This is a genomic window from Fischerella major NIES-592 (assembly GCF_001904645.1).
GTDB classification, from domain to species: Bacteria; Cyanobacteriota; Cyanobacteriia; order Cyanobacteriales; family Nostocaceae; genus Fischerella; species Fischerella thermalis.
Window position 1 is genome coordinate 665,539 of sequence record NZ_MRCA01000002.1, and the last position, 57,671, is coordinate 723,209.

Below are 57,671 nucleotides of genomic sequence, written 5' to 3' on the forward strand. Positions count from 1 at the left end.
TCTACTGGTAAATATAGTAAATTAAACCAGCTAACTAGCTTGCGATAATGTTGTTCTGCTAGTACTTCTGTGGGAGCCATGAGTGCTGCTTGATATCCAGATTGAATCGCAGCTAGGATAGCGACTACTCCGACAATCGTTTTCCCCGAACCAACATCACCCTGTACTAGACGATTCATCGGCACTGGTTTTTGCAAATCGTTGAGAATATCGTTGATCACACGTTGCTGGGCGTTAGTCAACTTAAAAGGCAGTATTTCGTAAAATTTATCTAATAATTGACCTCTGGGTGCAAGCACAGCGCTAGTTTGAACTTGCTTGGCTTGGTGCTGACGTTGCAGTAAACCCAGTTGGAGGTAGAAAAATTCATCGAAGACGAGGCGGCGACGGGCATGTTGTAAAGTGTCGTTATCTGAAGGGTAATGGATATTTGCGATCGCGTCTTTCAATTCCATTAACTCATATTTCCCTCTTAAACCACTAGGTAGAGGATCTTTTAAGTGCGCCGCAGCTGGCAAAGCAGCAATCATCGCCTGTCGCACTAAATCCGCACCCACACCCTCAGTTAGGGCATAAACAGGTACTACTCGCCCAATAGTTAAAGATTCAATCGTATCACCAGGGTTCGCCAAAACTTCTAGTTCTGGATCTTCTAGCGTTAAACCATATTTAGTTCCTTTTACCAACCCACACGCCGCCACAATACTACCAACTGGATAACGACGTTTTAAATTTTCTTGCCAAGCACGACTGGTAAAGCGCGTACCTGCAAAAAAGCGATTAATTTTGATTTTCCCAGTATTATCCCGCAGTAAAAGTTCTAAAATTGTCAACTTTTGATTCTTTTGGCTGGTACGACAATTGCAACTTTTCACCGTCGCCACTATTGTTACCGTCTCACCCGCCTCTAATTCACTGATGCTCACCTGACGGGCATAATCAATATGATCACGGGGATAGTAAAAAAGCAAATCGCGCACAGTGTATAAACCGAGGCGCGCTAATTTTTCAGCCTTGCGTAAGCCAATTTCCGGTAAATCCTTTAATTTTTGATCTAGCTTTGGGGCAAGAGTACGACTTACCTCTGCAACAATTTGAGATTTAGGATTGGGTTTTTTAGATTTGGTAGCAGAAGACAAAGAAGTAATATTTCTTCCCTGTCCCCCGTGTCCCCCTTGTTCCCGCGTCCCCGCCTCTCCTTCCTGCTGTTCCAGTTGATAAAGATATTGACTAGTCTGCAATACTAAATTTTTTCTATCTTCAAGTCCCAGATTTGGATAATTGGAAAATTGAGCCGCCAGTTGTTGCCAGCGGCGGCGCTCATAACTTGGTAAGTCATTGGGAAATTTACCGAAAGTTAAGGTAAAGAACTCACTGAAGCGGTATTGTCTACCCACCAAGTCAGTAAAACCCTGTTCTTCTTCTATTGCCAGGGCTTTTTGCAATCGTATCCAGTCTGGTTTTTCGATAGTCATTGGTAATTGGAGAAGAGGTGAAGAGTTATTGGTCAAAGGACAAATGACAAAAAACTAATCTTCATACCAACTAGCACGCCATGCTGCTTCAGCTTGGGCAACTGACCGTTCCCGCAGTTTTTTTTGATACTCTAACCCTAGTTTATTAAGCTGGACTAGAATATTGCGAATCTGCTTGCGCTCAGATGAAAGTTTGGTGTCAGCAAACTCAATTTCCACAAGACGCAGGTTAATAGCCATAAGCTGTGTCAAGCCAGACTCTTCTGATTTTTGCCCATTTTCAATTTCAATCACCAAGCTCATTAGGTTAGGTGGAGTTGGTACTATATCCGCAGATGCTTCTGAACCAACCGCTTCTAAAATCGGTTCTGGCAATTTTTCAGGCAAGATTTTGGCTTTTTGTAGGAGGAGATTAGCCTCATGAGAAATTCTTCTGAGGGTATATTGTGTGGCTCTCTCTAAGAATTGTTGCCATTTTGCCAGTTCTATCGGGTTTGCAGAGGAGGGGAAAGTGGTATCGGGAGGTAAAGTTGTGTCTTCTGGTTTTTCTGGCTGCTCTTGTTCTTCCTGTGCTTCACTTTCCATCTCAGTTGTTTCTTGTGCACAGACAATCTCAGGAGCATCTTGATTGCATTCTGGGAGTTTTTTACTTTCCACGTCCTGCGGCTGTAACTTTTCTTCTTCTCCATTAATTAGAGCTAGCAACTGCTCAGCTGACTTTTTACCTAGCTTACGGAGTGACTGCTGCAAATTTTGCCGCTGACTCAAGCTTAATTTGAGAAAGTTTTCGGAATACCTTTGAGTACACAAGTGATAAGCCGCCAGAATCAACTGTTGTTGTACGGCTTGCCCTAAGGTGTTGAGATAACTAGTATAAGCGGTTTGCAGTTCTTTCGCGATCGCGGCGATCGCTTCTTCTAAAGCTGCAAGATCCCGCTCAATTCGCTCCATTGGTCTCACCATATTCTCTACTGATTGCCCATTGCAAACCAAACATAATAGTACAAAGATACGCTTACATTCTATTTTGGGTGCGGAATGTGGGATGGAAGTAACGACTCGGTTCAGCGACAGCAAACATTTTTAAGTTTCCACGTTAGTAAATTACAAAAAAACAGGTCAAATATAGTAAATTGACCTGTCCTAAAATATAGTTAATCGTTGGTAGTTAGCTGTTATGGTCACTAGTCTATCAAACTATTAACAAACAACAACCAACCAACAACTAACAACTAAAATTACTTATTACCCATCTGAGCAGCTACTTCATCTGCAAAGTTGCTTTCTTGCTTCTCAATTCCTTCACCCAGAACAAAGCGAACGAAACGGCGTACTTGGATATTTTCACCAAGTTGGGCGATCGCTTGTTTAACTAGTTCTTCTACTGTGATGCTTTGATCACGGATGTAAGGCTGATCAAGCAAAGTCATTTCTTTCAGGCGCTTATCAATGCGTCCCTGAACGATTTTTTCTTTAACGTTATCAGGCTTGTTAGCAATGTCATCGCGTCCCATCTCAATATTTTTTTCCTTTTGGACGATATCAGGTGGGATGTCTGACACTTTCACATACTCTACGTTTGGACAAGCCGCAATTTGCATGGCGATGTTCCGCACCAGGGTTTGAAATTCTTCGCGGCGAGCAACAAAGTCAGTCTCACAGTTAACTTCAACAAGTACACCGACTCTACCACCAGTGTGGATGTAGCTGCCTACGAGTCCTTCTGCTGCTACCCGATCAGCTTTGGCTCCGGCTTTGGCAATACCCTTCTTACGCAGCCATTCTTCGGCTTTTGCTAGATCACCATCATTTTCTTTTAGCGCTTTTTTGCAGTCCATCATGCCTGCGCCAGTTTTTTGGCGTAGCTCCTGGACGAGTTTTGCAGATATTTCCGCCATTTTGCCTCAATTCCTACCTAGACTGACAATTTTAATTGCTCTTGGGTTTTGAGTATTTCTATCTTAACTAGGGCTTGGTAATAGCTAATTGATAATTGCTAATCGGTATTTTTCTTTCCAATTACCCATTACCCATTACCTATTACCCATTACCTAATTTATTCTTCCTCTTCATCGTCGGGAATGAACGAGTCAGCAAAATCGCTTTCTTCGTAATCGTATTCTTCCTCAGCGCCCTCGTAGTCTTCGTATTCTTCTTCTACATCCAGCTGACCATGACGGCCTTCATAAATCGCGTCCGCCAATTTACCGACAATTAGTTTAATTGAGCGGATGGCGTCATCATTGGCTGGGATGGGAATATCCACTACATCAGGGTCGCAGTTTGTGTCCAACATAGACACAATGGGAATTCCGAGTTTAATGCATTCTTGCACTGCGTTGTATTCCCGACGTTGGTCTACAATTACCACGACATCGGGGACTTTCCGCATTGTTTTAATGCCACCCAAATATTTCTGAAGCTTCGCCAACTCGCGGCGTAGCATTGAGGCTTCTTTCTTTGGCAATAAATCAAGAGCACCGCTTTCTTCCCGACGTTCCAAATCTTTGAGACGGTCTACCCGCGTTTTGATTGTCGCCCAGTTAGTGAGCATTCCGCCCAACCAGCGTTGGTTAATGTAGTGAGCGCCACAACGGGAAGCTTCTTGAGCAATAATACCTGCTGCTTGTCGCTTAGTGCCAACAAAGAGGAACTTTTTGCCCTGCTCTGCTTGCGATCGCATATAAGTATATGCTTCTTCCATCAACTGGGCTGTTTGCACCAAGTCAATGATATGTACTCCGTTACGGGCAGTATAAATGTATGGAGACATTTTTGGGTTCCATCTGCGGGTCTGATGACCGAAATGAACTCCTGACTCCATCATTTGAGCCAAAGAAACTACTGGCATATTTTTACTCCAATTCGGGTTAAACCTCCACCCAGGTGTATTTCCTCATGGGAAACACCCGAACGCCTGGATGTGCGGAATTTAAAGAACCATACTAGGGTAGCATATTTTGTAATGGGTAATTGGTAATGAGTAATGGGTAATTGGCAAGAGACTTGTTAACAATTCTTCCTTGTCCCCTTTGTCTCCTGTGTCCCTCCAGAATCCCGATTCTTGATCACCTCACTTCCGCATACGCTTCATATACGCCCTTGACGTTATACCAATTGAGAAAAATTCGGGCAATTTCCAAAGCCAATTGGGGTTTACCTCTATTAATCAGCCATTGCAAAAAAGGAGCCATTGTACGCTCATTCAAAGTACCATTTAAGGAAAGCATCCCCCACAATAAGCGATGTAACCAAGTCATCTGAATCATCATTCGCACTTCCCATGTTGGGTGTTTTTGATAAAATAAAACCCCCATCCTGCCACGCTGAATTTCTTTATCAATCAAGCTCTTAATTTGATCCAAGCTAAAGGGTGGATGCCAATGGTAGCCTACTGCTTGTGGACATTTAATTAGTGTTAAACCTAGTTTTTTCAGCCTCACGCCTAGTTCTAAATCTTCCCAACCATAAAGTTGAAAACTAGTATCAAACAATCCCGCTTTCTCTAACCAATGCTTAGGAATCGCCACATTACCTGTAGCAAAAAAAGCGGCAGAAAAATCTGTGAGTTTGTATGGTTCGGAGGTGGGATGATCAAAATTGCAAGTGTTAATGACTGCGCCATAGGTAAAAAAGCGATCGCTTCCCAATTTTTCCCGTCCCTGCACTAGTGCATCCCCATGAGCTTGCAGAAAATTCTCTGTCACCACTAAATCACTATCTATAAAGATAATAGTGTCTCCCTGCGCTTTCTCTACACCTAAATTCCGCGCTACAGCAGGACCTTGATGGTCTTGCTGAAAGGTTCGCACATGGGGAAATTCGGTTTTGTGTGTCTCTAACCATTCCAATGTCCCATCAGTGGAACCATCATCTACTAAGATAATTTCATAACCAGTGATTGAACTGGATATATTCAATTGCTGTGTCTCTAATGCCCTAAGACATTTTTCCAAAATCGCCTTGCGATTGTATGTCGGAATAACAATGCTCAAAAACACAGTATCACTCACCACACTACTACCCATCTTTATAAGATAGGACAACTCAGGCGCAAAGACTGTTCCAATTTCGGATTTTGCGAGAAGTTTGCAGACGCTTTGCATCTAAGGGTAGCATCCCGGAGAGAACCTCAAAGCTTTTATCGATGGATTACAGGAGTGCAAAGTCTTTACTCAACAGATGCTGTTATTAGCAATACTTTAGCAAAAATAGGCGTTGCTGAATCAAAATATGAATTTACAATTTACGGGTGTGACCAGACGTAGCATTGCTACGTCTACAAAATGTAGACAAACAAAATTCATGATCACATTCAGCAATGCCCACAAATATATATGCTTTGCGGAATTTTTATTTGTTTAAACCTCAAAATTGGTATTGCTGGACAAACTACTGATGGTGCATTTAATTGCGATCGCACTAACTAATCAGCAGCATTACCTAATTATCAGGGTAATCCTACAGGGATGCCAATTCCATCTGTAATTGCTATCTACCGCCTACTGCGAAGAAGGTAAAGGCAGATTTATCTCAAAACCTGCGCGATCACTGTTAATAAATTTACCAAATTTTCATTTTGCTAACAAGCGATCACTACTGTAAAAATGTTACATCAAATCTCTCTAGGGTATTTTCGTTATTTGCGTTATTTGTTAGTGCTTAGAAATCAGTGAAGAGTGAGCAACAAAATGTGAGCTGACAATAAATCCTATCTATTGTCAGCTCACATCAAATTTAAAGTGAGTTCGACGAAACCTAAACCTAACCCCTTTCCTAGTAGAGAAGGGTCAAAAAATCTTTATGTCGAAATCACGCCAGATTATTCAGCATCAATTGCTGCTGCTCCCTCATCTTCTTCACTCTTTGGTGGTCTTTGTTGGAACCTTCTCTGCATCCGTCCTGTAGTAGTTCGTTTACGAAACTTTCGGGCATACGCCTGGTTCCGTAGCGCCTTTTCTTTTTTCGGATTGCGGCGCTTAGCCATGTTCACCTCATGAATAAACAACAAAAAGCCTTACTTAGGCAATATCTAGGCAATTTTAGCTAGGATTATCTTTAATTTTAGTTTGAGCCTAGTTTAGCTTTGATATTCCTGCGGCAAAAAGCAGCAGAATTATTTAAAAGACAGGCTAAACCTGTGAAATCGCTATATAAAACCCACTCAAATCTATAATTATCAGACTCGAGGAGGTTTTATTTCCTGCTTCTACCAAGAGCGCTGACATAACAGTTCCTACAACAGGTAAACCCACAAGGGTGACTGCTTTATCCTCTTGTCCACAGGCGTAAATTTGGGAGCCACTGCATTCGGAGGTTGCCCTCTTCATCGCGTGTGGTGTGATTCATTCTCCCTATTTGCTCTTAATAAGGTTTGAGCTTACCTTAAGTTAGACTTATTCTGAATCAGCCTTGGGCTTTATCTAGACGCTTTTATTGCCTAGCTTTACCAGGTTTTAATGCGCCAGATTGTTAAACAGCAACCTATACTAACGTATCTAGTGTGATTGTGTCAACTTAAATTCAGATTTTTATTTGATAACTCTGTCTTTAGTTAGAGGTATTGATGAGGGTAAATGATAAAATAAAACGCAAATTAACATGAGTTTAAAATTAAATACAAACAAAAATAACTAACTCAACAACATGATTGGCTTTGTTTTGTGAACATCTGTTATTTGCATTAATAACATCTAAATAGCTATTGCTTCTACTGAAAAATATTATTTCTATAAATTAAAACACAAAGTCATATTGGAATATATAAGTCAAAAAAATAAATGTAATCGGAAAACTATTTAAAAAATTCAGTGAATAAAGATTGGAATTTTATATAAGGTTTTGAGATAATTTCTCTAAACTAAATAAATATTTAACTTAGTTTTCAACCAGTATATATCTTGCTCCAGAAATTTTAATTATGTATACTGACATTCACAATAATTATTCCAAGTAGATGTTAGAATTTACTATGTTCTAAGCTAATCATTAGCATTAACCCAAAATTACAAGTTTTCTTGTATAAGAACATACTCAACAATTCCGTTGAGTGAATGTGATTATTGGGTAATTTCAAAATACAACACACAATTTACCGAAATTAGCAGATTGAACGTTTTGGCTTTTTTTACTGTGGCAATCCAGTCCACACGTAGCTTATGGCGGTTTGGACAAACTGTACTGGGGATTATTTTCCGTCATCCGATCCCTGGTACAAGTATTATTCCAATTTTACCCGATGGTCAAATAGTCCTTATTCGGAGGCGAGATAATGGTCGCTGGGCATTACCAGGGGGTATGGTGGACTGGGGAGAAGATATACCGAATGCAGTTCGCCGAGAACTGATGGAAGAAACAGGATTGGAGTTAGTCAGGATTCGGCGTTTAGTAGGAGTTTATTCTGCGCCAGACCGTGATCCAAGAATCCATTCAATATGTATTGTAGTCGAAGCAGATGTGCAAGGAAAAATGGAGATTCAAGACACATTAGAAGTAATGGAAATCCAGGCTTTTCCTCTCAACTCTTTACCCCAAGAGTGTATGTCTCATGATCATAATCGCCAACTAGAAGATTACTTCAACGGTCTGACAACACTGGCATAATTTATAGTGGTTGATTGTTCGTAGTTGATTGTTGGTAGTTTCTGCAAACAACAAACAACAAACAACATTCACCAAAATAACTTAGTTACTAAATTAAAAATGAATAACTTATTTCGTAACTCTCGGAGAAAGCTTTCTCAAGGGTTATTATTCTGGCGTGAAATTGGAAATGGAATAGCTGTAGTTTTCTTGCATGGGGCTTGGAATGATAGCAGTGAATGGGTAGCTATAATGGAGTCGCTTTCAGCAGATTTTCATTGCTTTGCACCAGATTTATTTGGTTTTGGTGAGTCTGATTATCCAAATATTCACTACTCAATAGATTTGCAAGTTGAATATCTTGCTGAGTTCTTACAAGCTTTGAAATTAGAAAGGATGTATTTAGTGGGGCATTCCCTTGGCGGTTGGATTGCTGCAAGTTATGCTTTAAAGTATCCAGAACAAGTATATGGATTAGTACTAGTAGCACCAGAGGGTGTAGAGACTGAGGAATTAGACAATAATTGCAAAAAAATACAGGGTTTGATGAAACGTCCCCTGTGGATATTTAAAATATTAAAGATACTTAGTCCATTGACTAAAATCTTAGGTTTAGATACACAAATTAAACAGGATTGGCAAGAAAGAAAAATTATGTTGCAATATCCTACAGCGAGTAATTTATTGTTCCTACGTCAATTACCAGAACTTCGTGCCGAATTACTACAAGAAAGATTAGATTTTTTAACAACTCCTGTTTTGATTTTACAGGGCGGCAAAGATACACCTGATGCATTAGCTAAGAGTAATAAATACGCGAGTTTACTTCCACAAGCCAACTTAAAAATTATTGCCCACGTAGGAAATAATTTACCGGAGATGTGTGCAGCAATTGTGGCTGGAGAGATTCGGAATTTTATTAAGACTAATGAATTATGAATTATGAAAAAATTGAGCGTTCTGAGTTTTTTCCATTCCCCAAAATATTAAATTCGGTTCCACAATCAAACGCTTTGCAATCTCAGGAAATAGGGATTGAAGATAACTAATTAACAAAGTGCGATCGCCACCAGTAATGGCAATCTTACCTTGGGGAAATGACTGCCACCATGCTTGCACAAAGTCTTTGATTCCTGCCAACAAAGTATATATCACCCCACTTTGGATTGCTTGTTGAGTATTCACAGCAAAGCGTTGCGGTAAATCGTGGGGTAATTCTACATTTGGTAATTGCCCTGTATTTTCGGCAAGAGTCGCCATTTGTAAACCCAATCCTGGCAGAATTGCGCCGCCAAAAAGATTTTGGTTAGCATCAGCACCAGTAAAGGTGAGTGCTGTACCCGCATCTATTACTAACATGGGAAAACCCCAAGTTTTCCCCGCGCCCCACAAAGCTAAAGCCCGGTCAATTCCTAAAGTAGGATACATACCTTGGAGAGGTATGTCTTCTAAGGTAACAACACCTACATTGGGGTAAGTTAACCATAAGGCTGTTTGGCTAGGAACCACTGAAGCAAGGAGGAGGGGGAAAGATGGGGTAGTGGGCAGAGTGTGAGAAGTGGGGAGAGTGGAGGAGTCAGCGCAGTCTTGTTGGTTTCCAACAAAGAGCGACTGGCGTGGAGTGTGGGGACTAGAAGAAAGGATTTGCTGTACCTCGGACAGTGTTTGACACTTAGATAAAGAATATACGAATGACTTAGACAGGCGTTCTGTATCGTAGGTATGGCAAAGGGTTTTGCCATCAAACAAGCCCCAGTGCAAGCGGGAATTGCCAATTATAAGAGCTAACCACATTTTTATACTTTTAGTTTTTCTTAAGCAATCTATAAATAAATTAATAAATATTTACAATAACTCCGTGTCAAAATAGCAATAGAGGAAAAATACTCATTTGCTATGGAGGGCAGTTATGGTAGCGCTCACCGAAAACCCCAAGAAAAGGCTAACCGTACAGGTGGTCGATATTGCTGAACAAACAACCACGATTCGTTCTCTAGACTGGGATCGCGATCGCTTCGATATTGAATTTGGTCTACAAAACGGTACTACCTATAACTCGTTTATCATACGCGGTGAGCAGACTGCTTTAGTCGATACCTCTCACGAAAAGTTTCGCCAGTTATATTTAGATAGCCTTAAAAATCAAATTAATCCAGCAGACATTAACTATTTAATTATCAGTCATACCGAGCCAGATCACAGTGGTTTAGTTAAAGATGTCCTGCAACTCGCCCCGGATGTTACCGTTGTTGGTTCCAAGGTGGCAATTCAGTTTTTGGAAGACTTGGTGCATCAACCGTTCAAGCGGCGAATTGTGAAAAATGGCGATCGCTTAGATTTAGGAAACGGGCATGAGCTAGAATTTCTCATTGCACCCAACTTACACTGGCCCGACACTATCTTTACCTACGACCATAAAACCCAAATTCTGTTTACTTGTGATGCTTTTGGGTTACATTATTGCTCGGACGACACTTTTGACGAAGATTTAGAAGCCATATCTCCAGATTTTGAATTTTACTATGAATGCTTAATGGCTCCTAATGCTCGGTCGGTGCTGTCTGCACTCAAACGTATGGGTGAACTGGAAAAAATCGGCATGATTGCCACAGGTCACGGGCCACTACTTTATCACAACGTTGAAGAACTCACCGGACGCTATCGCAGTTGGAGTCAATCTCAAACCAAGGCAGAAACTACAGTAGGAGTATTTTACGTTCCTGGTTATGGCTGGAGCGATCGCTTAGCCCAAGCTATGAGCAATGGTATTACCAAAACCGGTGTAGCGGTGGAATTGGTAGACCTCAAAACCGCAGACTTGCAAGAACTCCGGGAAATTGTTGGTCGTTGTGCAGGGATTGTTGTCGGCACACCACCAGTATCTAACCCAGCCGCACAAACTGCCCTTAGCACAGTTTTAGGTTCGGCTAAAGAAAAACAAGCCGTGGGGATTTTTGAATCCAATGGTGGTGATGACGAACCAATTTATCCCCTGATGAATAAATTCCGGGATTTGGGTTTAACACCAGCCTTCCCAGCGATTCAAATTCGAGAAACACCCACAGAAAATACCTACAAGCTTTTAGAAGAAGCAGGAACAGACTTAGGGCAATGGGTGACACGGGATAAAAGCATCAAACAGATGAAATCTCTGGATGCTGACGTGGATAAGGCCTTAGGTAGACTTAGTGGTGGGTTGTATATCATTACTGCCCAAAAAGGTGATGTGAAAAGTGCCATGCTTGCCTCTTGGGTTAGTCAAGCTAGCTTCAAACCCTTAGGAGTATCAATTGCAGTGGCAAAAGATCGGGCGATCGAATCACTCATGCAAGTGGGCGATAAATTTGTGTTGAACGTCCTGGAAGAGGGTAATTACCAAAGCTTAATGAAACATTTCCTCAAACGCTTCGCCCCTGGTGCAGATCGTTTTGAAGGAGTTAGAACCCAAAGTGCCCAAAACGGTGCGCCTATCCTCACCGATGCTTTGGCATACATGGAGTGTGAAGTTATCAGTAGGATGGACTGCGGCGATCACTGGGTTGTGTACAGTACAGTTGACGCCGGAAGGGTGAGTAAGCCAGATGCCTTAACTGCCGTGCATCACCGTAAGGTGGGTAATCATTATTAGGGTATGAGGGGTATGAGGAGTGTGAGGGTTATGAGAAGTATCAGAGGATGAGAAGTATCAGAGGATGAGAAGTATGAGAAGTACAAAGATAAAACATTTCTTTTACTCCCCTCACTCCTCACACTTCCCCCACCTCCCCTACTCCCCTCACTCCTCACACTTCCCTATCCCTAAAAAACCATGACATCCACAAAACCCCGTGACGTTCAAATTCTTCCGATCGCAACAGATACAACAATATTGCGATCGCGCAGTTGGACTCGTCTGAGATTTGAAATTGAATACGCCCTCGCCAAGGGTACAACTGCAAATTCCTATTTGATTCAAGGGGATAAAATTGCCCTGATCGATCCACCAGGCGAAACATTTACGGAAATTTACTTAGATGCTTTGCAAAAAAGGTTGAATTTAAAACAAGTAGATTATGTGGTTCTCGGTCACGTTAACCCTAACCGTGCTGCTACTTTAAAAGTTTTGTTAGAACGTGCCCCACAGATAACTTTCGTTTGTTCTAATCCAGGAGCAATCAATTTGCGGGGGGCATTGGAAAATCCAGATTTGCCCATTTTGGTAAAACGTGGGGAAGAAACCCTCGATTTAGGCAAAGGTCATCACCTGCAATTTATTCCCACACCTAACCCCCGCTACCCCGACCAACTCTGCACCTACGATCCACAAACGGAAATTTTATACACAGACAAACTATTTGGAGCGCATATCTGCGGCGATCAGGTATTTGATGAAGGCTGGCAAATTTTTCTCGAAGACAGACGCTATTATTTTGAGTGTCTAATGGCTCCTCATGCCCGTCAGATCGAAACTTCATTGGAAAAACTTGCTGATTTGCCAGTGAGGATGTACGCACCCAATCATGGGCCGTTGGTGCGTTATGGCTTAATTGATTTAACAAAAGCCTATCGGGAGTGGAGTCGGCAGCAGACATCTCAAGATACTACCGTGGCATTAATTTATGCTTCAGCTTACGGAAATACCGCAACCTTAGCCCAAGCGATCGCCCACGGTATTACTAAAGCAGGTGTCAGCGTTGAATCCATTAACTGCGAATTCGCCGAACCCAGCGAAATTCAAGCTGCTGTCGAGAAAGCGGCAGGATTTATCATTGGTTCCCCTACTCTTGGTGGACATGCACCCACACCAGTCCAGACTGCTTTGGGTATTGTACTTTCCACTGCTGCCAAAAATAAACTTGCGGGTGTGTTTGGTTCCTACGGTTGGAGTGGCGAAGCCATCGATTTAATTGAAGGCAAACTCAAAGATGCTGGTTATCAATTTGGCTTTGAACCTATCCGAGTCAAATTCAAACCCAACGATGTCACTTTGCAAACTTGTGAAGAAGCTGGAACAGACTTCGCCCAAGCACTGAAAAAAGCCAAAAAAGTTCGTACTTCCAGTCAACCCGCCAGCAATGTTGAACAAGCTGTAGGGCGGATTGTTGGTTCTCTATGCGTGATTACAGCTAAGCAAGGGGATATATCTAGCGCAATGTTAGCTTCTTGGGTATCTCAGGCTAGCTTTAATCCTCCTGGTTTCACTGTTGCTGTTGCCAAAGATCGGGCTATTGAACCATTGACACACTCCGGTAATCAATTCGTTCTCAATATTCTCAAAGAAGGGAATCACATAGGGTTAATGAAACACTTCCTTAAACCCTTTGGGCCAGCACAAGATCGTTTTACTGGTGTTGCTACTACAGAAGCGGAGAACGGCAATCCTATCCTGACAGATGCCTTGGCTTATTTGGAATGTACCGTACAAACTCGGATGGAAGCAGGCGACCACTGGCTTGTGTACGCGACTATAGATAATGGCAAAGTACTTAGTGATGGTGTCACTGCTGTGCATCACCGTAAGTCAGGGAATCATTACTAAGTGGAAAGCAGAGGGCAGAAGGGGTGGAAACTCTAACCTTATTTCTGCTCATCTCTAGCTACTGACTAAATCCGCTTTTCTAGATATTGACCAATCATCAACTGCTCACCTGCACGGGAAATTATAGATTGGCGTGTACGGTATTTGCTGCCGACTAGCTTTAATTCTTCTTCAAATACTGAATTATTGTATTCAGTTCGCAAACATAGTGTTGTGGGGTTGGGAAAGTAATACTGGGCTGTAACTGGTTTAGCTGTGGCAAAACCGCGATCGCGATATATTGTGTTTCCTAAAGCCCCAAATAAAGTTGTTCCCTTTGATTCCTTCTTGTTTGAAATCGAATTAGTGCTTTCCCAGATGACTTCAGCACCACAGGTTAAATTCACTGTATCAGGCAAACTGTGCATTTGAGCGAGCTTACGTAATTTTTCGCATCCCTGCTCCAAAAAACTGATAGTAATGACACTCACCATTTCTTTGGTTTCTCCCTCTGGTAGAGTGTAATAGCGGCGTTCCGAGCGCCATTGGCCCACAGATGCTTGGAAAAATTCCGCAAGCAGAGATTCGTCGGTTGTTTGTAAAATTTGTGATGGTGATGTCACTGGCAGTTTTCCTCGCGCCAAGTTAATTTAAGTTGGTTATATAAGGACATACATAATGTGTGTCCTGTTTTTCAAATTATTTACTTTTTTTAATATAATCTAAATTGCTGAAGGTTATTGATATGCTTGCTACAACGCTAGAAAAATTTCTATTTTCCAAAACTTAACTACAAATAAGTGGTAAGTAGCTAAGTGCTTGCTATGCATCAAGAAAAATTGATCGAAATTTTTAAAGTTAAAATTTTACTTATTTTTTAACGCAGAGGAACACAGAGTTAACGCAGAGATACGCGGAGAATATTTTTTCGTACGTAGTTCAGAGTCGGCATTTGTAGATACAAATTTTGTCATAGCGAAAGTATGACTTAAGTCATGGGTGTATACATGACTTTTTCCTCATGTACTTGCTAGGTGTAGTTTTTAGGATAGAAATAAAAACTACAAGGAGTGATAGCATGTTGAGTTTTTAGAGATTCTCTGGATAATTAAAGAATTTTTGGCTACAGCCTAATAAATCATCATTCTAGTCAATGTTAATAATTGTATCAGTTCAAGCTAAGTTTTTCTAATTTTGGACGATTAGTATCTTCATTGGAAATACTTTTTGGGAAAAAGTAATTTAATGTACATAAATTTTGGCAAAATTAATGAAATAAAACTTAAACTTTTGTTTTCGGCATGTTTTCCCTTGTTCATACAACCTCAGTGATATTCACGTTATCTATTGAGACTATTTGTTAATAAACGGTATTGGGCAAAAGCTGCCCCAGTAGGAGCCAAATATAATGATTTGCGACGGAAATAAGCTGCGTATATTATTTAAAAATTCCCCCTTATTGCCGAATTCATCTTTATTGTTGCTGGTTTCTTGGCTAGGTATGGGATTGTTGATGGGGGGTTGCGGATCACTTCCCAAAGAATCAGCAGAGGCTCAGCAAGAGCATCGTGGTGTATCTGGACAAGCAGATGGTGCAACACCTGTGGATGTGGCGATCGCTCGCAAAGATGGTTTGCAACAATCATTACAGCTTACAGGCAATACAGAACCTTTCCGCACCGTATCTTTGCGATCGCAAATCCAAGGACAGCTTTTGGCTTTGAACGTAGATGTGGGGGATGTGGTATCACAAGGTCAAATACTTGGACAGGTAGATGACACACTCCTGCGAACAGCCTTAAATCAAGCCGAAGCAGAACTAGCAGCGCTCAAATCAGAAGTAGCAAGGGCGAATGCTCAAGTGAGTAATGCGCGTGTTGAGGTAGAACGGACGCGATTAGAAGTAGCACAAGCCCTTGCCGATGCCGAAAGACAAGATAAACTCTTCAAACAAGGAGCGATCGCTCAACAAGCAGCCCAACAAGCACGCACTAACGCCCAAACTGCAGTGCAAGCATTGCGCGCTGCACAGGAGCAAGTACGCACAGAACAAGAAGCTGTTGCTGCTGCTAAAGGTAGATTAACTGCTCAACAAGCCTTGGTAGCAGAAGCTAAAGAACGCCTTTCCTATGCCAAGTTGACATCCCCGATTGCTGGGGCTGTCCTAGAAAAGGTCACAGAACCCGGAAATCTTTTGCAACCAGGTAATGAAGTTCTAAAAATCGGTGATTTTAGCCGTGTCAAAGTTAGAGTCGAAGTTTCCGAATTAGAACTGGCAAATATTCAGGTGGGAAAATCAGTACAAGTACGCTTAGATGCCTTTCCTAATAATACATACTTTGGCAATGTAGCACGTATCTCTCCCGCAGCTGACAGCACAGTTCGTTTAGGTTTAGTACCAGTGGAAATAGTGATTCCCAATAATGGGGCAAAAATCGGTAGTGGACTATTGGCAAGAGTCAATTTTACCGAACAGGGACAAGAACGTGTAGTAGTACCTCTAACTGCTATCCAAATAGAAGGGGGGAACAACCAAAATCCAAACTCGAAAACAGAAAGTGATCAGAGTAAGGTGTTTGTGGTGAAGCGAGAACAAGGTAAAACAACAGTTGCAACTAGACCTGTAAAATTAGGCAAAAGTAATGACGGCAATGTAGAAATCATTTCTGGCTTACAACCCGGTGAAGAGTATGTGGTACGCAGTGGTAAGCCTCTCAAAGAAGGTGATGCTGTACGTCTTTCAATACTTTCGGAAAAAGTGGATTCCGCAGCAGTGGCGAAATAGATATAACCATGAAGACTGTTAGTGGTTGTAGAGACGTGCCATGGCACGTCTGTACATTGGTTAGTAGTTAATAGATAGGTAGTTTACCAATAACCACTAACCACTAACAACCACAACGAAAAATACTATTGTCTACCCGAATATAAAAAAATGCAGGCAACAAAAAAAACTGGGGGATTGAGTATCAGCGCCCTCTCGATTCGCCAACACATAGGTACACTGATGCTGACCCTTGCAGTCATAGTAATAGGCATATTTTATATTACAAACCTACCAGTAGATTTACTGCCATCAATTACCTATCCCCGCATCGGTGTACGGGTACAAGCCCCCGGAATTTCGCCAGAGGTAGCGATTGATGAAATCACCAGACCACTGGAACAAGCTTTTACGGCTACTGAGGGTGTGGTACAAATTTTTTCTCAAACCCGTGAAGGACAGGTAAATGTGGATCTGTTCTTTCAACCAGGGGGTAATATTGACCAAGCCCTCAACGATGCTACAGCTGCATTTAACAGAGCGAGAAGTGGCTTGCCAGACACAATTGAAGAACCGCGCATCTTCAAATTTGACCCCTCCCAATCCCCGATTTATGAATTAGCCTTAACTTCGCCCTCATTAGAAGGTGTTGATTTACGTGTATTTGCCGAAGAAGAACTAGCTCGTGAACTCAGTGTTGTATCTGGTGTCGCAGGGGTAGATGTATCAGGGGGAGTACAAGAAGAAGTCAGGGTAAATATTGATTTGGATCGTTTGCAAGCCCTTGGTGTTGGTTTAACAGATGTACTCGACGAACTTACCAACCGCAACCAAGACATTTCTGGCGGTCGAATTTTTGGGCAAAATTCCGAACCTCTCACCCGTACCGTCGGACGCTTCCAGAGTGCGGATGAAATCAGCAATCTTTCTTTTGAAGTCTCTTCTTCTCCCCCTACTTCCTCCACTTCTATTCCTAGCCGCCGCGTCTACCTACGTGACTTTGCTCAAGTCATTGATGGTACAGAAAACCAACGCCTTTCGGTTTTACTTAACAGACAACCAGCAGTAAAAGTCAGCATTCAAAAGCAACCGGATGCTAATACTATAGACGTTGTGGATAAAGTCAAAAAGCGGATCGAGCAATTGCGAAAATCTGGTGTCATTCCAGAGGGAGCAGTTCTTACACCTACCTTGGATGAATCACGATTTATCCGTAATTCTATTTCCAACGTTGCCACTTCTGGTTTAATCGGAGCAGCACTAGCCGCGATCGCAGTTTTGTTATTTCTGGGTTCAGTGCGGCAAACTCTAATTATTGTAGTTGCGATTCCCCTGGCTACCTTAGCTGCGATCATCTTGATGGGATTGTTTGGGCTATCTTTAAATATTTTCAGCTTGGGTGGTTTGGCGTTGGGCGTAGGTATCGTAGTCGATAACTCCATCGTTATGTTGGAGAATATTGCCGAAGGTGCGGGTATGACTCCTGGTAAGGATACCAGAACTCGCCTCAGTTCATGGCAACTGATTCAACAAGCAGAACAAAGTAGCCAACAGGTAGAATCCGCTTTGCTAGCTTCTACTAGCACCAACTTAGTGTCAGTGTTACCGTTTTTGCTGATAGGCGGCTTTATTTCGCTGCTATTCAATGAATTAATTCTGACTATTAGCTTTGCTGTTGCTGCTTCTATCTTAATTGCCATCACCGTAGTGCCAATGCTAGCTTCGCGGATGTTAGCATGGCCTATTTCCAGTGGTTTGAGTAATTTTTGGTTCCTGCGGGAGTTTAATCGCCGTTTTGATGGTGCAACCAGAAATTACGGTGCTTTTTTAAGTAAAATTTTGCGATTTCGCTTGCTGACAGTAGCGATCGCGATCGCCTTTTTAGGTGGTGGCAGTTTATGGGTAGCACCACAAATTCCCCAAGAAATTTTACCCCGGATCAATACTGGACAAGCGAGTTTATTTGCTCAGTTTCCTCCCGGTACACCTTTAGAAAATAACCAAAAAGTCATGGCTGCGGTTGATGAAATTCTCCAGAATCAGCCGGAAACTGAATACGTATTTTCCACAATTGGAGGTGGCTTATTTGGTAGCAATACTAGCGAAAATCCCCTACGGAGTTCTAGCACCATTACCCTCAAACCTGGCTCTGATGTGGAAGCTTATGTTGAACGAGTCACCCAAGAATTTAACAAACTAAATTTAGCAGGTGTGCGTTTGCGCGTTGCTCCTGGACAAGTACGGGGTTTAATTCTTACCAATTCTCCAGTCAGGGGCGCAGAGGTTGACATAGTTCTGCAAGGAAATGACGCAGACACCTTACAAAAAGCCGGACAGCAATTACTAGCAACTCTAGAAGAAAAAGTTACTTTAGCCAGGTTCCGCCCCGATGCTGATGCACGTCAACCAGAATTGCAAATTCGTCCAGATTGGGAAAGAGTTGCAGCCGTAGGATTAACTGCTAGAGAGATTGGTGACACAATTGCGACTGCCATTGAAGGTAGTGTACCAACACAGCTACAGCGCAGTAATCGACTTGTAGATGTGCGGGTGCAGTTAAATGAAGAATCTGTGCGATCGCCTTCCCAACTGGCAAGATTACCTTTATTTGTAGAAAATAATCGCCAAGTCCGTCTTAGCGATGTTGCAGAAATTGTCGATGCTCAAGCCCCCGGAGAGATCCAACGAATTAACCAGCGTCAGGTTTTCATTATTGCTGGTAACTTGAGCGAAGGCGCAAATCTCAGTGATGCCCAAGCCCAAGTGAATGAGGTCTTGAATAACTTAAAATTACCTCAAGGTGTGACTGTCCTGCCTAGTTCGACAGCAGAAGCTAATCAGCAGTTACAAAACTCTTTATGGTTGTTGGGAGGATTAGCCGCTTTTCTTGTCTTCGTAGTTATGGCTGTGCAATACAATTCCCTGATCGACCCTTTGGTAATTATGTTTACAATTCCTTTGGCATTAGCAGGGGGTATTTTCGGGCTTTACATTACCAAAACAGCGATTGGCGCAACAGTGATTGTCGGTGCAGTCTTGCTAGTAGGTATCGTTGTTAACAACGCCATCATCATGGTGGAACTAGCAAATCAAATTCGGGAACAGCAAAGCATTGACCGTAAAACAGCAATTTTACAAGCAGCTCCCCAACGTCTACGCCCAGTGTTAATGACTACAATTACCACAGTTTTAGGCATGTTCCCTTTAGCATTGGGAATTGGGGAAGGTTCAGAATTTTTGCAACCTTTGGGTATTGTGGTGTTTGCAGGGTTGTCCTTAGCAACACTATTGACGTTGTTTATCATTCCTTGTTTCTATACCCTACTGCATGAGGTTTTGAGTTGGAAATGGATAAACTCTGTGATCATGCAGTTGGGAACGTTGAGGAAATTCTAAACTAAAATTAGCTGTGTTGCTCATACCAAAGCATTATGACTGCTATTACATTTAACCTCAACAACATCATCAAATTAACCGACGACCAATTTTATCAATTGTGTCGGGATAATCCTGATGTTAAATTTGAGCGTAATGCTTTGGGAGAAATCATTATAATGTCACCTACTGGGGGAGAAACTGGGAGACACAATGCTAGATTGACTGCTCAATTTGTTTTTTGGAACGAAAAAACTCAATTGGGTGAAGTATTTGATTCTTCAACTTGTTTTAAATTGCCCAACGGTGCAGATCGCTCCCCCGATGTTGCTTGGATAAAAAAAGATAGATGGGATGCACTGACATCAGAACAAAAGGAAAAATTTCCTCCCATTGCTCCTGATTTTGTTTTAGAGTTATTGTCCCCCACTGATAGCTTGCAAGAAACACAAAAGAAAATGCAAGAATATATCAATGCAGGGGTAAAACTTGGTTGGTTAATTGATAGAAAAACTGGCCGCGTCGAAATTTATCGACCAGGAAAAGAAACAGAAATATTGCTGCTTCCTGCTAGTTTATCAGGAGAAGATATTTTGCCTGGATTTGTTTTAGATTTGAAAACAGTGTGGGAATAGTTTCAGTTATATAAATTTGCAAAAATTGCGAGAGGCAAGTAATTCATGTGCTTGGATGTAAGTGGCGACACCTTGAACCCTGTTCATCGCATTAATTATGAAGAGTGAAAAAACGAACCACTAATGTATCTTGGATCATCACTTAAAAAAGCGAGTGGCGAAATTCTGCTCACGTGTCGGCGACAAAGCCCGTGCTTTGATAATTGCTGTCGCCAACAAAGCATAAGATATTCCCCCAACCACTACCAACAACCCTAAAACGAAAACCCCCAACGAACCCGCCAAACCCGCGCTGCTGTTCCACAAACCATGCAGCCCAGCAGCACTTAAGTATCCTATGGGGAGAATTCGCGAAGCTAGACGTGGCTTGAGGATACCCAAACCAATACAATATCCAAACCAGCCACTCCAAGCCATATGTCCTGCAACTTCGCCTAGTATTCGTGGAATCAGTAATTGCAACCCTGCTCCCAAAGCCGCTTCTGTTCCCATCTCTTGCGCCACTTCTGCAATCCTACCAGGCACATATTGACCTAAAGTTTCAAACAAAGTAAAGCCCACTGCGGAAGCTGAACCTAGCAAAATTCCATCCAAAGGTTCCCAAACACCAATACGTTCCCGTTTCGGGGATGCTAGCGATTTGCCAATTAAATAAAATATGATGATGGGTAAGGCTTTGAGTAATTCTTCTAGCAACCCAGCGCCAAAAAAGAAGCGAATAAATAATTCGGGAAAACTGAGGCTAGTCGGATCTTCAGGTATGCTTCCTGGTAGAATGCCGCGAAACACAATGATGAAAATATCAAGTATGGGGCTAGCCAAAACTACCACTGTGATTATGGTTGAAACAATTAGCACCCACCAAGGTTTCGGTTTGCCACATAACTGGTAGATAAAATATAAGGTCGCGCCAGCTAAGTACGCTCCTAGCAATATTTGATATAAATAACCTTGGACAAAAAACAGTAGTACTACGAAGATAACAGTGATGATCCCTGGTACTAAGTAGGCTTTGCGAGTTAAATCTTTAGGCGTTGAGAAAAGCGGTATTAGTTGCGACAGGCTAGTATCGTCATTTGTACTAGGTGAGGGTGCGGAATAGTTGAATGCTGCATGATTTGTTGCGGGCGCTGGCTGTGGTATCCCAACAGGTTGGGGGTTGTACTGATACTGATACTCGAAAAAGAATTCTGGGCCGTTATTGCCAAGAGTAATGCGATCGCCATTTTGTAGTTCTTGACATCCCTGCAAAATCTGTCCGTTTAAATAAGTTCCATTAGCACTATTGAGATCGCAAACTAAAAAGCTAGTTCTACCATCTGGTGTTTGAGATGGGCGAATGACCGCATGACGCCGCGAAACCATGCTATGAACATTGGAATCTAAGACAATTTGACAACTATTGGGGTCACGTCCTAGTACCATCTCACCAGTGGTTAGCAGCGAGTAGGAATACTCTTGACTACCAGCAACCATACGTAAAAATGCATTACTCATCAGGCTAATCCCCTACCCAGCCAATAGTAATTATTAATACACATAAAATATTAATTCTTTACACAAAATGCGCAAAAAATATAGTAAGTTTTTAAACATTAAGATAATTATAAAAGTATATCAAACAGTTTAAAAGCTGATTTTATACAGCTAAAATCATTGATTATTTGTCATCAAAAAATAACTAATAATTGTTTACTATTAAACCATCAAAAAACAACAATGGAAAGGTAAAGAAATTCATAATTTTTTTTGTGAACTGAGTTGATTCAGGTATCTACCTTGTAAATTCACTCAATCAAAGATAAATTCCTGATAGTGAGTTTCCGTAATCTCTGCTCCATTGATTGTTTTAAGTACTAGATAACTAGCACAAGCAGCCAACAGACAGGAGGGGAAAAGTAAAAAACTTATCACGTAAGCTTTTTCTGTATCTTAAAATTTTAATTATTTCCGCCGTATTGTACTAGATACATCTGGTATCAAGTAATTAAGATAACATAGAGGTTGTGTATTATAATGTTACAAACTATTATTAACAATCGTTACAAGATTGTGAAAGTTTTAGGAGAAGGTGGTTTCGGCAAAACTTTTCTAACAGAAGATACACATTTGCCTTCGGGTCGTCGTTGTGTGATTAAGCAGCTGAAGCCTGTGACAGAGAATCCGCAGATATATAAAATGGTACAAGACAGGTTCCAGCGGGAAGCTGCTATTTTGGAGGATTTGGGAAACAGCAACAACCGCATTCCCAATTTGTATGCGTATTTTGCTGAACAAGGTCAGTTTTATTTAGTTCAAGAATATATAGAAGGTAAGACTCTCACTGAAAAGGTACACACTGAAGGAGTCATGAGTGAGAGTGCTGTGCGAGAAATACTCAAGAGTTTGTTGTACGTTCTCAACTTCGTACACAGCAGACACATCATCCATCGGGATATTAAACCAGACAACATAATTTTGCGGGATGCAGATAATATACCGGTACTGATTGACTTTGGGGCCGTACGGGAATCAATGGGTACAATCGTCAACTCTCAAGGTAATCCCACGAGTTCGATTGTCATTGGTACACCAGGATTTATGCCTCCAGAACAGGCAGCTGGTAGGCCTGTTTACAGCAGCGATCTCTACAGCTTAGCAATCACAATGATTTATTTGTTGACTGGGAGAATGCCGCAAGAGTTGCAGACAGATCCTAGAACTGGAGAGATTATGTGGCATCAATATGCCATGAATGTCAGTCCTAGTTTGCGGATGGTACTAGATAAAGCGATCGCATATCATCCAGGCGATCGCTATCCTACCGCCAAAGACATGATTGATGCTTTACAGTCTCCTACGGTTAATAATTACGTTGCACCCACAGAACCTTCTCCCCAATACAATACACCTGCATTACCAAACCCTGGAGGATATTCCCCACCACCTACAGTTATCAACCCAGGTGGACAACCCCCGCAACACATCCAGCCTGTTGTTACTCCCCTGGGTTCTAACCCAAACTGGTCGGGTGGAAGTTACAATCCTCAACAGTACGTCTCACCTGCTGCAACCACGAATTCTGGTTGGCTGGGTGGAGGTGGCACATTTAATACCAACGTTCCCGTACCTCCGGAAATTCAAGGTTGGAACTGGGGAGCATTTTTGATGTCTCCATTATGGAGTATCACCAATCAAGTCTGGATTGGACTGTTATCTTGGGTTCCTTACGTAGGTATACCGATGCCTTTTGTCTTAGGTGCAAAAGGTAACACATGGGCTTGGAGAAGTCGGCAGTGGCGTAGTATTGAAGACTTTAAAGCCCACCAAAGAGCTTGGACAAAAGCAGCAATCATTCTTTATTCTTGCCTTGGGGCTTTAGGGGTGTTGATTGTAGCATTGGCTTTTATCGGTGCTAGTATTTCCGAACAAGAAGACTCTGACACACCAGTAGCAACTCCGACTCAGGTCAGTCCTACTCCTAGTGAACCTTCTACTTCAAGTTCTTCCAATTCTTCAAGTTCTTCAACTTCAACCTCCGGAACCACAACTGGTAACTTCCGACCAGTCGTAATTGGCAACCTACAAACCTATTCCTACGACACTGGTTTGTTCTCTATCGATGTTCCCCAAGGCTGGAATCTCAGGGATAACAGTAATGCCAACGAAGTAATTATCTATTGGCTTGATCCAACTGAGAATGGTCTAATTCAAGTCAATGTTTTCAACACTGAAAACACTCCCACTCAAGAAGAATTAACCAATATTTTGAAGCGGTTTATCAACAAATTTGAGTCAGAACCTGATTTTAGAATGGATCAGCCTGTCAGACAAAACGATGGCAGTGTGAGGATTACTTGGAGTTATACAGCTAAAAGTGGAAATGCTTCCGGGTCACTCACAGCTAATAGCTTTATTAAATCTCAAGGTGACAAGATTTCTATTGACTCCTATATTGTACCTAGTGAGCAGTATAAAGAACTATTACCAACAGTTAACCAAGTTATAGCCAGTTACAAACTTAATGCATCAGCTCCTTTGAAAAAATAATTGTTAGTAGGTACAGACGCGATTAATCGCGTCTGTTGTTAATGGTTAGTGGTTAGTTGTTTACCACTTCTCACACCCCTCATACTCCTCATACTCCCCCACCCCATCTCCCCACTAACCACTAACTATCCTTTGATACACTGCTAGTGTTTCTTGATGAACACGGTAAACGTTTAACCGTTCTAGGTTTTGATTTGCCTTTACCTTCCACTGGTGGAGTGTATCTGGGTTACTCAAAAGTTTAACCAAAGCTGCTGCTAAAGTATTCGGGTCTTTTGCTGGTACTAAAATACCAGCTTCCCCGTAATCCAATGCTTCGGGAATGCCATCTACTTCTGTAGCTACAATTGCACAACTAGCTTCACGGGCTTCGGAAATTACTAGGGGGCAAGGATCACGGTGAGAAGCAAGGACAAATATATCACAAGCTAGTAGATAACGTTGAGGTTCTGGTTGAAAGCCTTCAAAATGAATGCGTGAACTGACAGCTGTTTTGCTTGCTTGTTCCTCAAACTCATGGCGATCAGGCCCGTTTCCGACTATGTATAAATGTGCTTGGGGAAAATCTGAGGCTACTTGCTCAAAAGCTGCAATTAACTCAGCTATACCTTTACGATGATACATCCCTGCCACAGTAGCGATCGCTGGATGTTGTAAAGGTAAAGGTTCATAGTCTTTGAGGGGTCGGTTGCGGGGGCTTCCCAAAGTACCATTACATACTACCCACAATTTTTCTTGAGAAATACCACGTCGTGTCATAGCATCAGCAACTGCTTTACTGACAGCAATTACTCGGTCAGCTAGCCCCATAAATATACTGCTGCGTTGAAATTCGTTGTGTACGGTAGAAACTAAACTATACTTACTTTTATCTTTGTTTCTCAGAAAAGCTGCTAATATTACTCCCGTCATCATATGGGCATGGACAATATCTGGCTGAAATTCTTTGACAATTGCCTGATATCCAATAGCGGCTTTGATGAGATTAATTGGTTTGCGTGTTTGATCTAATTGATAGTGCTTAACACCATAATTTGCTAGTAAAGTTTCGTAACTTCCACCACCAGATATTACTGCCACCTTATGACCATCTTTTGCTTGCAGACAAGCTAGATCCACAGCTACATTGACAATACCGTTACCAATTTCTTGAACCTCGTTTAATATATGTATAATTCGCATAAATTAATCATCAATATTTTGATGTAAGTAGGTAGGTTGAAAAACAACTAATACAATTTCGGAGTTGAAATTGGGAAACTTATTGCTGGTATATATTCTGTAACTCTATCTGTCATACTCCTTGTTCAAATTGGTATTATTTCTTAATTTTTACTATTAATTATTTAATATTATTCATTGAATACAAACCATGAACTACTACACAGTCCTCTCGCAAAAAATATTTACCATATTGCCAATAATCATAAATCAATCAGTACAACTTTACGAACATGACTATTTTGATAATGAAAATGACGTGCTATGATGGCATTCAACAAAAGTTGCCAAGCTTTCCAAGACAAGACAGAAGGAAAGATGATATTGATGATACTATGGAAGTTTTTTTGCTTAAGAGCTACTATAAACCAATGTAATTTCAAATAATTTTTAATATCCGCAAGAGCGGGGATATGAGAATGATGCATTTCATCAACTAAAGCATAAAGCTTTTCCTTGATTAAAATATTTGCATTCAAGCGCTGAGATGGAGAAAACTTGTGGTTATAAGCACCGGGCCAGATAGTGCGGTAAGCAAGACATTGATTGAGAAAAATCGCATCTCCAAATTTGGCAATGTGAATCCAAGAATCAATATCATCACAATTAGCATCCAATTTAGAATCCCAACCTCCTGTTTGCACAAAAGCATCACGACGGCAAGCTACTTGTACAGGTGTACCAAAAGGTAGAAGTTCCAGCAACATGCCGTAATGAATGTCAGCTTGCGGGACATAAAAAGCTAAACCAGGCCCTACTTGAGGAGTGCGATCGTACTCAACTTCATTTTCATCCACTTGAGCGGCAATACAGGAACAAATCACTGCTTGAGGTTGGAGTGCGATCGCCCTTGCCATTTCTTCGAGACAATTAACGGCTAAGTAGTCGTCATCATCCAAAAATTTAATCCATTCACCGCTAGCTTTACTAATCCCAGCATTGACAGTTGCCGAATGACCAGAATTTACCTGGTTGCGATGGTATATAAGTCGTGAGTCTCCACTGAGTGACAACTTTTCTATTAAGCTATTTACATACTCTTGCGTACCATCACAAGAACAATCGTCAGCTACCACTACTTCAGTAGCAATGGTCTGGTTTAAAGCAGAGTCTATTGCTCTTTTAAGCAAGTTTAAGCGGTTGTAGGTCGTGATGACCACACTAAATTTCATAACACTCACACCTGTGGCAAGGCCATCTTCAAATACATCTTTCTATTTGACGACACAACTCCCGGAAACGTCATCCGCTAACAGAATTTTAGATTTTGGATTGTTGCCATATATAAGGGTGTGAGGGTATGGGTAAAAATTCAGGGGTATTTAAAAAATTATGAATTTTCAGAAAACTCTTAATTTCCTCTTACACTCTCATACCCTTACACCGTATTCATACACTATTGCCTGTTGTCTATTCCCTGCCCGAAGGGCTTGGTGAAAATTTACTAGACTCAAAAGCGATAGTAGATTTATTATGGATGATTGTGAGTTTTTGATTGACTATGAACGCTCAAGAGATTATCCGCTCCATCGAAGCGGAACAGCTGAAATCTAATGTGCCCGATATATATGTCGGTGACACCGTTAAAGTCGGAGTCAAAATTAAAGAAGGAGACAAATACCGCGTACAACCCTATGAAGGAGTTGTCATCGCTAAACGCAACGGCGGCATTAATGAAACCATTACAGTCCGTCGTGTATTTCAAGGTGTAGGCGTGGAGCGGGTTTTCCTAATTCATTCTCCTCGAATTGACAACATTAAAGTCATACGTCGTGGTAAGGTACGGCGTGCGAAGCTTTACTATCTACGCAATCGTGTTGGCAAGGCTACTCGGATTAAGCAACGCTTTGACCGCCCTTTGTGATAGATCAGTAAGATATGGGAGAAAACTCAATCATCAAGCGGCATCAGCCGCTGATTTGTCCCCCGACTAAAAAAGTTAACCAAAAATGCCAAATTGCGTTAAACTAGATAAAGGCAAAACGCAATAGCTGAATCAAAGATAGCACATGCGCTCTTAGTTCAGTTGGTAGAACGCAGGTCTCCAAAACCTGATGTCGGGGGTTCAAGTCCTCCAGGGCGCGCTGTAACTGAGAACAAGCAAACCGAAAACAAATGCGATCGCTATAATGATAGCGGTGTTAGTATTTGATTTTGAGTATAATTAAATCTATACTTGTAGCCTCTAGCCTCAAACAGCCTTAGTTTGAGCCAGAGCTACAGTTATAAATAGAAAATTACCAGTTAATAGCTATCAGGCAATGGGGGAGCAAGCGACCGTGGCCAAGAAAAATGAAGCAGAAATGGAAGAAACCAGCAATAGTTTTAGCTTAGGAAACTTCTTTCAAGGAATTAAAGAAGAATTTGAAAAAGTAGTTTGGCCCAGTCGAAAGCAGCTGGTGAGTGAATCAGCAGCTGTATTGTTAATGGTGTCACTCTCCGCATCTTTAATTTTTTTGGTCGATAAATTCTTTACTTGGGCAGCACAACAGGTATTCGGATGACTTCTGCAACAGACGAAGGTCACAATTTGGCTTTGCAGTCAGATGAGAGCTCAGAACCTGCGGTAAGAGAGCAAGAAGCCCGCTGGTATGCAGTACAAGTAGCCTCTGGCTGTGAAAAGCGTGTTAAAACAAACCTAGAACAGCGCATCCAAACCTTTGATGTAGCTGACAAAATTCTCCGGGTGGAGATTCCACACACGCCAGCAGTGAAAATCCGTAAGGATGGCAGCCGTCAGCACACCGAGGAAAAAGTATTCCCTGGTTATGTGCTGGTAAGGATGATCATGGATGATGATACCTGGCAAGTGGTGCGAAATACCTCCCATGTAATTAACTTTGTGGGAGCAGAGCAAAGACGTGGTAGTGGCAAAGGTCGCGGTCACGTTAAACCGATGCCACTGAGTCAAACAGAAGTAGAAAGAATCTTCAAACAGACCACAGAACAAGAGCCAATTGTCAAAATTGACATGGCTACTGGTGATAAGATAGTCGTGCTTACTGGTCCGTTTAAAGATTTTGAAGGTGAGGTCATAGAGGTTAGCCCAGAACGGAGTAAACTCAAAGCCTTGCTGTCGATATTTGGACGTGATACACCAGTAGAATTGGAATTTAATCAGGTTCAAAAACAGAGCTAATCACAAATGGCGAAAAAAGTAGTAGCGGTCATTAAATTGGCCCTGAATGCTGGAAAAGCCAACCCAGCACCGCCAGTTGGGCCCGCCTTGGGTCAGCATGGCGTTAATATTATGATGTTCTGCAAAGAGTACAATGCCAAAACAGCAGACCAAGCTGGAATGGTGATACCAGTAGAAATTTCGGTATATGAAGACCGCAGTTTTACTTTTGTACTTAAGACTCCACCCGCATCGGTATTGATTACCAAAGCAGCAAAAATTGATAAAGGCTCTAGCGAACCCAACAAAAGGAAAGTAGGTTCAATCACAAAAGAGCAGCTGCGGCAGATAGCCCAAACAAAAATGCCTGACCTCAACGCTAATGATATTGAAGCAGCGATGAAGATTATTGCAGGCACTGCCAAAAACATGGGCGTGACAATAACTGATTAGTTATTTGTTCGTTGTTGATAGTTGGTAGTTGTTAGGAAAAAACAACAAACAACCAAAAAACTTTATCGGGGGAGAGAACTTACCTCGCTAATGACCCCAGGAGAGAAAAATGACCAAAAGAGTATCGCGTCGTTTACAGGCGCTGTTAGAAAAAGTAGAAGATAGGGAGTATGCTCCCTTAGATGCTTTAAGTCTTTTAAAAGAGACAGCAACAGCAAAATTTCCCGAAGCAGCAGAAGCACACATTCGCTTAGGAATTGATCCGAAGTATACAGATCAACAATTGCGGACAACGGTTGTACTGCCTAAAGGTACAGGACAAGAAGTACGAGTGGCAGTCATTGCTAGAGGTGAAAAAGTCACAGAAGCAACCAACGCAGGCGCTGATATCGTTGGTTCAGAAGACCTGATAGACGAAATTCAAAAAGGAATGATGGACTTTGACAAGCTCATCGCCACACCTGATGTTATGCCACAGGTAGCGAAGCTTGGTAAATTACTCGGCCCACGTGGTTTGATGCCTTCACCCAAAGGTGGTACAGTAACATTTGACCTAGCAAGTGCGATCGCAGAATTCAAAGCAGGTAAATTAGAGTTCCGTGCTGATCGTACAGGTATCGTCCATGTTATGTTTGGTAAGGCATCATTCTCACCAGAAGATTTACTGGTAAACTTAAAAGCCTTACAAGAAACAATTGACCGCAACCGCCCTTCCGGAGCAAAAGGTCGTTATTGGCGCACAATGTACGTGTCTGCCACTATGGGCCCATCGATTAAAGTCGATATCAACGCTTTACGCGACCTGAAAACAGAAGCAGCATAAAGTTAGTCATTGGTTATTTGTCCTTTGTCATTTGCTAATGACTAAATGACCAATGATTAGCAAAAAAATTAAATAGCAAAGCCGGAGACAGCAGGTGCCGTTGGCTTAATACCCTGCCGAGGTTTGCATCCAGATTGCTTGAATTTCTACCCTTCCTTGGTGTGGTAGTTCTGGCATCAGGAGAAGGGTAGTTGCAAATCTACCTTTCAACCAAAACCCCGGCTATGAGGCTGGGGTTTATTGTTTTCGGTGAGTGTTGGTAGTTGTTTGTTGTTTTGAATAACCAACAACAAAACCTTTAAAGGAGGTGAAACAAGTATGGGTAGAACCATAGAAAATAAAAAAGAGATTGTTGCTGAACTCAAAGAATCTTTGAGTAAGTCACAATTAGCACTGGTGATTGATTATCAAGGGCTAACAGTTGCCGAAATTACAGACCTGCGGCGACGGCTGCGTCCAGCAGGAGCAACATGCAAGGTAACAAAAAATACCTTGATGGCTATTGCCATTCAAAATGATGAAAAATGGCAACCTTTGTCGGAATTGCTCAAAGGTTCTTCCGCCTTTTTGTTGGTTCAAGAGGATTTCTCGGCTGCAATCAAAGCTTACCAAGATTTCCAAAAAGCCACTAAAAAGACAGAATTACGCGGCGGCGTTATGGAAGGTCGCCTGCTGAAAGAGCCGGATGTTAAGGCGTTAGGTGATTTGCCATCCAAAGAGCAACTCATGGCACAAATTGCCGGAGCAATCAACGCCTTAGCTACCAAAGTTGCCGTTGGTATCAACGAGGTTCCCAGTTCGCTGGCTCGTGCTTTGCAGGCCTATGCCGATAAAGAAAAAGGCGGCGAAGAAGTTAGTGGTTAGTGGTGAAAAATCAACTACTAACTACTGTACGGACGAAGCATTTGTATTAGTATCTTTCTTACAAATGAAATATCTTCGTACAAATGCTTCGCCCCTACTAACTATCAATCAATTTACATTACAGGAGTTAGATCAATGTCTGCTGCAACTGATGAAATTTTGGAAAAATTAAAATCCCTGACTCTGCTGGAAGCTGCTGAGTTGGTTAAACAAATTGAAGATGCTTTCGGTGTTAGTGCTGCTGCACCTGCTGGTGGCATGATGATGATGGCTGCTCCCGGTGCTGGTGCTGCTGCGGCGGCTGAACCCGTAGAAGAGAAGACCGAATTTGACGTGATTCTCGAAGATGTTCCAGCTGATAAGAAGATTGCTATCCTCAAAGTCGTACGCGAATTGACCGGTTTGGGTCTGAAGGAAGCAAAAGACTTGGTAGAATCTGCGCCTAAGCCTATTAAGGAAGCTATTGCTAAGGAAGCTGCCGAAGATGCGAAGAAGCGTATCGAGGAAGCCGGTGGTAAGGCAAGTGTGAAGTAGTCATTCCTATTCGGAATTGAAAATTTGGAATTCGGAATGATCTGTTAAGTTATATCAAGTTCGGTTAACTACTTATAATAAAAGACCTCGCGCCCTACCCCTCTCCTTGGCAAGGAGAGGAGTACCGGAGGCTGGATGAGGTTAAACGGGAATTATAAGTAATTCATGCAAACTTGATGTTAATTGCGAATTCCGAATTAATAAGGAGCCTGTGTTAGGCTCCTTTTTTAAATCTAATAAAATTTACGAGCGTGATGCGTAAACCAGCCCAGAGGCTCTAACTGTTTGTGTTGTGAACTCAGCACCGACAGTTCAGGGCTACTTAAAAGCCTACGCTCACCGCTTGCGGGAGCGTAGGTAGTTTACGGTAACAAAGTCCTTTTCTTCTAAGAATGCTTTAAGCGATCGCGGAGTGTACCTCTACACTTAAAACTTTTGCTGATTACACCAGATAAAATATGTATTCTGCAAGTTGAAAATTCTACTATTAGGGGGACTTAAGGAAATAAGCTTTTATGTGGTGAAAACCTCTTATTTCTCTGCCTTCTCTGCGCTTCTGTGGTTAGTTTTTGTTATTCTACTTATTGCAATCAAATTATTAATTTACAAAGCCCGCAAAAGCGGGCTTATTTTTAATGTAAGTCTGCATCCCAGACACCAATATAAATTTGATCCTCTTGGTTGCGTTGAATTACACCTTCTACTCCACCAACACTAAATGAGTATTGGTTAATTTGACGTTGATGCACTCTTTGCAGGGCTTGATTAATTTCACCAGAGCCATTTCCTCCCAGCATTCCTTGCAAAGTAGATTGCATTACCTGGGGTGGAACAGATTGGGCAAAGGATACCTCCGTTTGCCGTAATACTCCAGTTTTACGGTCAAATAAATAACCAAGATCAACCTGATTTGGGTGTAAGCGATAAAGATAAGCGCGGGTGTTCCATAAGCCTCGAGAAACTTTAGTGGGTTTTCCTAGCGTTGATTTCACTGTATTTTCCGAAGTACCTGTGGGATAAGCAGGAACACTAAGGTTGCTAGTGTTAGCAGTGGCAACTTTTGGTTGATTTTCCGGCTGTGGGGGTGGTGTAGGTGTAGCTGGAGTAGGATCTTCAGCAGGCTGTTCTGGTGTTGGGACTGCCGCAGTTTGAGAATCTTCTGGGGGCGGTGCTACTGGAGGTGGTGCAAATGTTGATGGTTGTTGCTGCGGTGCAGATACAACTGGAGGTGTAGTAGTAATGGAAGTTTCTGGTTGCTGTGGAGAGGTAGGTATTAAAAGAGGTTGGGAAGCAACAGGTGCATCGGTAGGTTCGGTGGTGGGAGCTACAGATGATGGTGTAGAGGTAGGATTTGTAGCAATGGGTGATTCTGTAGTTTCTGGGGGAGTATTTGTATCAATAGTTGCTTCTATTGGTGGTTGGCGAGTGATGTTTGCGATCGCGATTCCAGCAATCAAACCACCCATAACCAAACTACCAAAAATTACAGCAGGTTTTTGCCAATTCTTGTCAGAAGTGGTAGACGCAGGGATAAAAGCAGACTTTTGGGCAGAACCTAAAGGTTGGGTTTGCTGGGTATGTGCGACAGCAGGGGACAGGGCGATAGTTGATTGAGTTGATGAGTATGATGGTTTCGGGGGAAGAGTATTTGCAGATTGCAAAGCATGTAACATTTTCCTAGCAGTCGAGTAGCGATCGCTAGCTTGGGGCTGAGTTGCTTGTTTAAGGATCATTGCTAATTCTGGTGATACTCCAGGGACAAAATCCTGCCAAATGACTTCCCCTGTTTGTTGGTTAGTTGGTAACTCGTGTGGCGGTTTGCCTGTTAGCAGATAAATTGCTGTCAAACCCAAGCTATAGATGTCAGTAGCATACACCGGGCGTCCTACGGCTTGTTCGCTGGGCATATACCCAGGCGTACCAATGACTAAAGATTGAGTTAAATAATTTGGTGTAGCGATGATTGAACGTATCGTTTCTTTAACTGCACCAAAATCAATCAGAACAGGTTGATTATTAACTGTACGAAGAATAATATTATCAGGCTTGATATCTCGGTGAATAATGCCTTTACTATGGACATAGTCTAAGACTGATAAAAGACTCAATAAAATTTCTCTAACTTGATTTTCGCTGATTGCTCCTTGAGTTTCGACCAGATTTGTTAGGGTTTGACCTTGAATCCATTCTTGAACAAGATAAAACTGTCCATGTTCGGAAAAATAAGCGTAGAGTTTGGGAATTTGATCACTACTTTCACCTAAAAGTTCTAAGGTGGCTGCTTCCCGTTCAAACCGTTGTTGAATCATTTTGTAGGTTTGCGGGTCGTTTGTCACTGGTTTGAGTTGCTTGATCACACAGCGACGCCGAGAAGGCATGTGGGTATCCTCTGCCAAAAATGTTTCGCCAAACCCACCTGCACCAAGTACTTGGATAACTTTATAGCGATTATTTAACTGTGTTATGGTCATGCTCGATTCAAAGTGAGCGTCTTTACAAATTTATATTAGATGTTATGCTGGCATCGCAGGCGGGATGTTATGCCAACAAAATTTTTGGCGTGTGGTTCGGGTGTTTTTATATCGAACACCGATACACACGGATGAACACGGATGGTTTATCGGTGTGTATCTGTGTNTGTGGCTGTAAGTTATCTTGATGGTTCAATGTTTTTTGGCAAGGCGAACACCGATACACACGGATGAACACGGATGGTTTATCGGTGTGTATCTGTGTTTATCTGTGTTCGACATTCATCGACTTTGATTGTGGCTGTAAGTTATCTTGATGGTTCAATGTTTTTTGGCAAGGCGAACACCGATACACACGGATGAACACGGATGGTTTTGGCGTGTGTGGTTTGGGTTGATGATTTCCTTTTTTGGTTTTTAGTTATTATGACTATTTGTTTGATAAAGGTGTTAATACTAAGCTGCCTGATTCTGTGTAGCCAAGGGGATTACGTTTGCCAAAACGCCAATGTTGTTGATATCTATTGAGAAAGTTTTGACCAATAATACCTTGAATTCCTAAGACTTTAAAAATATTATCGCTTTCCAAAATTACTGCATCGATTTGAGTGGCTTGATGTTGCTGTAAATTTAATTGTGATAACTTGATTTTTTGAGCTTTTTCTGTTCCACAAAATCCACTTACTTCTGTTTTGGTTAATTTAGTTTGGTCTATTTTTAGTTTTGTAGCTAATGATTTAGATATAACTGTTGTTTCAGCCCCTGTATCTAATAGGAAGTTAAAAGGCCCTTGACCGTTGATTTTGGCTTGGGCAATCATATTGCCTAGTTTGCCTTGTAGGGGAATTGCCCCTGTCACTGGTGGTGAAGGTGGTAAAAGTTGCAGTTGCAATTTTTTAGGATTAATTACAACATCAAAATTGGTTAAAAAATCTAAACCCAAAACTCCAGATGTATTGACTGGAATTGAATTTTGACTCATGCCTATGGCAAATAAACCTTGAACTTTAGCTGCATTTACGGCCACAGGTGGTAATTTATGGAAACTAGCTTGTACTTTTGAACAGTCATTTCCTACTACTACATATTTCATGAAGTCGTTAGGAATAGGTGTACCCTGAAGGTTTAATTGGGTAGCCGTTTGACTGTTAATAATAGAAGCAGAAGCACCTGTATCTAAAAGAAAGGTTTTGCTTTGTCCACCAATTTGAACTGGCAGAGTAAAAACATTGGTGTTAGGAAGTAATTTGAGTGGGATGTTGGCTTGTCCTTGGCTAACAGGTTGAGGAAGGCTGACTCCGGTAGCTGCAACTAAAGCGGTAATGCGATCGCTTGCATCAGGACGAATGCTCCCATCTTCTGCTAACATTGCTACCTGCAAGACGCATTGCATGGAAGCTGTTTGCAAAGCTTCTAAATTAGATGGAGAACTGTCAGCTAATTTACTCCTGATACATTGACTTGTTTGTTGCAGCAGTTGTTGACCAAGGTTATTGGCTGGAACTTGAGCAATGGTCGATTTTAATCCACTAAGTAATCCAGTAGTTGTAATAATAACTACACTTGTTTTTAGTAAATGTCGCATCCAGTTGGCTTTGCATTTGATTTTCATAAGCAAGCGATCGCATTTGTTGTGATTAAATCCTGACCATACTTTTGCTATTCATAAGTCTCCTCTGTTGTTAAGCTGCTTTTCTTGCTTCTTGCTGTTTTAACTCACTGGGGGCAAACACACCATTCTCGGTAATGATGGCTGTAATTAATTCTGCTGGGGTAACATCAAAAGCGGGATTGTAGAATTCCACACCATCAGGTGTCAAAATAGTATCACCAATTTGGTATATTTCTCCTGGATGGCGCTCTTCAATGGGGATTTGACTACCATCAGCTAAGTCAAAATCCACAGTAGAAAGGGGTGCGGCAACAAAGAAAGGAATGTTATGTGCTTTGGATACTAGTGCTAAACTATACGTACCAATTTTATTTGCTGTATCTCCATTGGCAGCAATTCTGTCAGCACCCACAACTACGGCATGAATTAAACCTTGTTTCATGCAGTGGGCAGCCATGCTATCAGTAATTACCGTAACTGGGATGCCTTCTTGTACACATTCCCAGGCAGTGAGTTTTGCTCCTTGCAATCTGGGTCTGGTTTCATCGGCAAACAAGCGTGCTAAGCGTCCTTCTCGCCAGGCAGAACGCACTACACCCAAAGCTGTACCGTAACCTGCGGTTGCTAATGCGCCAGCATTACAGTGGGTGAGTAGGGTTAGTTGTCCTGGTTGAGTAGGTAGGGCTTTTAAGCCATTGTTACCTATATCTTGGCAGGTTTGTAAATCCTCAGCATTAATGGCTTGGGCAGTTTGGAAAAGAGCTTTTTTAATCTCGTCTACTGTGCCAATCGTTTCATAGGCTACTTTCATCATCCGGGATATTGCCCAAAACAAATTGACTGCTGTGGGGCGGGTAGAACGCAGCATTTGGGCGACATTTTCCAAGTCCTGCAAAAACTCATCCCGGTTGTCTGTATGAATTTCTCTCGCACCAAGATAAATACCATAGGCAGCAGCAACACCAATAGCAGGCGCACCCCGGACAATCATGGTTTTGATGGCAACTGCCATATCTTCACTGCGACTAATTTCTACAAATGCATACTCATTTGGCAAACGCGTTTGGTCAATCAGCGAAACTGAGTCGTTGTGCCAGATGATAGGGTATACTTGGTTAGTTTGAAACATCATGTTCTTTGAAGGTTATGAGGAAACACGGAACAGGGAATAGGAAATAGGGAACAGGGGATTGGGTATCGGACATTGGTTATTCTCCGCATCCGATGCGTATTTTGTGTTTCCCAGTTCCTCTGTTTTGCATCTCCTTTCCCCTTCCTTGTTTGTGCTTTTGGGGTTAATTTTATTACATAACTGCGGATTTTTGCTGATTAAAGAAAGCTTGTAAAACCTTTTCAGCAATTTGTGGACTTGTTAAACCTAATTCTGCTTTAGATTGATTTGGTTCTGCGTGTTCAACTAACACATCTGGTACACCAATCCGCTTGATAGGCACCACAATATCAGCATCTAACAGTGCTTCTGCAACTGCCGAACCAAAGCCACCCATCACGCAGCCTTCTTCCAAGGTAACAACACGTCCAATTTTTTGTGCAAGAGGGAAAATCAATTCTGTATCCAGGGGCTTAGCAAAACGGGCATTGATCACAGTAGTTTCAATTCCGTGTTCACTGAGAATTTCTGCAACTTGCATGGCTGGATGTACCATTGTGCCGTAGCCCAAGATGAGTAAATCATCTCCATGACGGAGAATTTCGGCTTTACCTATTTCCAAGGGTTCCCAGCCTTCTTCCATCAAGGGGACACCATAGCCATTACCACGAGGGAAACGCATAGCGATCGGTCCAGTAGTATGATTTACACCTGTGACAATCATGCGCTGAAGTTCGGCTTCATCTTTGGGTGCCATCAGTACCATGTTGGGAATACAGCGCAGGTAGGCAATATCGTACATCCCTTGGTGGGTAGGGCCATCAGCACCAACAATTCCTGCACGATCCATACAGAAGAACACAGGTAAGTTTTGGATGCAAACATCGTGGATGATTTGGTCGTAGGCACGTTGCAAGAATGTGGAATAGATAGCAGCAACAGGACGCATACCTTCAGCTGCTAACCCGGCGGCTAGGGTGACGGCATGTTGTTCAGCAATACCTACATCTATATATTGATTAGGTAGCTTGGCTTGCAGTTTGTCTAAACCTGTTCCCGTTGCCATTGCGGCAGTGATACCGATAATTTTTGGGTTTTGTTCGGCAAGTTTGACTAAGGTATGGGCAAATACTTTTGAGTAAGCAGGAGGTTTCGGTTTACTGGAAGGGATAGCTTTACCAGTAGTCAAGTTAAAGGGAGATTGGGCATGATAACCAACTTGGTCTTGTTCGGCAATTTCATAACCTTTGCCTTTTATTGTTGCCACATGCACTAACACAGGTCCAGTAATTTGATGTGCCTGTTGAAAAGTAGCAATCAATTCTTCTAAATTATGCCCATCTACTGGCCCCATATAGGTAAAGCCAAGTTCTTCAAAAACAGCACCCACTTTTGGCACAGCTAGCCGCTTCATCCCTTCTTTAATGCGTCCTAGTTCAGGAGAAAGAGACTCACCCACAAAAGGAATTTGCTTAAATTGTTCCTCAAAACTATCTTTGAAAAATTGCACCGGGCCGCTAAGACGCATTTTGTTAAGGTAGCGAGGAATTGCGCCAACATTGGGAGATATGGACATTTCGTTGTCATTCAGGACAACTAATAGATTAGTTTTAGGAAGATGTCCCGCATGATTAATGGCTTCTAAGGCCATACCACCAGTTAATGCCCCATCACCAATAATCGCAACAACTTTAAATTTTTCTCCTTTAGCATCTCGCGCCAAAGCCATACCTAAAGCAGCGGAAATACTAGTAGAAGCATGTCCTGCGCCGAAGTGGTCGAACCTGCTTTCACTACGTTTTAAGTAACCAGCAATTCCATCTTTTTGCCGCAGGGTATGAAAATTACTGTAGCGTCCTGTAATCAGTTTGTGGGGATAGGCTTGGTGTCCAACATCCCAAATGACTTTATCACGGTCTAAATCTAGTGTTTGATATAGACCTAAAGTCAACTCTACAACACCCAACCCTGGTCCTAAATGCCCCCCAGTCGCTGCTACGGTTTGCAGATGCTTATCTCGAATTTGGCGGGCAATTTGTTGCAACTGGCGAATTGATAAACCGTGCAACTGGTTGGGATGGGTGATTTCGCTTAAATGCATAACTATAGGGTTTTCCTCTCTAACTCTATATGTACTGATTTTCCCATGCTAGGGTGATGACCGACTTTAAGCAAATTTTCTTAAAACTCTGGAATTCTCAACAAATTTCGCTATCGATGGTGAATTCTGGCTTGAATGAACAGTGAAAAACCAAGTCTGTATACATCTGTGTCCATCTGTGTCCATCGGTGTTCGTAATCATTATCTTTACAACTTTGCCACAATCTTAAAAAACTCGACCACAGATGCACACCGATACACACCGATAAAAATACAGACAGCCCACACAAAAACCAAGTCTGTATACATCTGTGTCCATCTGTGTCCATCGGTGTTCGTAATCATTATCTTTACAACTTTGCCACAATCTTAAAAAACTCGACCACAGATGCACACCGATACACACCGATAAAAATACAGACAGCCCACACAAAAACCAAGTCTGTATACATCTGTGTCCATCTGTGTCCATCGGTGTTCGTAATCATTATCTTTACGACTTTGCCACAATCTTAAAAAAAACTCGACCACAGATGCACACCGATACACACCGATGAAAATATAGAAGTTACCGATAACTTTGCACACCACTAATTCGTAGAACGTCGCTAATAGTGGCACAGTAATTAGGTAAGCCAAAACTATCAGGATTGACAAATTTTTGATAAGTAAAATGCCGATAGCTCATACAAAATCTATCCCAAGCTGCCATCCGAATACGAAACAAGACTATTAATAAGTTAGCTAATGAAAAAGACACAGGGATGCGAAAGTAAATTTTTTTGCCAAGATAAGCGCATACTTCTTCTATTGCTTGGTTGGCGGTTAATGGTGCTTGACCTAAAACTAATTGCCTGCTTTCATTTTCTTGAGGCGGATTGTCTATTAAATAGCGTACGACTGTGGCAATGTCTCGGGCATGAATAAAGTGAAAACTACCGTCTGCTTGAAAAAAACGAATGAAGTCTATGTATTTTGTGACTTCAAGAATACCAGGTGTTATATGTGAATACGGTTTATTATCGTCGCCACCCAAAACTAAGGTGGGGAAAACTTCAGTTATTTTGGGCGCGATCGCTAATTTCCCGATTTTCTGTAAACAATCATATTTAGAGCGAATATAATGTGTACCCAGTTCTCCGGCTTCTTTGAGTGGTTGGTTGCTACTGTCTAAAACACTCGCAGTCGAAAAATAAATTACCTGTTCACAGATAGCTGGATCTAAATAACTCAATAATTCTAGAGTTTTGACAACATTAATATCAAAAGTTGCCGTCCCACCCCAAGCTGTAGCTGTCAATACTGCGACATCTATTGTTTTCAGCAAGTCGGCAAAATGCTGGATTTGTTGCATATCACCTTGCAAAACGGTGACACCCGGACGAACTTGTGTATCAATTTTTAATTTCTCTGGGTTCCTAACTAGAAGATATAACTCGTGGTCTGTTTCTTTAATTAATGCTTCACTAAGATAGTGACCAATACAGCCACTTGCACCGGTCACAAAAATTCGCTTTTTGGTCATAAATTATAGTTAGTGGTTAGTTGTTAGTGGTTAGTGGTTACAGATTATAAATATAGTAGTTAAATACCAACTCATCACTACTAACTACTAACTACTAACTATTAACTATTAACAACTAACAGCATTAAGTTGCTTGGCTGTTTCAAAGAAGAAGGCGACGTTTTCTTCTGGGGTTTCAGGGAGAACACCGTGACCAAGGTTAAGAATGTGACCCCAATTACCAGCTTTGCGAACGGTGTCGAGAATGCGATCGCGAATAAATTCCTTAGATCCGAACAACACGCCAGGATCAAGATTTCCTTGCACTTTCATGTGTTTGCCTAATCTTACCCGGGCATCTGCCATGTCTACTGTCCAGTCTACAGTAATTACATCGGCACCAGATTTTGCCATTCTTTCCAGCAAACCAGCACTACCACTAACTAATAGAATTAGGGGTGTATCTGGATGAGTTTCCTTAACTTGCTGGAAAACTCTTTGTTGATAAGGCAAAGCAAAAGTTTCATAATCTTGGGGGCTTAATTGGCCTGCCCAAGAATCAAACATTTGCACAACTTGAGCGCCACAGTCAATTTGGTAGCGCACGTAGGTAGCGATCGCATCTGCGAGTTTTCCCAGAAACTGATGCAGAATCGTGGGATCAGAAAATGCCATGTTTTTAATAATGGAATAGGTTTTAGAACCTTTTCCTTCTACAGCGTAAGCTGCGAGAGTCCACGGCGCACCTACAAACCCCAACACCGTTGATTTATTGCCCACTTCTTGGCGCAGTGCTTGCAATATAGTTTTGATAAACGGCAAAGACTTTTCTGGTTCCAGGGGAAGCAAGTTGTCAACTTGTGCTTGGGTGCGGATGGGAGAGTGAATAATTGGCCCCTTCCCTTCGGCAATATCCATATCTATGCCCAAACCAGGTAATGGTGTAACGATATCGGAAAATAAAATTACACCATCTGGTTGAAAAGCCCGCCACGGTTGCAGGGAAACTTCGATCGCCACTTCTGGTATTTCGGAACGTTCACGAAACGAAGGGTATTTCTCCCTTAAATCCCGATAAGCTTTCATATATCGTCCCGCTTGCCGCATCATCCACACTGGCGGACGATCTACAACTTCACCACGAGCTGCCCTGAGGAGAAGAGGATCATTAGAGGAAATACCCATTAACAACTCATCCTAAACTCTTTATTTATGTCATTGTTTAGCTTATCATTCCAGCTTTGCCGTTGTTCAGGGAACTTAGGGATTGGGGATTGGGCATAAAGCAAGGAAGACAAGGAGAAGAAACTGACTTTTCACGGGTCGCAACATCTAGCAACCCTCAGTAAGCCGTAAACAAAAAAATACTGAAAATTTTCCTGATTTAATGATTTAAGAGGATGTCTTAAAAGTTTGTAATAGGTGATTTGAATCACGCAAGTTGTTTGAGCATCAAACGAATCATCACAATATAAACAAAGGTTTCTGTCGTTTCGGGTAAGATTTCATAATCCTTACTTAATCGCCGACACCAGTTAAACCAACCAAAAGTTCGCTCAACTAACCAACGTTTAGGGTGTACAACAAAACCTTTTTGTTCTTCATTGCGGGTAACAACACTCAAAATCCATCGGTAGAGATCCATTACCCAATGCTGGAAATCTTGACCACGATAGCCGCAGGTGAGATAAATCAATTGAGGGTAGCCAATCCATTTTGTTACGCAACTCCATTAACTTTTTACTTTTACCTTGTTCGGTCACTTCCTCAAATTTTATTTCCAGTGGGTCATCGGTTACTATCCAGTCTTCATTTCTGTAGTGCATTTTTGACCGCTTTATGGAATAAATATCTAGCTGACATCAGCAAACAAGTTTGTTTGTATTCATCTTACAAATGCGCGTATATTCTACCAAATACGGGTGTCACCCACTTTCCGCGTCTTCGCTGTTTCTCTTTCCCCGATCGCCAATGGCCATAAATATTTACATTTTTTATTTTTACCTTATTCTAATTTCAGTATTTAATCTTGATCGTAAATATTTTTACTTGAATATCTATGAAAATAGAATCCAATACATCTTCTGGAGAAGGTTCTATCTATGGCAGCAGAACTGGATTGAGTCTTTTGATACCGCGATCGCAACGACGTAAATTTTTTATCCAATTTACGCTGATGACTTTGACCGGATGGGTTGTAGGTGGAATTGCCAGTATCGCTATAGAAAAATATCTCCTGCAAACACTCTCGCCGGGTCTGCTGCAACAACAACCTTCATGGGATGGATGGCTAAAATCTATTAGCAGTGTTGTGTTTGCGATGATTTTTGCTGCTGATCAAGCACTTGTCTTGCGCCGCTATCTATCTGCATGGTGGTTGTGGATACTAGCTACCAGTGTTGGTTGGCTCGCTTCCAATAATGTCTCTACAGCATGGATTGAGTATATTTCATCTATAGCTAACTCCTTGAATAAAACTTTATCTTTTGAGGATGTAATATTTTTTGGAGGTTTATCAACAATCTCCTATGTTTTGTCGGGAATTTGGCTAGGATTTCTCCAGTGGTTAGTATTGCGACGGAAGACAGCAGGTGCTTGGTGGTGGAATTTCCTACCGTCATTTTCGTATTTGTGTATCAGTATTTTTGTCTGGTTACTTTCTTTTTTACAAGATCTGATTCCAGAAGTCAGTCGCGCTCAGATATTGTATTTAAGTGGACAAGCATTGACGGCAATTATTCTAGGAGTTATTCCAGCCATTGGCTTTTGCAGGTTGAAAATTTACTCCCGCCGCATCACTGCACGCCATTAGTTGCAGCAAACTCAGGTGAAACAAGATGAACAAAATCGACTCCTCACAAACAACAGTTACTCCACCCATTGCGGAAAAACGACCGCAGGTATTAGAGTTACACGGCGACAAGCGGATTGATAATTACTTTTGGATGCGCGATCACCAAGATCCAAAAACGATCGCCTACCTGGAAGCAGAAAATGCTTACACCCAAGCCATGATGCAGCATACGGAGGCTTTCCAACAACAGCTATATGAAGAAATGCTGTCTCGGATTAAAGAAACAGACCTTTCCGTGCCTTATCGTAAAGATGAATATTATTATTATTCGCGCACAGAAGAGGGTAAAGCTTATCCAATTTACTGTCGCCAAAAAGGTAGTCTTGATGCTCCAGAAGAAGTACTGCTAGACCAAAATGAACTAGCCCAAGGGCATGATTTTTTTAGTATCGGAGTACTACAAGTTAGCCCTAATCATCAAATATTAGCTTATTCGGTAGATACAACTGGTTCTGAAAGATATACACTGTTTTTCTTAGATTTAAATACTCGTCAACTTTATCCAGAAAGTATCTCTGATACTTATTTTTCCTTGGCGTGGGCGAATGATAATCAAACAGTATTTTACACGAAATTAGATGATGCTAATCGTCCATTTCAGCTGTTTCGACATACATTAGCAACAGATGTCAAGGAAGATATTCTTATCTATCACGAACCGGATGATAGTTATTATTTAACAGTGGGCAAAACTCGCAGTCAAGCTTATATCTTGTTGAGCTTGGGGAGCAAAATCACATCAGAAGTCCACTATTTAGATGCTAATAATCCTAGCGGAAAATTTCAGTTATTTCATCCCCGAACTACAGGGGTAGAATACGAAATTGATCATCACAATGATTATTTTTATATAGTCACAAATGAGCAGGCAATTAACTTTAAGTTAATGAAAACTCCGGTAAATTCACCAAGTAAAGAAAATTGGCAAACTGTGATTCCCCATCGGGAAGATGTGATGTTATCAGGAATTAGTTTGTTTGCCAATCACTTGGTGATTTACGAACGCAAGGATGGATTACCAATTGGTAGGGTACAAAACCTCAAAACTGGAGAAGAACATAATATTACTTTTCCCGAACCGACCTACTCCTTTTTTGAAGGTAGTAATCCGGAATTTGACACTACTACTTTGCGGATACACTACACTTCTTTAATCACACCGCCATCTGTATTTGATTACGATATGGAAACAAATGAGCGGGAGTTGAAAAAAGAAACAGAAGTTTTGGGAGGTTACGACAGAACCCAGTATAACAGTGAAAAATTGATGGCTCCGGCTCCTGATGGTACACAAATTCCTATATCTATTGTTTATAAAAAGGGAATTAAAAAAGATGGCAAAAATCCTCTGTATCTAACTGGATATGGTGCTTACGGAGCAAATTACCCAGCATCATTTTCCTCAACTAGATTGTCATTGCTAGATCGGGGAATTGTATTTGCAATCGCTCATGTGCGTGGCGGTGGAGAAATGGGGCGCAAATGGTATGAAGATGGCAAATTTTTGCACAAAAAAAATACCTTCACAGATTTTATTGCCTGTGCAGAATATTTGATCTCCGAAGGGTGGACAACAAGTAATGCGCTTGCTATTTCCGGTGGTAGTGCTGGTGGTTTATTGATGGGAGCAGTAGTCAATATGCGCCCAGATTTGTTTAAAGTAGTAGTTGCGGATGTACCTTTTGTAGATGTAGTCACAACTATCCTGGATACTTCCCTACCTTTGTCAGCAATGGAATGGGAAGAATGGGGAAATCCCAACGATAAAGTCTATTATGACTACATGAAATCATACTCCCCCTACGATAACGTCGAGGCTAAAGATTACCCAGATATGTTAATTACAGCTGGATTAAATGATGCTCGTGTGAAATATTGGGAACCTGCAAAATGGACAGCAAAACTACGAGAACTCAAAACAGATGACAATATTCTCCTGCTGAAAACTAACATGGGTGCAGGACACAGTGGCGCATCTGGACGTTACGAAAGTCTCAAAGAATTGGCGTTTGAGTATGCTTTTGTGTTGGATAGATTGGGAGTAGAAAAGAGATAGGGGATCGGGATTAAGGAGACAAGGAGAATTAGTTACTATATTATTCTCCTCACACTCCACCCTACGGGAAGCCGCGCAAAGCGCGTCAACACACTCCTCACACTTCCCCACTCCCCACACTCCCCATCACCCCACACTCCTTCCAATCCCCGATCTCCTACTTCCCCCAAATCATATCCAAACGTTCTTGAGCAGTTTTCAAAGCTTTTTGCGGAGATTCACCCAACAAAGTAGCTTCGATCGCTCTCCCCAGACTATCAGAAAGACGGCTATAACCAGCAATAATTGGTCGAGCGCGTGCTACAGACATTTGCTCTAAAAACACTTTTAACACTGGTTTTTGACTGATAAATTCTTGAAAAGCTTGACTTTGAGCAGATTTAATGTTCACTGGTAAAAAACCCGTACCAATACTCCACTCAGTTTGAAATTCTTCACTCAAAACGTATTCTAAAAACTTAAACGCAGCTTGCTCTCTTTTTGGGGTAGTTTTCATGACAAACATATTTCCAGTACCTGTGACTGTAGCTTGCTCAACTTCCCCAGGTATAGGAAATACATCAAAATCGACATTAGACTTCATAATATAAGTCCAAGGACCAGTAATCTGCATCGCCACTTTACCGGAGGTAAAATTATCTTCCTCATAACCTCGTTCTGGGGGCGATAATTTAGCTGAACCATCTTTAATTAAATCTTGCCAGAATTGTAAGGCTGCGATCGCTCCTTTGTTCAGCAAATCTGGTTTGTCATTCTTGATAATCTCTCCCCCAGCAGCAAATAGGAAAGGGAACCAACTAAATACAGTCCATTCTCCCTTACCCAAAGGTAGTAAGATTCCGTATTGTTCGGGACGGTTGTCGCCATTACGATCTATAGTTAATTGTTTCGCAACTTGTCGCAAATCTTCCCAAGTCTTCGGTAGTTCAGTTATTCCTGCTGCTTTAAATAACTCTGGTCGATAAAAAATCCCCATATTGCTGGTGTATAGTGGTACTGACCAAATGCGACCTTTTAACTGTAATTCTTCAAATAAATTTGGAATAATTTCTGATTTTATGGGCAATTTCTCTAACCAATCTTCTAACGGTCGAATTGCGCCTAGTTCTACCAACTGACCTGTAATTTGCGGATAATATGTCAGAATATCAGGTGGAACATTGCCCACCACTGCTGTTAAGACTTTTGGCAATTGTTGATCAAGCTGACCAGCATAAATAGATTCTACTTGAATATTTGGATGAGTTTGATTAAATTTATCCACCAATTTTTGAAACACATCTCGATTGACAGGGGGATTAATCCCCTGCCAGAGTGTCAGATGAATAACTCCATTGTCTTGACTTTGTGTAGCTTGACAACTAGATAGAATTAATAACAAACATAAGCAAACTCCCACAATTGAAATTTGCCAAGCCAAACTCATAAACTGGCGTAAATAATTTCTAATTTGGGAGATTAAAAACTTTATCTTCATGCTCAGTATTCAATATAAATCAGGATATATTTTCTAATACACTCTTAGTAATACTCGTTTCTGCTCTTGTATAGTTATAAGTTTGCGGTTCAGCTAACTTGTAAGTTTTAAAGATTTTTTCTGCTCGTTCCCAAAAGTCTGTATCTTCTCCATAGGAGATATTATTAAATCCATGCAAATCAAAAAATACCCGTCTTTTTCCAAAAAAAGTAGGCCCTAAGACACATTCCCTTAAATTAATTGTTTTTCCTGGTTGATAATAATCTGCTACCCAAATTTCTTCATCACTTGCGAATCCTCCTTGAATCAAATCAATTTCTGGGTTAGCTTGCAGGAATTGCAGCCGCGATTCTAAATGATGTGGTTGATAAGTATCATCACTATCGATAAATGTAATGTACTTACCGAATGATGCTTGAATTCCAGCATTTTTAGAGTAGGCTAACTTGCGATTTTGATGTTTCAGATAACGAATATTTTGGAACTTCTGAAGATAAAGATTGATAATCTCAAAAGTATTGTCTTGACTACCGTCGTCAACTACAATCAGCTCCCAATTTGTAAAAGTTTGATTGATAACACTATCAATACAGTTATTTAAATATTTTGCTCGGTTGTAAGTACATAGAATTACTGATATTTCGGGCGTGTAGTCGAAAATTATACTACTCATTATTTTTCAGCGACGATACAAGTTGCGACGGGATAATCTGGATGAAAAGCGTCTAGTTCTTCGGGGGTTAATTCTTCGACGGCAATACCATGATAACTAGCTATGACAGTAATCGGATTGCCGTAAACATACAATTTCTGCTGAGAAAAATTTCTAAACATCCAAGCAAAAGCATCTGGTAAAGGTCGCCAATAGTCAACCGGGGTAGCATGAACTCGAATTGCATTTGGAACCATCGCAAAACATTTGCCACCCTCTTTTAGCCAGGTATGGATATTTTCAATGGCAATCCACGGTGCATAACAATGTTCTAAAACATTAAAAATAATCACTGAATCTAAAGAATTTGGTTTGATTACAGATACATCGTGAACATCTCCGACTATATCTACACCTGGGCCTGATTCTAAATTGAGAATTCGATAAGAACTACCCGGATTCATTTGATAGAAATCTTTATCTTTAGGAGTACCACCTACTTCCAAAATATTGCCAACTACTTGTGGATGAATATCGTCAATAAATTTTCGGAGATAGTAGCGATCCACAGGAGTTCCCCTTGTCAACCCAAATGCTTGACAAATAGGAACCGTCTTTTTCAAATCTCCCCAATCAAGAGAGCCTGTGGCAGGAGATAATAAACCTAAATTTTCTAGTTTTTCTACTAATTTAGAAAAGTCTTCTATATTTTGAATCTGTTCGAGGTCATTCTCTAATTGCAAAGAGGCAAATAATTGTGCGAGAACTTGGTAAGTTTCTCGACTTAAAGAACCAAGTTCAAACTGCATATCTTTTTCGATAAAACTCCGAAAACCTTTGCCATAAATTGTAATTTGCTTATCTGCTACAAATACTATGGCATTGGAAAGCAAATCTGCGTATTTATTGATTTCATCTATGACTTGATTAACAGTTGGAGCTAATTTAATTTCTTGAAATATTTGATAGGCTTGTTCTAGAGAATGTTCGTGAACAAATATCTCCATTACAGTCAACCATGATTTTGCCGGAATGATTGCTGCTTGTCTTTGACTCCAAGCAAAAATAGCATACAGCTTGCTGTCATGCTGCTGTAAATAGGCGGTAGATACATATTGTTTAGCCATGCAATGAATTCCTCAAAATATTTGCAGACTTGAGGATAACTTGCGTATTATAAGCCATTTCTGGATCGCTCTTGACAAAAGTTCATTGGACAATATCCAATATGCCTTGATCTGCATCTAATATCACCTGTACACCCACTGGTAATGCTGCATTTGGTGCTTCGTGACCAAAGGGTAAATCCGAGACAACGGGAATTCCTAAATCACCCAAGCGATCGCGCAAAACTTCTTCGACTGTAAAACTAGGAATACCCACTGGCGCTTGACATTGACTAAAGCTACCTAAAGCGATACCACGAACTTTAGACAAAGCACCACACAGGCGCCACTGCGTCAACATTCTATCAATCCGGTAGGGTGCTTCTGTCACATCTTCAAAAGCCAGGATGACACCATCTAAATCCGGTTGGATGGGTGTACTCAAAAGATGGGTAGCCACAGTCAGATTAGCTGGTAGCAAAATACCAGTAGCTACACCACCTCCCCAACCACAACCTTTTAAGGGGGGAAGAGAACGTCCTTCCACCCAATCAAATAAACGTTCAATTGACCACTCTGGTTCATCAGCGATCGTGGTTAACAAAGGCGCGTGTACACCAGAAATTCCCACCTGATAAAGACTCCACAGTAAAGCAGTTATGTCGGAAAAGCCGATCAGCCACTTGGGAGAAGAAGTTGGGGAGATGGGGCGATGGGGAGATGGGGTGTGAGGGGTGGGTGAAGTGTGAGGGGTGGGGGGAGTGAAAATGTTCTCCGTGTCCCCCATGTCTCCCTTGTCTTCCCTGTCTCTATATCCCCAATGCCAATTTTCTAAAATCCGGGTACTACCGAAACCGCCTCTAGCGCAGAGAATACCACGACATTCGGGATCTTGCCATGCTAATGCTAGGTGGTGACGACGAGTTTCATCTTTACCTGCTAAATAGCCCCATCTGTCATCGATCTCTGGTATTATTTCTATTCGGTAGCCGCGCGATCGCCAGATTTCTACTCCCCGTTCAAATGCTGTAAGTTCTCGCAAAGCACCACTAGGTGCAAGGACTCGTAGTAAGTCACCGGGTTGGAGGGGTGGTGGAATAATAACTTGAGATTGCATTGATGAAATTGAGATGTTAAGGAGTAGATGAAATCACCAAGACAGTGAACTATAAAGTTATCACAAAGAAAATCTCAACTTCACAAATAATAATGAGAATTTAGTTGATGGTTGATGGTTGATGGTTGATTGTTGGTTAATGGTTAGTGATTGTTAACCATCTCCAGTACCTACTCCCCACACTCCCCACCTCCCCATCTCCCTTTCCTCTTACTAAAAATGCAGCCTACTATTTCTACAATTCCTCTACGTCAGATGGCTTCTGGTGATTTTTTGTCGCTGCAATTATATAAATTTACTGGTGCTTATCCAGGCAAAAAAGTTTACATTCAATCTAATCTGCATGGTGCAGAAATAGCAGGTAATGCAGTAATTCACCAATTAATTGAATTTTTATTGACACTAAATGATACCGATTTAATTGGGGAAATTTGGTTAGTTCCTGTTTGTAATCCGATGGGAACGAATACACGTATACATCACTTTTCTCCCGGGAGATACTGTCTTTATGAAGCCAAAGATTGGAACCGTATCTTTTGGGATTACGAAAAAGAAGCTGATGATTTAGCTGTATTTGCTAAATCTCAACTTCATTTAAATTCGGAGGTCGTCAAACAAAATTATCTTGCCTTAGTTCAGCAAAAATTTAATAAACTTTTAGAAAAAATTAATTCTCCTAGTAGCGTACCTTATACTGAGAAGTTTAGCTACAAACTACAATCTCTGAGTTTAGATGCTGATTACTTAATTGATTTACATAGTTCTACCAACCAAGGTTTAAATTACCTTTATTACTTCCCAAATCGAGAGAAAAGCGCTAAATATTTTTTACTCAATTTTGGCATTTTACTTGATGAATATGACGGAGATGCTTTTGATGAAGCCTTTATTAAGCCTTGGCTAGCATTAGAAAAATATTTAAAACAACTAGGAAGAAATATCAAGTTTGATGTAGAAGCCTGGACACTTGAGTTAGGTATGGGTATGCAAATGAATCCTGATTCAGTAGCCAAAGGAATTTTAGGAATCAAAAACTATTTAGCATCCAAAGGAGTACTTAAAATTGCTGGCTTTCCTCTAGCAAGTAGTGAATCTCACAAAATGACATTTAGAGCCAGAAGTCAAATTAAGAAATATTATGCTCCTGTAGGTGGAATGATTCAAGCGAGAGTTGAATTAGGAAGTGAAATTAAAGCTGGAGAAAAGCTTTATCAAATTCTGAGTTTTAATAAAGCCGGGAAGTTACCTCAATTAACTAATATTTATGCTGAACAAGATGGATTAGTTTATGATGTTGCAACAAATCAAGCCGTAAATGAAGGAGAGTTTGTATTGGGAGTGATTAATTAAGAAAACGGGATAAAAATACACAAATATATATATTCATCAATAAATTACGCCTGATGTGAATTGAATATGGAGACGCAATATTCCTTGCGCCTGGTAAAAAACGTTTTTTTAGAAATCGACCACCGATACACACCGATAAACACAGATAACACAGATGGATCTTTTATGGGTGGTTGGGTGGTCATTGGTTTGTTGAGTATTTCCCATGATCTATTAGCGCCTTTGTTAATTCACATTAGACGTAAATTTCTATCCCATAAGTAGTTTTAATTAGTTGGAACTAGGATACTATTTAGTTTAGTTTTGTTAGTAATTCTTAACATTGTCTTAGGCAAACGTTTTGATACTTAGTGTGTGAAATGCATTTAGGTAGTTAAATATATTTAGTAATATTTAGTAGTAGATTCAACTTAAGCAAAGGCAATAGCTAAAAACGTCAGGGTGATTCTATGTTTCTTTTGTCTCTACACACTAAATTACTTCTTGCAAACGTAGAGTAAATCGGAGTCACAGGTGAATAGTAGTAATAATGACATCTTCTCTTTGGCAGGGGAAGTAATGATCCCACAGGCTCCTCCTGATTTTAAATCAGGCTTTATCGGTATTGTCGGCCGTCCCAATGTCGGTAAATCTACGTTAATGAATCAATTAGTTGGACAAAAAATAGCCATTACATCGCCAGTAGCCCAAACTACACGCAATCGATTGCGGGGTATCTTAACCACAAAAGAGGCACAATTAATTTTTGTGGATACACCAGGAATTCATAAACCTCATCATCAATTGGGTGAAGTGCTGGTGCAAAACGCCAAAATAGCGATTGAATCTGTGGATGTGGTGCTGTTTGTGGTTGATGCTACAACTTTTTGTGGTGCAGGCGATCGCTACATTGCTGATTTACTGAGTCACAGCAGCACACCTATAATTTTGGGTTTAAACAAAATCGACCAACAGACAGCAAATTTTCTAGCCATAGATGAAAGTTACACGCAGTTAGCAAATGCTCATCAATGGCAGACAGTAAAATTTTCTGCCAAAACAGGTACAGGATTGAGCGAATTACAACAATTACTCATTCAAAATATAGAACTTGGCCCTTACTACTATCCTCCCGACTTAATTACTGACCAACCAGAACGCTTTATCATGGGTGAATTGATTCGAGAACAGATTTTGCTGTTAACACGCGAAGAAATTCCCCATTCTGTAGCAATATCCATCGATAAAGTAGAAGAAACAACAACCATTACCCGCGTACTAGCCACGATCCACGTCGAACGTGATTCCCAAAAAGGAATTCTTATTGGCAGAGGTGGTTCGATGCTGAAAGCTGTTGGTAGCGCTGCTAGAGAACAAATTCAAAAGTTAATTGCAGGCAAAGTTTACCTAGAATTATTTGTAAAAGTGCAACCAAAATGGCGTCAGTCGCGCATTCGTTTAGCAGAGTTCGGATATCGGGTAGAAGAGTAGAAAAATTATGAATTACGTCTAATGTGAATTAACAAAGGCGCTAATAGATCATGGGAAATACTCAACAAACCAATGACCACCCAACCACCCATGAAAGATCCATCTGTGTTATCTGTGTTTATCGGTGTGTATCGGTGGTCGATTTCTAAAAAAACGTTTTTTACCAGGCGCAAGGAATATTGCGTCTCCATATTCAATTCACATCAGGCGTGAATTATGAATTATGAATTCAATTTGCCTCCAGATGCTGCACCATTACGAGTATTGATTGTTGAAGATGATCCAATGATGCAATTGGGTTTAGAACAGTCGCTGATGGCCCATCCCCAATTGGAAATTGTCGGACAAGCTGAAGATGGCTATTTTGGTGTACAAGCAGCATTAAAACTCAAACCAGATGTAGTGGTAATGGATATTGGCTTGCCCCGTTTAGATGGGATTGCAGCAACACAACAAATCAAAGCTGCATTACCAAAAACTCATGTGGTGATGCTGACGTCTCATAAAACAGAAACAGAAATTATTGCTGCTTTATCTAGTGGTGCTGATGCATATTGTATTAAAGGAGCCAGTGTAGAGCGACTCTTAAGTGCGATCGCCGCTGCTGTGGAAGGTGCTACTTACCTTGATCCCCAAATTGCTAGACAAGTAATTGAAAATCTTAAACCACCTTCCCCCAAAAGCAATGTAGCCCATCTTTCTGAACGCGAATTAGAAGTGTTGAAACTGATGGTAGAAGGCTATAGCAACCCAGAGATTGCTGAAAAACTCTACCTCAGTCCCAACACTGTAAAAACTCATGTCCGGGGGATCATGAATAAATTATCTGTTGACGATCGCGTGCAAGCAGCTGTTGTAGCCTTGCGTTCTGGATTAGTTTAAAATTTTTCTTGGTGTCTTGGTGTCTTTGTGGTAAAAAAGATCATTTTTGAAACACCAAGGCACTAAGACACTAAGAATTTAACAACTAATCTTTGAAACCACTTCAAGTGGGTTTGTGCTATTAGCCCGCAGTTTACTTGCGGGTGATGTTTTGGTAAAATCCAAGACCCTGTTTAACTCATGCCTAGTTAAAAAACTTTGCATCGTTCTAGATAGTAATTATCTTGAACACGTCGCAAATCTTCTGCAATTTGACAAGCAGTGCGACGTCTATTACTGACATTGAGATGAAATTCGGATTCAGGACGAGAATTATGTGAAATCCGGTTGTTGCTGTCAGTGTTGAAAATCAACAAGAACATGAGTTTGACCTAAATTCCGCAAGATTTTCAGTGTAGAACTGACAGCAGCGATCGCACCTCACCCAGTAGATATCATCTAATTGGGTGAAGGTTGTTGGTTAATTGTTGATTGGTGCTTGATGGTTCCAACCAACAACCAACAAACAACAACCAACAAATCAATGATGTATTTCCAGATTGAGGATATAGCATCCCAGCTGGACTTTTCCTGCCCATAACTCATACTCCACTCGTAAATTTTCTGGCAGTGGGTGTCCGTTCAGGGTTAGGTTAGCAGTAAAATTGCGTAAGCGAATTGGTTGATTCGGTTGTAGGGACTCATTTGGCAACCAATAGCGGGTAATGCCGTATACACCCCGTTCCCAAAAATGCCGATAACTCAACTGAGCATTTCCTTGCATGGTCATGGTGACTCGATAGGGGGAAATCTCTAGCCATAAGACCCTGGGACTACTGGGATTTAGTACCTCTTTACTGTTGGTTACAGGCGGTGCTGTCAGCAGTAGATGAAAGCGATCGCGATCTTTTTGGTACAGCGTTGCAGCAGTTTCAACAACAGACCAAAGTGGCAGATCTGTAGAAATAAGTGATAAGCACACGGGCTTGCGGTGATGTGTAAGCATGGGAGCGATGGAGGCTAGAAGCTAAGGAGTAAAACGAAATCAATATTCAGGTGATCGACAATTAATCGTAAGCAATGGAACCTTGTTTAGCTAGACTTGGATCAACTGGACAAATTAGGTCTAAAACAAGTAAGATACCAATCTATGCAGCCTTAATCAGGCTTTTTCTAAATTTAGCTTTCGCAACTGACAGTTGACGTGGTTGCAATGTCTTGTAATTAAAGTCAATACACTTGTACTTAAACCGCTTTCAGTTCAGGGAAACTTGCTGGTAACATTATAAGTAAGTCAGACTCGTTGTAGAAGCGCAAAGCCTGACTTCCTGAAGTATTCAAACACTACTGACTAAAAGGGAATTCTTAACAGGGAACGGGAAAGAGAATAGAGAATGTGTAATTAATTTTGTTTATACTTAAATAGATTCTGAGCTTATTTGATTAATTTTCATACTAAGGAAAGCGATAGGATACTAGCGAGGAAGTAACTAGCAGTAGCTTAAATTAGTCAACAGTGAACAGTTATTGAGTGATCACTTGATAACTGATCACTGATAACTGTTAAAGCTTTTGTTATCGATCAACTTCCAATGCAGTCACAAGTCAGTTTATCCCAATGTCGCATTCTGTGATCACTGTAGAAACTCAAGAAAACGTTTCACAAAAATTATTTATTCAGCCGCCCACTTCTGGATTATCTTTACAAGGTCGAATTCGGATTCCGGGAGATAAATCTATTTCTCATCGTGCTTTGATGTTGGGTGCGATCGCTCAAGGTCAAACCCAAATCAAAGGGTTACTTTTAGGTGAAGATCCTTGCAGCACCGCTAGCTGTTTCCAAGCGATGGGGGCAGAAATTTCTGAATTGAATAGTGAACTTGTAACAGTTACAGGTATTGGTTTGGGCAATTTGCAAGAACCAACAGATGTGTTGAATGCTGGGAATTCAGGTACAACGATACGATTAATGTTGGGATTATTGGCATCCCATCCAGGACGCTTTTTTACTGTTACAGGTGATAGTTCTTTGCGATCGCGTCCGATGTCCCGTGTGGTTAAGCCATTGCAACAAATGGGGGCGCAAATTTGGGGACGTAAAGATGGTTCTTTAGCACCATTGGCAATCTCTGGACAGGCTCTCAAACCAATTCATTATCACTCTCCTATTGCTTCTGCTCAAGTCAAATCCTGTATTTTGCTGGCAGGTTTGCTGACAGAAGGACAAACTACCGTGACTGAACCAGCCCTTTCCCGTGATCATAGTGAAAGAATGCTCAAGGCATTTGGGGCAAAATTAGATATTGATCCCCAAACTCACAGTGTCACAATTACAGGCCCTACTCAACTGGTCGGACAAACAGTAGTTGTTCCTGGTGATATCAGTTCCGCAGCCTTTTGGTTAGTGGCTGGGGCGATTGTACCCAATTCCGAGTTAGTCATTGAGAATGTCGGCGTTAATCCCACCCGTACAGGCATTTTAGAAGCTTTAGCAATGATGGGGGCAGATATTCAAAGGTTGAATGAACGGGAAGTTGCTGGTGAACCAGTTGCCGATTTGCGGGTGCGTTCCAGTCGCTTACAAAGTTGCACAATTGCTGGGGAAATCATACCCAGGCTAATTGATGAAATCCCAATTTTAGCGGTAGCCTCAGTATTTGCTACAGGGACAACTGTCATTAAAGATGCGGCGGAATTACGCGTCAAAGAAAGCGATCGCATTGCTGTTATGGCTCAACAACTAAATAAGATGGGAGCAAAAGTTACTGAACTACCTGATGGAATGGAAATCACAGGCGGAACTCCCCTAGTAGGAACAGATGTCGATAGTTATACAGATCATCGTATCGCCATGAGTTTAGCGATCGCCGCTTTAGTTGCCACTGGTAAAACTACCATCCAGCGTGCAGAAGCAGCAAGTATTTCCTATCCAAATTTTGTCCCCACTCTGGAAACAGTCATTAGTCAATAGTCAATTGTCATTGGTTAGTAGTTAGTAGGGGCGAAGCATTTGTATGAGTATCTTTGCTGAAAACTAAATATCTTGGTACAAATGCACGCGGCCTACAGTTGTTAGTAGTTAGTAGTTTCACTACCCCTCACACTCCCCATCAACCCATTGCCACCCAACCCCCCACCTCCCCATCCCCGAACAGATAGACAGTCTCAAAGAAAAATTCTACAATCGGACTGATAGCAGTAAATTGACTCATTGTACAATTAACATAAAAATGGTAGAGATTGTCCTGTGATTACCCTCGCTTGTGGAATCACTCAATAATAGAAGAAAGTATTTTAGTAGAGGACAACAAGCAAAATGGATGTAAAGCTAATATTAATCGCACTTACAGTAATTTTCACTGTATCATGCTTGTTCTTTGGCACTCAAAACGGGTTCTACGATTCTGACAACTACCACGGCAATGGCTCTGCACATTGATAAAAACACAATTAAAGGCAATCGCCCCTCATCTGTCTGATCAGGACTCTTGATTACCTAAGTTTTCCTAAATCAGTAAACAGTAATCGAGCTTTGGTGCTGACCTTCCCCATAGTGGAAGACTCAAATCAGGTGATACAACTGATAACTGATAACTTTTAGTTCTGTGAAGACTTCCTCCCCAACAGCAAATCCGCTTTCCAAGGACGTAGTAGGGGCGTAAGTTCGGAAATTAGCCCCTAGATAAAGTGATAAATATTCTCGTAAAAGCTCTTGGTTTGTTGGAAATATTGATAAAAATGAGTTCGACGGGGAGGAAAGCATGAGCGATCGTCTGTCAGCATCCTCTCGTATGGATTCAGGGGAAGTAGCAAGTGAATTGGAATGTGTTCCCTATGGTGTCAACCACACAGATGAAGGTGTGTGTCTGCTAGTGCGGATGGGATCACACCGCTTTTTACTAGACTGTGGTTTGGCAGATATTTCACCTATACTGAAAGATGTTACGAAGTCAGCACGGCGGGGTAGTTCGCCTCTGCCTGCTGACTTTGTTTTTGTCAGTCATGCTCACCCAGATCATGCTAGGGGTTTGCTGAAACTACATCAGGCTTTTCCTCTGTTACCCATCTACGCTAGTGAGGTAACTAGTAAGTTACTGCCGTTAAATTGGCTGGATCAAGATAGTCAAGAATTATCACAATTTTGTCAGGCTTTGCCTTTGCGATCACCACTAGAAGTCAAAGATGGTCTGGTGGTGGAATTATTCCCGGCTGGACATTTACCAGGTGCTGTGGCAATTCTGTTTACCTACACTACGCCACAGCGTACCTACAAGTTACTGTATACTGGGGACTTTTTCTTATCTAACTCGCGGTTAGTGGAGGGTTTGCGTTTAGAAGAATTACGGGGATTGGAGTTAGATGTGCTAATTATTGAAGGGACTTATGGTACTTCTCGTCATCCCCACCGTCGCAACCAAGAAAATCAACTAGCAGAAAGAATTAATCGAGCGATCGCTGACCGTTATTCTGTACTTATGCCCACACCTGCATTAGGCTTGGGTCAAGAACTATTAATGCTTTTACGCAGCCATCATCACTTTACAGGTCGTGATCTTGAT

The 57,671-nt window shown here is 41.4% G+C and carries 48 protein-coding genes, 1 tRNA gene and 1 other annotated feature (2 of these 50 only partly in view); of the genes, 24 read left to right on the forward strand and 25 right to left on the reverse strand.

Features of this window, described 5'->3' with window-relative positions:
* The 6 genes from recG to NIES592_RS24970 form a co-directional block, all read right to left on the reverse strand.
* A protein-coding gene (gene recG / locus NIES592_RS06845; RefSeq protein WP_073555269.1) for an ATP-dependent DNA helicase RecG crosses the window boundary here: on the reverse strand, positions 1-1,475 show its 5' portion. Its footprint begins 1,039 nt before the window's first position; the window shows 1,475 of its 2,514 coding nt (coding positions 1-1,475); the start codon lies at positions 1,473-1,475; its stop codon lies beyond the left edge, outside the window.
* Positions 1,476-1,529: 54 nt separating this feature from the next.
* Positions 1,530-2,438, reverse strand: a complete 909-nt coding sequence (locus NIES592_RS06850; protein WP_062243965.1) for a hypothetical protein — start codon at positions 2,436-2,438, stop codon at positions 1,530-1,532.
* A gap of 275 nt (positions 2,439-2,713) precedes the next feature.
* A complete protein-coding gene (gene tsf / locus NIES592_RS06855) occupies positions 2,714-3,373 on the reverse strand; it encodes a translation elongation factor Ts (RefSeq protein ID WP_062243967.1) in 660 nt (219 codons plus the stop codon).
* Between the two features lie 158 nt (positions 3,374-3,531).
* On the reverse strand, positions 3,532-4,326 hold the full coding sequence (gene rpsB, locus NIES592_RS06860) for a 30S ribosomal protein S2 (protein ID WP_009457653.1): 795 nt from the start codon (positions 4,324-4,326) through the stop codon (positions 3,532-3,534).
* Positions 4,327-4,543: 217 nt separating this feature from the next.
* Entirely contained in the window at positions 4,544-5,503 is a 960-nt protein-coding gene (locus tag NIES592_RS06865) for a glycosyltransferase family 2 protein (RefSeq protein ID WP_062243969.1), read from the reverse strand.
* A gap of 794 nt (positions 5,504-6,297) precedes the next feature.
* Positions 6,298-6,462 carry a hypothetical protein gene (locus tag NIES592_RS24970; protein WP_009457656.1) on the reverse strand — a complete coding sequence of 55 codons (165 nt, stop codon included), beginning with the start codon at positions 6,460-6,462 and terminating at the stop codon, positions 6,298-6,300.
* A 1,121-nt stretch (positions 6,463-7,583) separates the two neighbouring features.
* Between NIES592_RS24970 and NIES592_RS06875 the strand changes: the two genes are divergently transcribed.
* Together NIES592_RS06875 and NIES592_RS06880 are read left to right on the forward strand one after the other, a co-directional pair.
* The gene (locus NIES592_RS06875; protein ID WP_026086343.1) at positions 7,584-8,078 is read left to right on the forward strand and encodes an NUDIX hydrolase; all 495 of its coding nucleotides are present in this window, start codon (positions 7,584-7,586) and stop codon (positions 8,076-8,078) included.
* A gap of 99 nt (positions 8,079-8,177) precedes the next feature.
* On the forward strand, positions 8,178-8,996 hold the full coding sequence (locus NIES592_RS06880) for an alpha/beta fold hydrolase (RefSeq protein WP_073555330.1): 819 nt from the start codon (positions 8,178-8,180) through the stop codon (positions 8,994-8,996).
* On the opposite strand, the gene NIES592_RS06885 is transcribed toward NIES592_RS06880, so the two are convergent.
* Positions 8,991-9,851: a pantothenate kinase gene (locus NIES592_RS06885; RefSeq protein ID WP_073555270.1), complete on the reverse strand. Its 861-nt coding sequence runs from the start codon at positions 9,849-9,851 to the stop codon at positions 8,991-8,993. The two genes, NIES592_RS06880 and NIES592_RS06885, sit on opposite strands and share 6 nt — an antisense overlap.
* Positions 9,852-9,966: 115 nt before the next feature.
* Here NIES592_RS06885 and NIES592_RS06890 point away from each other — a divergent pair, with 115 nt between their 5' ends.
* Entirely contained in the window at positions 9,967-11,685 is a 1,719-nt protein-coding gene (locus tag NIES592_RS06890) for a diflavin flavoprotein (RefSeq protein ID WP_073555271.1), read from the forward strand.
* A 180-nt stretch (positions 11,686-11,865) separates the two neighbouring features.
* Positions 11,866-13,575, forward strand: a complete 1,710-nt coding sequence (locus NIES592_RS06895; protein ID WP_062243973.1) for a diflavin flavoprotein — start codon at positions 11,866-11,868, stop codon at positions 13,573-13,575.
* A 65-nt stretch (positions 13,576-13,640) separates the two neighbouring features.
* Here the strand turns inward: NIES592_RS06895 and NIES592_RS06900 are convergent, their stop codons facing one another.
* On the reverse strand, positions 13,641-14,177 hold the full coding sequence (locus NIES592_RS06900) for a phycobiliprotein lyase (protein WP_009457665.1): 537 nt from the start codon (positions 14,175-14,177) through the stop codon (positions 13,641-13,643).
* Between the two features lie 785 nt (positions 14,178-14,962).
* Between NIES592_RS06900 and NIES592_RS06905 the strand changes: the two genes are divergently transcribed.
* The 3 genes from NIES592_RS06905 (at position 14,963) to NIES592_RS06915 (ending at position 20,328) form a co-directional block, all read left to right on the forward strand.
* Positions 14,963-16,339, forward strand: a complete 1,377-nt coding sequence (locus NIES592_RS06905) for an efflux RND transporter periplasmic adaptor subunit (protein ID WP_073555272.1) — start codon at positions 14,963-14,965, stop codon at positions 16,337-16,339.
* Between the two features lie 150 nt (positions 16,340-16,489).
* Positions 16,490-19,714 carry an efflux RND transporter permease subunit gene (locus NIES592_RS06910; protein ID WP_073555273.1) on the forward strand — a complete coding sequence of 1,075 codons (3,225 nt, stop codon included), beginning with the start codon at positions 16,490-16,492 and terminating at the stop codon, positions 19,712-19,714.
* A gap of 35 nt (positions 19,715-19,749) precedes the next feature.
* Entirely contained in the window at positions 19,750-20,328 is a 579-nt protein-coding gene (locus NIES592_RS06915; protein WP_073555274.1) for a Uma2 family endonuclease, read from the forward strand.
* Positions 20,329-20,466: 138 nt separating this feature from the next.
* Here NIES592_RS06915 and NIES592_RS06920 read toward each other — a convergent pair whose 3' ends face one another.
* Entirely contained in the window at positions 20,467-21,825 is a 1,359-nt protein-coding gene (locus NIES592_RS06920; protein WP_073555275.1) for a PrsW family glutamic-type intramembrane protease, read from the reverse strand.
* 519 nt (positions 21,826-22,344) lie between these two features.
* On the opposite strand from NIES592_RS06920, the gene NIES592_RS06925 reads away from it, so the two are divergent.
* Positions 22,345-24,357, forward strand: a complete 2,013-nt coding sequence (locus tag NIES592_RS06925; RefSeq protein ID WP_073555276.1) for a protein kinase domain-containing protein — start codon at positions 22,345-22,347, stop codon at positions 24,355-24,357.
* 114 nt (positions 24,358-24,471) lie between these two features.
* Here the strand turns inward: NIES592_RS06925 and NIES592_RS06930 are convergent, their stop codons facing one another.
* Both NIES592_RS06930 and NIES592_RS06935 read right to left on the reverse strand, forming a co-directional pair.
* Complete coding sequence (locus NIES592_RS06930; protein ID WP_073555277.1) at positions 24,472-25,539, reverse strand: glycosyltransferase family 4 protein; 1,068 nt, start codon at positions 25,537-25,539, stop codon at positions 24,472-24,474.
* Positions 25,540-25,781: 242 nt separating this feature from the next.
* Complete coding sequence (locus NIES592_RS06935) at positions 25,782-26,750, reverse strand: glycosyltransferase family 2 protein (protein WP_009457681.1); 969 nt, start codon at positions 26,748-26,750, stop codon at positions 25,782-25,784.
* A gap of 329 nt (positions 26,751-27,079) precedes the next feature.
* Between NIES592_RS06935 and rplS the strand changes: the two genes are divergently transcribed.
* From rplS to rplL, 8 genes are all read left to right on the forward strand, one after another.
* Positions 27,080-27,442, forward strand: coding sequence for a 50S ribosomal protein L19 (gene rplS, locus NIES592_RS06940; RefSeq protein WP_009457682.1), 363 nt, complete (start codon positions 27,080-27,082; stop codon positions 27,440-27,442).
* 147 nt (positions 27,443-27,589) lie between these two features.
* Positions 27,590-27,662 (forward strand) — tRNA-Trp (locus tag NIES592_RS06945).
* Between the two features lie 195 nt (positions 27,663-27,857).
* A complete protein-coding gene (secE, locus tag NIES592_RS06950) occupies positions 27,858-28,082 on the forward strand; it encodes a preprotein translocase subunit SecE (protein WP_062250425.1) in 225 nt (74 codons plus the stop codon).
* Positions 28,079-28,717 (forward strand): transcription termination/antitermination protein NusG, encoded by a 639-nt coding sequence (gene nusG / locus NIES592_RS06955; protein WP_009457686.1) that lies wholly within the window; start codon positions 28,079-28,081, stop codon positions 28,715-28,717. Before secE ends, nusG begins: the two co-directional genes overlap by 4 nt.
* Positions 28,718-28,723: 6 nt before the next feature.
* Positions 28,724-29,149, forward strand: a complete 426-nt coding sequence (gene rplK, locus NIES592_RS06960) for a 50S ribosomal protein L11 (RefSeq protein WP_062243994.1) — start codon at positions 28,724-28,726, stop codon at positions 29,147-29,149.
* Between the two features lie 109 nt (positions 29,150-29,258).
* Positions 29,259-29,972 carry a 50S ribosomal protein L1 gene (rplA, locus tag NIES592_RS06965; protein ID WP_009457688.1) on the forward strand — a complete coding sequence of 238 codons (714 nt, stop codon included), beginning with the start codon at positions 29,259-29,261 and terminating at the stop codon, positions 29,970-29,972.
* Positions 29,973-30,035: 63 nt separating this feature from the next.
* Positions 30,036-30,223: a sequence feature (ribosomal protein L10 leader region), on the forward strand.
* 67 nt (positions 30,224-30,290) lie between these two features.
* Positions 30,291-30,836, forward strand: coding sequence for a 50S ribosomal protein L10 (gene rplJ / locus NIES592_RS06970; protein WP_073555278.1), 546 nt, complete (start codon positions 30,291-30,293; stop codon positions 30,834-30,836).
* 135 nt (positions 30,837-30,971) lie between these two features.
* Positions 30,972-31,370 (forward strand): 50S ribosomal protein L7/L12, encoded by a 399-nt coding sequence (gene rplL, locus NIES592_RS06975; RefSeq protein ID WP_009457690.1) that lies wholly within the window; start codon positions 30,972-30,974, stop codon positions 31,368-31,370.
* Between the two features lie 632 nt (positions 31,371-32,002).
* On the opposite strand, the gene NIES592_RS06980 is transcribed toward rplL, so the two are convergent.
* The 7 genes from NIES592_RS06980 to NIES592_RS07010 all read right to left on the reverse strand — a co-directional run bounded on the left by NIES592_RS06980 (position 32,003) and on the right by NIES592_RS07010 (position 41,865).
* A complete protein-coding gene (locus NIES592_RS06980; RefSeq protein WP_073555279.1) occupies positions 32,003-33,841 on the reverse strand; it encodes a serine/threonine-protein kinase in 1,839 nt (612 codons plus the stop codon).
* A 430-nt stretch (positions 33,842-34,271) separates the two neighbouring features.
* Positions 34,272-35,426 carry a retropepsin-like aspartic protease gene (locus tag NIES592_RS06985; RefSeq protein ID WP_256678070.1) on the reverse strand — a complete coding sequence of 385 codons (1,155 nt, stop codon included), beginning with the start codon at positions 35,424-35,426 and terminating at the stop codon, positions 34,272-34,274.
* 97 nt (positions 35,427-35,523) lie between these two features.
* On the reverse strand, positions 35,524-36,582 hold the full coding sequence (mtnA, locus tag NIES592_RS06990; RefSeq protein WP_073555280.1) for an S-methyl-5-thioribose-1-phosphate isomerase: 1,059 nt from the start codon (positions 36,580-36,582) through the stop codon (positions 35,524-35,526).
* A gap of 175 nt (positions 36,583-36,757) precedes the next feature.
* On the reverse strand, positions 36,758-38,665 hold the full coding sequence (gene dxs / locus NIES592_RS06995) for a 1-deoxy-D-xylulose-5-phosphate synthase (RefSeq protein WP_062244001.1): 1,908 nt from the start codon (positions 38,663-38,665) through the stop codon (positions 36,758-36,760).
* A gap of 568 nt (positions 38,666-39,233) precedes the next feature.
* Positions 39,234-40,190 (reverse strand): NAD-dependent epimerase/dehydratase family protein, encoded by a 957-nt coding sequence (locus NIES592_RS07000; protein WP_062244004.1) that lies wholly within the window; start codon positions 40,188-40,190, stop codon positions 39,234-39,236.
* Between the two features lie 108 nt (positions 40,191-40,298).
* Positions 40,299-41,354 (reverse strand): uroporphyrinogen decarboxylase, encoded by a 1,056-nt coding sequence (gene hemE, locus NIES592_RS07005; RefSeq protein WP_062244006.1) that lies wholly within the window; start codon positions 41,352-41,354, stop codon positions 40,299-40,301.
* Between the two features lie 247 nt (positions 41,355-41,601).
* Positions 41,602-41,865, reverse strand: a complete 264-nt coding sequence (locus NIES592_RS07010; RefSeq protein ID WP_073555281.1) for an IS5/IS1182 family transposase — start codon at positions 41,863-41,865, stop codon at positions 41,602-41,604.
* A 480-nt stretch (positions 41,866-42,345) separates the two neighbouring features.
* On the opposite strand from NIES592_RS07010, the gene NIES592_RS07015 reads away from it, so the two are divergent.
* Together NIES592_RS07015 and NIES592_RS07020 are read left to right on the forward strand one after the other, a co-directional pair.
* Positions 42,346-42,981, forward strand: a complete 636-nt coding sequence (locus tag NIES592_RS07015; protein ID WP_073555331.1) for a hypothetical protein — start codon at positions 42,346-42,348, stop codon at positions 42,979-42,981.
* Between the two features lie 25 nt (positions 42,982-43,006).
* Positions 43,007-45,079, forward strand: a complete 2,073-nt coding sequence (locus tag NIES592_RS07020; protein WP_073555282.1) for a S9 family peptidase — start codon at positions 43,007-43,009, stop codon at positions 45,077-45,079.
* 157 nt (positions 45,080-45,236) lie between these two features.
* On the opposite strand, the gene NIES592_RS07025 is transcribed toward NIES592_RS07020, so the two are convergent.
* The 4 genes from NIES592_RS07025 to NIES592_RS07040 all read right to left on the reverse strand — a co-directional run bounded on the left by NIES592_RS07025 (position 45,237) and on the right by NIES592_RS07040 (position 49,431).
* Entirely contained in the window at positions 45,237-46,556 is a 1,320-nt protein-coding gene (locus tag NIES592_RS07025) for an ABC transporter substrate-binding protein (RefSeq protein ID WP_073555283.1), read from the reverse strand.
* Between the two features lie 19 nt (positions 46,557-46,575).
* Positions 46,576-47,229, reverse strand: a complete 654-nt coding sequence (locus NIES592_RS07030; protein WP_062244015.1) for a glycosyltransferase family 2 protein — start codon at positions 47,227-47,229, stop codon at positions 46,576-46,578.
* Positions 47,229-48,335 carry a class I SAM-dependent methyltransferase gene (locus NIES592_RS07035; protein WP_062244017.1) on the reverse strand — a complete coding sequence of 369 codons (1,107 nt, stop codon included), beginning with the start codon at positions 48,333-48,335 and terminating at the stop codon, positions 47,229-47,231. The genes NIES592_RS07030 and NIES592_RS07035 overlap by 1 nt, the downstream gene beginning before the upstream one ends.
* 82 nt (positions 48,336-48,417) lie before the next feature.
* Positions 48,418-49,431 carry a S66 peptidase family protein gene (locus NIES592_RS07040; RefSeq protein WP_073555284.1) on the reverse strand — a complete coding sequence of 338 codons (1,014 nt, stop codon included), beginning with the start codon at positions 49,429-49,431 and terminating at the stop codon, positions 48,418-48,420.
* Between the two features lie 219 nt (positions 49,432-49,650).
* Here NIES592_RS07040 and NIES592_RS07045 point away from each other — a divergent pair, with 219 nt between their 5' ends.
* From NIES592_RS07045 to era, 3 genes are all read left to right on the forward strand, one after another.
* Positions 49,651-50,781: a succinylglutamate desuccinylase/aspartoacylase family protein gene (locus NIES592_RS07045; protein ID WP_073555285.1), complete on the forward strand. Its 1,131-nt coding sequence runs from the start codon at positions 49,651-49,653 to the stop codon at positions 50,779-50,781.
* Positions 50,782-50,847: 66 nt separating this feature from the next.
* Positions 50,848-51,045: a hypothetical protein gene (locus tag NIES592_RS07050; protein ID WP_071846714.1), complete on the forward strand. Its 198-nt coding sequence runs from the start codon at positions 50,848-50,850 to the stop codon at positions 51,043-51,045.
* A gap of 294 nt (positions 51,046-51,339) precedes the next feature.
* On the forward strand, positions 51,340-52,251 hold the full coding sequence (era, locus tag NIES592_RS07055) for a GTPase Era (protein ID WP_073555286.1): 912 nt from the start codon (positions 51,340-51,342) through the stop codon (positions 52,249-52,251).
* A 5-nt stretch (positions 52,252-52,256) separates the two neighbouring features.
* Here era and NIES592_RS07060 read toward each other — a convergent pair whose 3' ends face one another.
* Entirely contained in the window at positions 52,257-52,442 is a 186-nt protein-coding gene (locus NIES592_RS07060) for a hypothetical protein (RefSeq protein ID WP_062244030.1), read from the reverse strand.
* Positions 52,443-52,467: 25 nt separating this feature from the next.
* Between NIES592_RS07060 and NIES592_RS07065 the strand changes: the two genes are divergently transcribed.
* Complete coding sequence (locus tag NIES592_RS07065; protein ID WP_009457719.1) at positions 52,468-53,133, forward strand: response regulator; 666 nt, start codon at positions 52,468-52,470, stop codon at positions 53,131-53,133.
* Positions 53,134-53,321: 188 nt separating this feature from the next.
* Here the strand turns inward: NIES592_RS07065 and NIES592_RS24975 are convergent, their stop codons facing one another.
* Both NIES592_RS24975 and NIES592_RS07070 read right to left on the reverse strand, forming a co-directional pair.
* The gene (locus tag NIES592_RS24975; RefSeq protein ID WP_178379488.1) at positions 53,322-53,495 is read right to left on the reverse strand and encodes a hypothetical protein; all 174 of its coding nucleotides are present in this window, start codon (positions 53,493-53,495) and stop codon (positions 53,322-53,324) included.
* A 158-nt stretch (positions 53,496-53,653) separates the two neighbouring features.
* Positions 53,654-54,118 (reverse strand): hypothetical protein, encoded by a 465-nt coding sequence (locus NIES592_RS07070; protein ID WP_009457727.1) that lies wholly within the window; start codon positions 54,116-54,118, stop codon positions 53,654-53,656.
* 612 nt (positions 54,119-54,730) lie between these two features.
* On the opposite strand from NIES592_RS07070, the gene aroA reads away from it, so the two are divergent.
* Positions 54,731-56,083 (forward strand): 3-phosphoshikimate 1-carboxyvinyltransferase, encoded by a 1,353-nt coding sequence (aroA, locus tag NIES592_RS07075; RefSeq protein WP_062244033.1) that lies wholly within the window; start codon positions 54,731-54,733, stop codon positions 56,081-56,083.
* A gap of 790 nt (positions 56,084-56,873) precedes the next feature.
* Positions 56,874-57,671: the 5' end (the start) of an MBL fold metallo-hydrolase gene (locus tag NIES592_RS07080; RefSeq protein ID WP_062244036.1), read on the forward strand. The gene runs 873 nt beyond the window's last position; 798 of the gene's 1,671 nt are visible here — the first part of the coding sequence; it begins with the start codon at positions 56,874-56,876; its stop codon lies off the right edge, out of view.

What these genes read in the sequence shown, in the direction of transcription:
- NIES592_RS07030 (WP_062244015.1), bottom strand. Translation starts at nt 47,229, where the DNA reads ATGAGTAGTATAATTTTCGACTACACGCCCGAAATATCAGTAATTCTA.
- NIES592_RS06880 (WP_073555330.1), top strand. Translation starts at nt 8,178, where the DNA reads ATGAATAACTTATTTCGTAACTCTCGGAGAAAGCTTTCTCAAGGGTTA.
- NIES592_RS07025 (WP_073555283.1), bottom strand. Translation starts at nt 46,556, where the DNA reads ATGAAGATAAAGTTTTTAATCTCCCAAATTAGAAATTATTTACGCCAG.
- rplJ (WP_073555278.1), top strand. Translation starts at nt 30,291, where the DNA reads ATGGGTAGAACCATAGAAAATAAAAAAGAGATTGTTGCTGAACTCAAA.
- NIES592_RS06885 (WP_073555270.1), bottom strand. Translation starts at nt 9,851, where the DNA reads ATGTGGTTAGCTCTTATAATTGGCAATTCCCGCTTGCACTGGGGCTTG.
- NIES592_RS06890 (WP_073555271.1), top strand. Translation starts at nt 9,967, where the DNA reads ATGGTAGCGCTCACCGAAAACCCCAAGAAAAGGCTAACCGTACAGGTG.
- NIES592_RS07070 (WP_009457727.1), bottom strand. Translation starts at nt 54,118, where the DNA reads ATGCTTACACATCACCGCAAGCCCGTGTGCTTATCACTTATTTCTACA.
- aroA (WP_062244033.1), top strand. Translation starts at nt 54,731, where the DNA reads ATGTCGCATTCTGTGATCACTGTAGAAACTCAAGAAAACGTTTCACAA.
- NIES592_RS07060 (WP_062244030.1), bottom strand. Translation starts at nt 52,442, where the DNA reads ATGGAGACGCAATATTCCTTGCGCCTGGTAAAAAACGTTTTTTTAGAA.
- NIES592_RS06895 (WP_062243973.1), top strand. Translation starts at nt 11,866, where the DNA reads ATGACATCCACAAAACCCCGTGACGTTCAAATTCTTCCGATCGCAACA.
- NIES592_RS06865 (WP_062243969.1), bottom strand. Translation starts at nt 5,503, where the DNA reads ATGGGTAGTAGTGTGGTGAGTGATACTGTGTTTTTGAGCATTGTTATT.
- NIES592_RS06905 (WP_073555272.1), top strand. Translation starts at nt 14,963, where the DNA reads ATGATTTGCGACGGAAATAAGCTGCGTATATTATTTAAAAATTCCCCC.
- NIES592_RS06935 (WP_009457681.1), bottom strand. Translation starts at nt 26,750, where the DNA reads ATGAAATTTAGTGTGGTCATCACGACCTACAACCGCTTAAACTTGCTT.
- NIES592_RS07020 (WP_073555282.1), top strand. Translation starts at nt 43,007, where the DNA reads ATGAACAAAATCGACTCCTCACAAACAACAGTTACTCCACCCATTGCG.
- NIES592_RS06930 (WP_073555277.1), bottom strand. Translation starts at nt 25,539, where the DNA reads ATGCGAATTATACATATATTAAACGAGGTTCAAGAAATTGGTAACGGT.
- NIES592_RS24975 (WP_178379488.1), bottom strand. Translation starts at nt 53,495, where the DNA reads ATGTTCTTGTTGATTTTCAACACTGACAGCAACAACCGGATTTCACAT.
- rpsB (WP_009457653.1), bottom strand. Translation starts at nt 4,326, where the DNA reads ATGCCAGTAGTTTCTTTGGCTCAAATGATGGAGTCAGGAGTTCATTTC.
- NIES592_RS24970 (WP_009457656.1), bottom strand. Translation starts at nt 6,462, where the DNA reads ATGGCTAAGCGCCGCAATCCGAAAAAAGAAAAGGCGCTACGGAACCAG.
- NIES592_RS07015 (WP_073555331.1), top strand. Translation starts at nt 42,346, where the DNA reads ATGACTTTGACCGGATGGGTTGTAGGTGGAATTGCCAGTATCGCTATA.
- NIES592_RS06985 (WP_256678070.1), bottom strand. Translation starts at nt 35,426, where the DNA reads ATGCGACATTTACTAAAAACAAGTGTAGTTATTATTACAACTACTGGA.
- NIES592_RS06925 (WP_073555276.1), top strand. Translation starts at nt 22,345, where the DNA reads ATGTTACAAACTATTATTAACAATCGTTACAAGATTGTGAAAGTTTTA.
- rplL (WP_009457690.1), top strand. Translation starts at nt 30,972, where the DNA reads ATGTCTGCTGCAACTGATGAAATTTTGGAAAAATTAAAATCCCTGACT.
- tsf (WP_062243967.1), bottom strand. Translation starts at nt 3,373, where the DNA reads ATGGCGGAAATATCTGCAAAACTCGTCCAGGAGCTACGCCAAAAAACT.
- NIES592_RS07000 (WP_062244004.1), bottom strand. Translation starts at nt 40,190, where the DNA reads ATGACCAAAAAGCGAATTTTTGTGACCGGTGCAAGTGGCTGTATTGGT.
- NIES592_RS06910 (WP_073555273.1), top strand. Translation starts at nt 16,490, where the DNA reads ATGCAGGCAACAAAAAAAACTGGGGGATTGAGTATCAGCGCCCTCTCG.
- NIES592_RS07040 (WP_073555284.1), bottom strand. Translation starts at nt 49,431, where the DNA reads ATGCAATCTCAAGTTATTATTCCACCACCCCTCCAACCCGGTGACTTA.
- dxs (WP_062244001.1), bottom strand. Translation starts at nt 38,665, where the DNA reads ATGCATTTAAGCGAAATCACCCATCCCAACCAGTTGCACGGTTTATCA.
- NIES592_RS07050 (WP_071846714.1), top strand. Translation starts at nt 50,848, where the DNA reads ATGGAGACGCAATATTCCTTGCGCCTGGTAAAAAACGTTTTTTTAGAA.
- NIES592_RS06915 (WP_073555274.1), top strand. Translation starts at nt 19,750, where the DNA reads ATGACTGCTATTACATTTAACCTCAACAACATCATCAAATTAACCGAC.
- rplK (WP_062243994.1), top strand. Translation starts at nt 28,724, where the DNA reads ATGGCGAAAAAAGTAGTAGCGGTCATTAAATTGGCCCTGAATGCTGGA.
- NIES592_RS06920 (WP_073555275.1), bottom strand. Translation starts at nt 21,825, where the DNA reads ATGAGTAATGCATTTTTACGTATGGTTGCTGGTAGTCAAGAGTATTCC.
- nusG (WP_009457686.1), top strand. Translation starts at nt 28,079, where the DNA reads ATGACTTCTGCAACAGACGAAGGTCACAATTTGGCTTTGCAGTCAGAT.
- rplS (WP_009457682.1), top strand. Translation starts at nt 27,080, where the DNA reads ATGAACGCTCAAGAGATTATCCGCTCCATCGAAGCGGAACAGCTGAAA.
- rplA (WP_009457688.1), top strand. Translation starts at nt 29,259, where the DNA reads ATGACCAAAAGAGTATCGCGTCGTTTACAGGCGCTGTTAGAAAAAGTA.
- mtnA (WP_073555280.1), bottom strand. Translation starts at nt 36,582, where the DNA reads ATGTTTCAAACTAACCAAGTATACCCTATCATCTGGCACAACGACTCA.
- era (WP_073555286.1), top strand. Translation starts at nt 51,340, where the DNA reads ATGATCCCACAGGCTCCTCCTGATTTTAAATCAGGCTTTATCGGTATT.
- NIES592_RS07065 (WP_009457719.1), top strand. Translation starts at nt 52,468, where the DNA reads ATGAATTATGAATTCAATTTGCCTCCAGATGCTGCACCATTACGAGTA.
- NIES592_RS06980 (WP_073555279.1), bottom strand. Translation starts at nt 33,841, where the DNA reads ATGACCATAACACAGTTAAATAATCGCTATAAAGTTATCCAAGTACTT.
- hemE (WP_062244006.1), bottom strand. Translation starts at nt 41,354, where the DNA reads ATGGGTATTTCCTCTAATGATCCTCTTCTCCTCAGGGCAGCTCGTGGT.
- NIES592_RS07035 (WP_062244017.1), bottom strand. Translation starts at nt 48,335, where the DNA reads ATGGCTAAACAATATGTATCTACCGCCTATTTACAGCAGCATGACAGC.
- NIES592_RS07045 (WP_073555285.1), top strand. Translation starts at nt 49,651, where the DNA reads ATGCAGCCTACTATTTCTACAATTCCTCTACGTCAGATGGCTTCTGGT.
- NIES592_RS06850 (WP_062243965.1), bottom strand. Translation starts at nt 2,438, where the DNA reads ATGGTGAGACCAATGGAGCGAATTGAGCGGGATCTTGCAGCTTTAGAA.